Below are 54,768 nucleotides of genomic sequence, written 5' to 3'. Positions count from 1 at the left end.
GCTAGCAAACGCGCCTCGTCGTCCGCGGTCGAGGCCGTGTTGTCGAACATTAGCAGATCGGCGGCGAGCGCATCGTCGGGAAAGAAAAGACGCTGCCGGTAGTCCTCCCAGTGCGCGAGTTTGTATGCATCATGCGGATCAGCGCGCGCGGCGATGCGCTCGCGCGCCACGTCCTCTCCGACATGCACCCACACGACGCGAATCGTCACATCGTCGTCGATGCCGAGCCATGCGCGATCGAAGAGCCGCCGCTCGCGCACTTCACGCGATAGCGGCGCGACCACGACCACGCTCACGCCGAGCGCGAGATTTTCCGCGGCCGTATCGACGAGACTTCGATACTCCGGGTCGCGCAGATGCTTGATGAAAAGCGGGCTGTCGCGGTCGTGCGGATCGCCCGTCAGCGCGCCGATGGCCGCCGCGCTGTACGCGCCGTAAAGCGTGTCCTTGTCGAGCAGGCAGAACGGCTCGCCCGTTTCGCGCATGAGCGGCGCGAACAGGCGTTTCGCGAGCGTCGTCTTGCCGGTTCCCGCGTGACCGCAAAAGAAAAGCAGATGCTTCATAAGATCGTATCTTGTATGCAATCGTCATCATGCGCGGTGATAGCGAATTATCAGCGGTGTCGACGGGTACTTGGTGAGCGTCGTGTTACCAATTCCCGCGTGACCGCAAAAGAAGAGCAAATGCTTCGTGGAATCGTATCTTGAATTCAACTGTTGTCATGCTCGCGTTGATAGCGGTTCATGAGCGGTGCCAACACGTGCTTCGTGAGCGTCGTCTTGCCGTTCCAGCGTGACCGCAAAAGAAAAGCAGACGTTTGATGAGATCGTATCTTGTATCCAACTGTCGTCAGGCGCGCTGAGCAGTGCCAACAGGTGCCTCACAAGCGTAGCGTTGCCGTTTTTAGCGTGACCGCAAAAGAACAGCAGATGCTTCGTGAAATCGAATTTTGTATTCAGTCGTTGTCACGCGCCCGCTGATAGCGGTTCATCAGCGGCGTCGATGTCACGCCGTGGACGATGACCGACGCCGTTATCGCCGCGATGATGATGGGCGTGAGCGGGGCGGCGACCTGCTTCGGAGCGTGCTCGATCGCGTAAAGCAGATAGTAGAACGATCCGACTCCGCGGATGCCGAACCAGCTCATTAATAGCCGCTGCCCGCGCGACGCACACGACCCGACGAGCGACGCCTGCACCGCCAGCGGCCGTATCACGAGAAAGAGACCGCCGATGACGATGACCGCGCGCCACGTGAAGATATCGCGCCACATCGTCGCGAGAACGGAGCCGACGAGCAGCATGATCGCCACTTCGGCGATGCGCTCGAGTTCGATCGTGAAGCCGTGCACGCGCTCGGCCATGAACGCGTACGCGCGGTCGGGATCGGCTGCGGTCGCGCTGAGATCCCCGACATCCACGGTGCCGACGGCTTCCCGCGCGCCCTTGTCGCCGCTTTCGCGATGCTCGACGCGCCGCATCGCAAGTCCTGCCGCGAACACGGCGAGGAACGAATACGAATGCAGCAGCTCGGCGACGCCGTACGACAGCGCGATCAAACCGAGCGCATAGAAGCCTTCCGACCCCAACGCTTCGCCGTGGCGCGTGCGCAGGTAGCCCACCACGCGCACGGTCAGTTCGCCGAGCAACCAGCCGCTTATAAGCGCCGCGAGCGTGCCCCATACGGCCTGCAGGACGAAGCTCCACTGCAACGCATCGTGCGGCGATGCTTCGAAGCGACACACGGCAATGCCGAGCAGCGCGAACGGTAGCGCGATGCCGTCGTTCAGGCCGCCTTCGGCGGTCAGCGAGAAGCGCAGCAGATCCGTGTCGCCGGGGGCTTCGACCTGAACGTCGTGCGCGAGAACGGGATCGGTCGGCGCGAGCATCGCGGACAGCAGCAGCGACGCGCCCCACGACATGCCGAGCCCATAGGTGCATAGCAGCGTCAGCACGCCGATCGTCAGCACCATCGCGAGGAAGCCCAGACGCAACGGCAGCAGCCAGCGGCGGTCGGTGGGCGGCACGCGCAGGCGCAGTCCGATGGCGAAGAGCGACACCAGCATGCCGACCTCGGTGATGAGGCGCAGCACCGCCGTGTCGCCGTCGAGCCGGATATGCAGCAGATTCGCGACACCCGGCCCGAGCAGGAAGCCGATGGCCAGATAGCACATCGCGGTGCTGATCGGCAGGCGTTTGAACGTCGAACTGGCGAGCGCCATCAGAATGAGCACGCCGCCGACGACGAGAAACCAGATCGTCTCGGTCATGAAAGCCTTGAAGCGGTGAGTCGGTTCGAGCCGGGCGAAGGCCAATGGGGTGGGGCGAGCACGGAGCATGCCCGTGGGCGGCGTTCGGCGTAAGATGGCCGGGCATCGCCATCGGCTCGTCTTTGTCTTCGCGTTACGTACAACGGTCAGGGAGGCCAGCATGTCACAGCATTTCGATGCGGTCGTCATCGGCACAGGGCAGGGCGGCTCGCCGCTTGCCGTGCGACTCGCGCAGAGCGGCAAGCGCACCGCCGTCATCGAGCGGCATCTGTTCGGCGGGACCTGCGTGAACTTCGGCTGCACGCCGACCAAGACCTATGTCGCGAGCGCGCGCGCGGCGCACGTTGCGCGCACGGCGGCGAAATACGGCGTGAATATCGGCGGACCCATCACGGTCGACATGGCGCGCGTGAAGGCGCGCAAGGACGAGGTGATCGGCGCGTCGCGCAACGGCATCGAGCAATGGCTCCATGAAACGCCGAATGTGACGGTATTCAAAGGACACGCGCGCTTCACCGGTCCGCATGCGCTCTCTATCGAAGGCAGCGACGGCGAAACGTACGACATCGACGCCGGGATGATCTTCATCAACACCGGCACGCGCGCCGCGGTGCCGGCCATCGACGGGCTCGACAGCGTGCCCTATCTCACCAATTCGAACGTGCTCGAACTGACGGAAGTGCCCGAGCATCTCGTGATCGTCGGCGCAAGCTATATCGCGCTGGAGTTCGGCCAGATGTTCCGGCGCTTCGGCAGCCGCGTCACGCTGCTCGTGCGCGGCGAGCGCATTCTCACGCGCGAGGACGCCGATATCGCCCGCGCGATACAGGACGTGCTCGTGCGCGAGGGCATCGAATTTCGCTTCGGCGCAGAGCCGCAACGCGTCGAACGGACGAACGACGGCGTGCGCATTTCGCTGCGTGGCGAATCCATCGACGCGTCGCATCTTCTCTTCGCGACGGGACGCACGCCGAATACCGACGATCTCGGACTCGACAAGGCCGGCATCGACGTGAACAGGCACGGCATAATCGACGTGGACGGCCAGCTGCGCACGAAAGTGGATGGCGTCTGGGCAATCGGCGACGTGAACGGACGCGGCGCATTCACGCATACGTCGTGGAACGACTATGAGATCGTCGCGGCCAATCTGCTCGATGGCGAATCGCGCAGTGTGGATACGCGCATCATGACGTACGCGGTGTTCGTCGATCCGCCGTTCGCTCGCGTCGGCATGAGCGAGGAGGACGTGCGGCGAGACGGTCGCGAAGCGCTGATCGCGACGATGCCGATGTCGCGCGTCGGCCGGGCGCGGGAACGCGGCGAGACGGACGGTTTCATGAAAGCGCTCGTCGATGCGAAGACGAAGCGCATTCTCGGCGCGGCGATTTTTGGAATCGAGGGCGACGAAGTGATTCATACGTTCGTCGACATCATGAATGCGGACGCGCCGTACACCACGCTGCAACGCGCGATGCATATTCATCCGACGGTGAGCGAGCTTGTGCCGACGTTGTTGGGTGACCTGAAGCCGCTGCGGTGAGGGCGATGGCCGCGGCTGCATATAAGACGCGACGGCATTTTGAGTGCCAAGGCGCCGAGCGGGGCGCGGCGCGCAGGGTGACCGAGGTGGTCGTTGACTTCGTCGGGCCACCAGACGCCGCTGGCACAGAAGGCCCGCGGTATTTTGCGTGCTGGACGACGCATTATGAAAGCCAACGGGCGACGTATGACGCGCCACGCAGGTTTAGCCGATGGTGAGCGAGTTAGCGTTCACTTTCGTCCGGCCAGTCGCGGTCGAAGCCTTCGATGGCCTCGCCCATGAAGTTGTCCATCGTCTTGACGCCGCTGGCACCACCGAGCCCGCCGACATCTCTCGTACTGGGCGACGGCATTAAGGATGCCAACGCGGCACACACCGCGCTGCACCCGGTGCACGTTGAACCGACGGCGAGCGAGCTTAAGTAGCCGCTGTTGAGCTTCTCAGTTCGCCGGCACGACCGCGCTCGTCGCGTTTCGTGTATAGCGCGGCGGCATTGTGTATGCCGACGCGCGATGCACGACGCGCCATGCGGCTTCCGCCGATGGCGAGCGCGTTGGCGTTAGTTTTGTCGGACGGTCTGACGCCCCAGGCACAAGCGAGCCCGTCGGAATCTTGCGTACTGGGCGACGGCATTATGAATGCGAACGCGGCATACACCGTGCTTCGCGCGATGCACGTTGAACCTACAGTGAGCGAGCTGAATCAGCCGCTTTTGAGCGATATTGATCCGCCTGCACGACCGCGCTCATCGCGTTTTCTGTAGAACGCGACGGCATCACGAATGCTGTCCCGCGACGCGGGACGCGCCATGCGGCTCGAACCGATGGTGAGCGAGTCACCGTTTTTTCGGACGACCTGGCGCCGCTGGCCCAACACAGCTCGCCGGGAATTCAGCGTACTGGACAACGGCATTATGAATGCCAACGCGACATACCCCGCGCTGCACCCGATGCACATTGAACCGACGGTGAGCGAGCTGAACTAGCAGTTGTTGAGCGGCCTCGATCCGCCGACACAACCGTACCGTTCGCGTTCCCGCTAGAGCGCGACGGCATCTTGAATGCCAACGCGCGACGCAGGGCACGCCACGCAGCTTCAACCAATGCTGAGCGAGTCGGCGTTGACTTTGCCGGACGACTTGACGCTGCCAACACAACCCAGCCCAATTACGTCCCGGAAACGCGGCGCGGCGAGCATCATGAATGCCAAGACCGCATGCACCCCGCCGTAACGCACGACGAACAACGGTTGGACGGTGGGCGACGAAATCGCCCCGACATCGTCCGGCGTGCTAAAGCCGCCTTCGCTCTCGCGCACTCGGTTGCAGGCGCTGGACTAACCGCCGCCGCGCCGCCCGTCTCTGGCATTGAATACAGACGCGCCTCACAGGCGCTGCCGTACAACTCAGTCGCCAACGCTCGAAACGCGGAAGTAACGCCGACCCACGTCTCAAGCCTCCACCGGCGGCTTCTGCACATTCTTCGCCGCGACCCCAGCCCCTCGCGTTTCGGGCATCGCGAGCCAGACGAGCGCGACCGCGATCGCGCCCGCCGCCGCCAGCCCGAAGAAGCTCATCGCCGTGCCGAAGCGGTCGGCGGCAAAACCGGCCGCCGCCGTCGATAGCGTCGCGCCGACGCCCGCCGCGAGGCCAAAGAAACCGATCGTCAGGTTGTAGTGGCCGCGTCCGCCGGCGACATCGGCGGCAATGAGCGGCAGCATCACACCGAACACGGCGGCGCTGATGCCGTCCAGCATCTGCACCGGCACGAGCAGATACGGACTGCTGACGCCCGCGAACAGCAGCGCGCGCACCGGCAACGCACAGAAGCCGAGAATCAACACCGGACGGCGTCCCCACTTCTGCGCCTGTCGTCCGACCCAGGGCGAAAGGGCCGCCACGATGAACTGCGGCACAATAATGCACGCCGCGATCACGAGTTGAACGTTGTCGCCCATGTGCGCCGTGACTTCGCCGGCGGCGAGATTCAACATCGCCGCGTTCGAAAGGTGGAACAGCACGACGCACGCGGCGAAGATCAGCAGGCGCTTGTCCTTCAGTAGTTCGCGCAGCGATTCGCGCTCCTCGCCCTCCGGCGTGAGCTTCGGCTTGCCGGGCGTGCGCGGCACTGCGGGCAGCGGTTCGTAGTGAATCATCCGCAGCGCGAAAATGGCCGGCAGCGCGAGCGCCGCCGTCAGGAAGAACACCGAGCGCAGCGACAGATACTCGCCGAATGCGCCCATCAGCGCCGCCGTGAGCGCGCTGCCGATCGACGCCCAGCGCGCATTGCGCCCGAGCCGGTCGCCGAGATCGGCGCGCGAGACGAGCGCGAGCGAGATCGCGGCCATCGCCGGGACCAGCATGCAGCTCGCGAAGCCGTGCAGCACTTCCGCCGCGAACACGGGGACGAAGGTCGGACTTGCGGCGAGCAAGAGCGCGCTCGCGATGATCGCGACGATCGCCGAAAGGGCCGCGAACTTCTTGTTGCGCATGGCGTCGACGAGCGCGCCCGCGGGAAGCTGGCTCGCCATCGCGCTGATCGTGCCGACGGACAGCATCAGGCCGATCTCGCCCTGCGTCCACTTGTTGGCCGCAAGGTACGAAGCGATGAACGGGCCGAAGCCGGTCTGCACGTTGGCGACGAAGAAGTTCAGCCAGTCGAGCGCGCGCAGACTGCGTGCAATTACCATGTCGTGAATCGGTTATCCATGTGGTGTTCCGTTATCGGGCCGGGCGCGCGCCGGACGAGGGCGTTTGCGCCGCGACCGCGCCCGAGGCGGTCGTGCCGCCGGAGTTGGCCGAGCCCGCTCCGCTCGCCGCGCCGCTCGCCGCCGCCGACGAAGCCGGCGCGGCAACGACCGGCGACACGATCTTGATCGGCTGCTCGGGCGCGTAGGTGGGCGCGGCTTTCAGTTGCGCGTCGTTGAAATCCATTTGCAGCGCGAGTTGCTTGTTGCGCGACACCACCTGCAGATCGCCCCAGTTCACCGCGACGTGGCGCTTGTCCGCGGCGAGCGAGCTCGACAGATCGACGACGAGCGCCTGCGGTTGCGCCTGCGAATCGACGAGCACGTCGACCACGCGGCCGATGCGCGCGCCGTTTTTCTGCGTCACCGTCGAATCGACGAGCTGCATGAAGTTCGACGGCGCCTCGCTGACGGGCTGCGGCTTCGGCACCGGGTCCGCTGCTGGCTTGCCCTTCGCGGGCGGCGGCGGTGGCAGGAAGGTGATCGGCGCGGTCTTCGAATTCGGCGTGAAGCGAAACGCCGTCCACGGGAAATTGACCTTGCGATCGCCGATGCCCATGAAACCGGACAGGTTGACCATCAGCAACTTGGGTTTCGCCGACGGATCGACGTACAGATCGACCGCGCGGCCGACCACCTTGCCATCGGGACGCTGAACTTCGGCATCGAGCAGGCCGTGAAGCTGGTCGTGCTGCATGAGGCGCGTCGAGATGATCTGCGGCGGGGGCGGCGGCTCGGGCGGCTCCGGCGGCGGCGTCACGACCGGCTCCGGCGGCTTCGGTTTGACGACGCGGCGCTTCGGCTTCGGCGCGGGCGCCGGCTTCACGGCGGACGCGGGCTCGGGCACGGTGACGACCGGGGCCGGTTCTTCCGGCTCGTTGGTTTCGGTCTCGCTCGGCCCCGGAATGTACGAATGCTCGACGATGGGCGCGGGCGTCTGCTGCTGAAAGATCCCGCAGGCCGACAGGCTGCACGCGCCGAGCACGACGAGCACCGACGATAGCCGCAGCGCGCGAATGCATTGGACGAGGGCGCTTACCAGAGCGAACAATCGCGCCGCCGCGCCCCCGATCGAAAGAGCCGGCGCAAAGGCGGCCGCGCCGACCGACGACGCATCGCCCCGATGCGAGATACCGCCTGCCATCACAAACGCTCCATGTGTCCGGGCCGCCTTCCAGTTTTTGTTGGTGTCGATGAACGCGCTGCGCGCGCGCGTCCCTGTTCGTTCGATGCGCTCATGCGCCGCGCGCCGCCGGGTTGTCGCCAGCGTCCCCGGCGTCCGCGTTCTTGGCGAGGCGCGCCGCCGTATCGGCCGCGCCCATTCTCGCGGCGGCTTCACGCGCGGACAAGCCGCCCTGATCGCGGGCGTCCGGATTCGCGCCGCGAGCGATCAGCAAATCCAGAATCTCGACGCGGTTGAACATGGCCGCGATCATCAGCGCGGTGCGGCCATCGGGCGATGCGCCTTCGACATCCGCGCCGTGATCGAGCAGCGTCTCGGCGACATCCTTAAAACCCTTGAATGCGGCTCCGGCGATCGGCGTCTGGCCGTTGTCGTTGCGCATGTCGGGATCGGCGTTGTATTCGAGCAGCACGCGCACCGCGTCGGCGTGGCCGTGATAGCTCGCGAGCATCACGAGGCTGTCGCCTTTGTCGTTGCGCAGGTTCGGCGGCAAGCCCTTCTGAAGCCAGACTTCGAGCAGGGCGGCATCGCCCCGGCGCGCAGCGTTGAAGACTTCGTTCGCGAACGCGATGGTCTCTTCGTCGGGGCCTTCGCGCCCCGGTTGTTCCGGGTTCTGATTGCTGTCCTGCTGCATGTTTGGCTCCGTGTCGGGCGCTCTGCGGCGCGCCGTTTCGTCGTGATGCATTCGATGATGCGCGTGGACTTGCGCAAACGCTCGAAAGAGGCGAGCGCGCGCCGGCTCATCGGGAGCATACACAGGTTGATGATGCTCCGCGCCTGAGTGCGTGCCTGCGGCGATGGTCGATGGAGAGCCCGGGCAGCACGTTTTGCGCCAAGGCTTTCGCCGCTCGCGACGGCTTGACGCCGCAGCGCGCGCGCCCTTAGTCTCGATGCCACCATTCGCAACTATCGACCGCCCGCGCGATCACCGTTCGATGCAAGCTCCATCCAATACTCAAGCCAGCGTGCGCCGCCGCGCGCCCGCCGCCGAACGCAATCGCGATGCGATTCTAACGGTGCTCGCACGCGTGCTGCCGCCAGGCGGCACGGTTCTCGAAATCGCGAGCGGCACCGGCCAGCATGCGGTGCATTGCGCGGCGGCGCTGCCGCACATCGTCTGGCAACCGAGCGATCCGGACGCCGCCGCGCGCGATTCCATCGCCGCGTGGCGCGCGCATGCGGGCCTCTCCAACCTCGCCGCACCGCTTGCCATCGACGTGACCGAGAGCGACTGGGGCATCGGCGACGTGGCGGCGGTCGTTTGCATCAACATGATCCATATCGCGCCGTGGCAGGCGGCCGAGGCGCTCTTTCGCGGCTCGGCGAAGCGGCTGGCTGCGGGCGGCGTACTGTACCTCTATGGGCCGTATCGGCGCAACGGGGCGCACACCGCGCCGAGCAACGAAGCATTCGATGCCCAGCTGCGCGCCATCGATTCGCGCTGGGGCGTGCGCGACATGGAGGCGGTCGAGGCGCTCGCGCGTGACGCGGGATTCACGCTCGCCGAAGCCGTTCCGATGCCGGCGAACAACTTCAGTCTCGTGTTCGTGAAAGACGCGAAGCCGTAGGCGCGGCTGCGTGCGGCTTTCCGCTTGCGCCGAAATGCGCGTCGCCGTGTAGACTGCGGAAGTCGTTCGTCGTGTCGTTTTTTGCGCCGCTCCGACGGCGCGTACCCCGATCTCCCTCTACCGGAGGCGTTCTACATGCACGCAGCGTTGCCGCAAGGCGATGAGGATGGCGCTCTGACCGATACGCCGGGAAGCCCGCGCGACTTGCGCCGCACCGACATTCATCCCGATCACTGGTATCCGCTCGCGTGGTCGGGCGAAGTGAAGCGCGGCCGCGCGCACGCGGTGCGCTTTGCCGGCGACCCGATCGTGCTCGTGCGCACGGACTCGGGCAAGGTGTTCGCGCTCGAAGACCGCTGCGCGCATCGGCAAGTGCCGCTTTCGGCCGGCGTGGTCGACGGCGAGTCGATTCGCTGCTGCTATCACGGCTGGACCTACGACTGCACCGGCCGCTGCACCGACATTCCGTATCTCGGCCGCGAGCGTCTGCCCAACGGCGTGCGCGCATATCCGTGCCGCGAGGAAGCGGGGCTCGTCTTCGTCTTCACGGGCGACCCGCAGCGCGCAGCCGCCGCGAAGTTTCCTTCGCTCGTGAGCGCGACCGACAAGGCCTACAAGACGCGCCGCTTCGGCCGCGAAGTGAAGTGCCATTACACGTTCATGCACGAGAACCTGATGGACATGAACCATCAGTTTCTGCATCGCCGGCAGATGGGCAGCATGCGGGCGCGCTCGCTCGGGCGTCGCCGGGGCGAGGACTGGATTGAAGTGGATTACACCTTCGCGCGCGAAGCGGGCAAGCAGCCGATCGGCGAGGCGCTCGTGTTCGGGCAGAAGCGCGGCGAGAAGCCGGACGCCTCACAGAAAGACGTGATGACCATCCGCACGGACTACCCGTACCAGACGCTCAAGATCCGCACGAAGGACGACACCATGGTGATGGACCTGTGGATCGCCTACGTGCCGCTCGACGCCGAGCAGCGCACCAACCGCACCTTCGGCCTGTTGTCGATCCGCCGCCCGAAGATTTCCGGCCTGCTCGACGTCGCGTGGCCGCTGCTCGTGTGGTTCACCGAGCGCATTTTCAAGGAAGACCGGTGGATCGTCGAGCGCGAGCAGGAAGCGCACGACCGGCAGGGCGCCGACCACAATCACGAAGTCTTTCCGGTCATCAACGAACTGCGCGCGCTTCTGATGGAGCACGGCGTGCCGCATCGGGCAGCCGGCGCGCATCCGGGCGACGGCCGGCGCGTGCATCGCATCGTGCCGGTGCAGGAAGTGCCCGCGCCGTAGGCGACACGGCGGCGCGACACTGCGGCGCGGCGGGCCCGGATTGCGGCCGTCGCGCGGCGGCGTTATACAGGAAGCGTGCACAGCTACGAAGGCAGACCATCATGAACGACGACCCGACCGATCCGCGCCCGCCTTCCCCAAACGTCGACGAAGCGCATCCGGATGTCGAGCATTTCGATGCGGCCATCACGCACGTCGATGAATCCGTCGCCGCCGGACGAATGGCCGCAGGCGCGGCAAAGGGCATCTTGTACAGCCTGATCGAGACGCTCGGCACGCTCGTCGGCGATCCCGATCTGCCTTCGCACGCCCGCTCGGGCTATGAAGGGCTGCTGGAGACTGCTCGGGAACTGCGCGCGAAGATCGAGCAGTAGTGTTCTCGCTTCGCGCTTTTCGGAAGGAGCGCAGGCGAGCGGGCTGCTCGCCCGTTGTGGGCTTGCCTGCGCTTGCGACTCGCTGTCGCGCGGGTTTCAGCGTTCTCTGTCTTCTTTTTCCTTGGCAACCGCCGCGCGGCTTGCCAGCCGGCGCACGCGCGCCCGTCGTGCGTTGGTTTTCTGTCAGTTTCGTGCCTGGTTGCCAAATATTTGCGCGCTAGCAAATACTGGTTAACCACACGGTGAAAAAAAAAGACACCAGTACGCGCGATTCTTTCGAATTCCATCCGCAAGCCATACACTTGCCAGCGATAAAAGTTGCGCTCGCGGCGCGATAGCGCGCCGGTTTCAGCGTCAACGACGAAGAATCCGCTCATACCGCACAAAGCAAGAGGAGAAGAAATGAAAGGCTTCAGACTGACCAAGGCCGCCGTCATCGCCGCGACCGCGTTCGCAGCCGCCGCGCCGGCGTTCGCTCAGAGCAGCGTGACGCTGTACGGTATCGTCGACGATTCGATCGTCTATCAGAACAGCCAGACGAATCTGGCGCGCAGCCAGCCGGGCCGCTCGAACGTGAAAATGGCGTCGGGCATCTGGGCGGGCAGCCGCTTCGGCCTGAAGGGCGCGGAAGATCTGGGCGGCGGCTACAAGGCCATCTTCCAGCTGGAATCGGGCTTCGATATCAATAGCGGCACCCAGCAGTTCACCAACGCGATGTTCGGCCGTCAGGCCTGGGTCGGTCTTACGAACGCGAACTACGGCACGGTGACGTTGGGCCGTCAGTACACGTCGTACTACACGCTGCTTTCGCCGTATAGCCCGACGAACTGGCTGACCGGCTATTTCGGCGCGCACCCGGGCGATATCGACAACATGGACACGATCTACCGGGCCAACAACTCGGTCGTGTACACCTCGCCGAAGCTGTACGGCTTCACGGTGAGCGGCTCGTACTCGTTCGCAGGCGTGCCGGGCAGCGCGTATCAGGGCTCGGCGTGGTCGGCGGCGGTGCAGTACGCGCAAGGTCCGGTCGGCATGACGGTCGCATTCGAGCGCTTCAACAATGCGGCCAACGGCGGCGGCATCTATAGCGGCAGCTCGGCGGTGGTCAACAACACCGCGGCCACCGACGGCACCGGCCAGCCGGGCGTCTCGGCGCTCACCGCGGGCTATCAGCGCGCGCAGGCGCAGAACCGCTTCGCCGTCGCGGGCGGCTACGCGTTCAACAGCGCGTGGGACATCTCGGTGACGTACTCGAACGTGCAGTACATCCCGGGCGTCAACTCGCTGTTCACGGATGAAGCCATCTTCAACACGGCGGGCACGGTGCTGCACTGGAAGGCATCGTCGGCATGGGACTTCGCCGCAGGCTACAGCTACACGTGGACGAGCAAGGCGAACGGCATCACGAGCGCGGCGACGTACCACCAGTTCAACCTGTCCCAATACTACGCGCTCTCGAAGCGCACGGGCTTCTACGCGCTCGAAGCGTTCCAGCGCGCGAACGGCAACACGCTGTCCGCGCCGACGGGCAACACGCCGGGCCGTCAGGTGACGGCGAACGCGACGCTCGGCGACGGCTTCCAGAATGCGCCGTCGGCCACGCGCAACATGTTCGGCGCGGGCGTGGGCATCATCCACCGCTTCTAAGCTACACCTGCTTCACAGCGAAACCGGACGCCTCGGCGTCCGGTCTTTTTGCCTTCACATTGCGCGAACGGTTTGCGTCAGATAAACATCCCGCCCGACACCTCGACGCGCTGGGCCGTCATCCAGCGGTTGCCGTCGGAGAGCATCGCGGCGATCGCGCCGCCTATGTCGTCAGGCAGACCCACGCGCCCGAGCGCCGTGTTCTGCGCGACGAATTCGTTCACTTCCTGATCGTCGCGTACGACGCCGCCGCCGAAATCCGTTTCGATCGCGCCCGGGGCGATGGTATTGACCTTGATGCCGTGCGGTCCCAGCTCCTTCGCCAGATAGCGCGTCAGCACTTCGACGCCGCCTTTCATCGCCGCATACGCCGCGTAGCCCGGCAGCGCAAAGCGCGTCAGTCCGCTCGACACGTTCACGATGCTGCCTTCCTCGTGCAGAAACGGCAGCAGCGCCTGCGTCAGAAAGAAGGGCCCCTTCAGGTGTATGTTCACGAGCTGGTCGAACTGCTCGGGCGTCGTGTCGGCGAAAGCCGCGTGTATGCCGATTCCCGCGTTGTTCACGAGAAAATCGAAGTTCGTGCGATCGAACGATTGTTCGAGCGCCTTGCATACTTCATCCGCGAAGGCGCTGAAGGTTTCGCTGCGGGAGACGTCGAGCTGCAGCATCGCGCACTTGCAGCCGAGTTCCTCGATCTCGCCGGCCACGGCTTCGGCTGCGGCCGCGTCGCTGTGCCACGTACCGATGATGCCCACGCCCTGTTGCGCGAGCTTGAGTGCCGCGCTGCGCCCGAGCCCGCGGCCCGCTCCCGTGATGACTGCGACTTTCGCGCTCATGGTTCCGTCCACTTGCTGCTCCTTTGGGGTTCGTCCTGCGAGTTGCGTTCCGCGAGTCGTATTTCGTATTGCATCGGGTGACTACAGCACTTTAGGACGACGCGGTCCGCAATGGAAACGTTGCGCGATGTTCTGCGGAGCACCGCATCGGGCGCGTGGCTTGCTTCGAAAAGACGACCTTAAGCATCCGAGGAGAAGCAGCGATGACAGCGAAAACGAATTCGAATGCAAAAGACGAGACCGGCTCGACGTCGGGCTCGGGCGACCCGGTCGGACTCGAGCGGCCTTTTCGCCTGTTCGCCGTGGAGCAGCGGGTGCTGGCGCAGAACGTCGATGGCAAGGTGATCGACATCGGCGCGATGGAATCGAACGGCGGTGAGTATTGCGCGCGCCTCGACGTGGACGACATCGCGGTCGAGCCGAAGCGCAGCCCCGAGCTTGCGCTGAAGGCGCTGGTCGATAAGCTGACGTTCGATTATCTCGACGGCCTTTTCACGAGCGAAGGCGAAGCCGAGGTGGCCGGCCGCTTGCAGGATTTCCCGAGCGTCGAGTTCGAACTGGAAGAACCGCTGCCGCGAGATATGGTGGATCGGACGCCGCCGCATTTGTTCTAGCGAGCGCTCGTTGTTCGGACCAGTGCCGAAAACGCATACAGAATACCGGACGGTCGGAGCTGGTCCGCAAGGCCAAGGTTGAGCGGCTCCTGAGCGCGTCCCGGCGACGCGCGCTTCTTTCTAGCAGACGTGCTGTATGCGCAGATACATCGTCATGAATTCTGTATGCAGATGGATCTGCCCCTCACGTTCCGACCGGGAGCGCGCATAACTGGTCACGCAGGGAAGGGAATGCATCCAAAAACCCGGGTGTGCTGAGCCGATTCGCGAGGCTCGGATCGACCGTCTCGTTGAGCGCAGCCCCGGCGACGCGCGGCTCTTTCTTGCAGACGTCTTCGAGCAACGGATTCATTTTCGTGAATTCTGAATACGAATCGATGGGCTCGCACGTGTAGGCCTCTTTCGGGATCTGGATCGGCCGGTCGAACGTAAGGCCGTGCAGTTGTCCTTTCTGCCGTAGCCATTCCGCCGGAATCAGCGGTAGCAGATCGGCGGGATCGCGCGGCGGGCTCAAATAGCCGCCGCCCACGTTCGCGTGCGCGCCCGCGAACCATCGCTGTTCGAGCGGCAGCGGCCCGCGGTCCTCGGTTCCCTTCGTCCAGAGCGTAGGCTTGTAGAGCGAGCGGAATTCGTTCGCGGCTATCGCGTGATACGCCGCGCGCGTGCTGTTCGCGAGCGTGGTGTCATGAAAGTTGTAGTAGCTGGAGAAGCCCGGCACCGGCAGCCCGCCGATAGGAACACCCAGTTCGCCGACGGTATCCCACACGCCGATGAACGCGACGTTCACCTCGCGCGCGAACTGCTTGCGGTACGCCTGCACGGAGTCGTCGGATGGCCCGACGCCCTGGTCGCGATAAATGCCGTACGCCTGATCGATGGATGCATCGCTCCAGTCGTTCGACAAACCGCATTTGCGGATGAGGCCGGCCAGGCTGCGTGCGGAGTAGGCGCCGCGCGAGAAGCCGAAGATATAGATCGATGCATCGGGCTTGTACCGCTGGCACAGCCACGCGTAGCCACTTTTGATGTTCGCGGAGAGGCCGTCGCCGAACGCGCCGCCAAGAAACTTGTTCGCCAGCGCAAATAGGCCGTTGCCCTGCGTGCCGACGCCCGGCACGTACAGCGTCTCCTGATCGTCGGTCTCGGGCGCGAGTTTGTAGAGCAGGTAGGCGTTGGTTCGGTCGTTCGGCTCGTTCCAGGTGCCGTCGAAGAAAATGGCGAGTCTCATGGCGGGCGTCTCCGGAACGTAGCGTTTGAGCTAACAGATAGGAGATGGCTGCGCCGCCCGCAAGGCCGCCTTTGCATGCAACATGCAGACGGCGCGGCGACGCTGTATTTTGGCGGATACGGGAGAGGCTTGCGATCGAGCATCGACGCACGCATCCCGTCTTCCTGCGGAGGTGAATTATGAATACCAAACCCCTGAGGGTTGTCGCCCTGATTGCGGGCACCATGCTCGCGAGCGCGACGGCGCATGCACGCGACGATGGTCCGCGTTTCGCGCAGGATCGTCTCGATGCACTCGTCGCTCATCATGCGGAGGCGAGTCGGCACATATCCCATGGGCCTAGACAGGCAACGCCGCCCGAGGGCCGCGACGCACCCAAAGACGCGTCTTGAAAGTAGTTGCATTCGCCGTTCTTCCCCGTGGCTTCCCATGATGCGACGCACGGGAAGGCGCATGTCCGCGAATCCATCGTCGAAAATGGTATGAGAATTGCTGCCGGCCCCGAGGCTCGCGGCCACCGCGCCGACGATCCTCCTCGCTGACCTCACTCAAGGCCATATGAACCGGACGACACCGACCCAGAAATCAACCAAAGCCCTATCCATCGCTCTCATCAGCGCGACCGTCCTCGCGGCGGGCTGTTCCGGCATCGGCCCTACGCGGCTCAAGGCCGATCAAGTGGACTACGCCCGCGCGCTCGGCGACGCGCAAAAGCGCGAAATCCTTGCCGCCATCGTCGGACTCCGCTTCGCCGACGCGCCTTCGTTTCTCACGGTGAGCAGCATCATCGCCGCCTACACGTTTGATGCCACGGGCGGCGCAATTTTGAATGCAGGATCCGGCGCGCAGCCGAACTACGCGCAGGCCTCGGGCAGCGTGTCGTATTCCAATCACCCGACCTTCACCTTCACTCCGACGACCGGCGACGCGTACGCCAGTGCGTACATTCGCCCGCTCTCGCCGACGCTTGTGTTGCCGCTCGCAGAAAGCGGGATTCCGGTCGACTTGTTGCTGCGCATTACCGCGCAATCCATCGCGGGCCTGCAGAATGGCAATGCGCTCGGCGGTCCCAACGCGTCGGGCGCGCCGGAGTTCTTCCTGTTGCTTCAGGCGCTGCGCCGGCTGCAACTTGCCGGCGAATTGAATGTGGAAACGCGCGACCAAGATCATCAACCGCGTATTTTCATGACGCTCGGCGCGACGCGCAGCGGCGCGAACAAGCAGACTACCGACGACCTGGCGCTCGTGCGCCGGCTCTTGCATCTTTCGCCGAAGATGAAGACCTACGAGATCGTGTACGGGCAGTCGGCTGATCACGATCGCATTCCGATGGTCACGCGCTCGGTGCTCGGCATCCTCACCGATTTGGGCGCGCAGATTCCGGTGCCGGATGCGCAGGTCGGCAGCGGAGCGACGAAGCCGACGATCGGGCTCATCGGCGGCGAAACGCGTCCGACGATCGTCGTCAAAGTCGGCGAGAAAGCGCCGCCGGACGCCTATGTGAGCGTGCTTTACGACAAGTCGAATTACTGGATAGACCGCGCCGACTTCGACTCGAAATACGCATTCACCGTGGTACAGAACCTGATGGCGCTCGGAGAAGTGACGGATACGGCGAAGGCACCGGTCGTCACGATTCCGGCGAACTGATGCGCGGCATTTCGCATGCGACGTGTTGCATGCAGAATGCCGGCCGCAGTCTGTGCGCGGTTGCATAGCCTGTCGTTCGCATTCAGCCGCAGCGACGCGCGGGTCGAAGCGTTGCTTTTCGAAGGCGCCGCTAACCTTGAAGCGGACGCGGGCGGGAAAGCTCCGCGACGCGGGCGGCCGGCTTACCTCAGCCTCACCCGCGCGCCCCGCATTTGGGTGCGGCGGGTCGCATGCAGGATGCCGGCCGCAGCCTTTCCGTATACGCAGACGCTGACGCTCGCGTTGAGCCGCAGCGACGCGCGTCGGCTGCATGCCTCTATCTAAATCGCGCGTCCCGCCTTTTGCATGCGCCGTGTTGAATGCAGAATGCCGGCCGCAGCCCTTCCGCACACGCATACACATACGCCCGCGTCTGGCCGCAGCGACGCGCGGGTCGAAGCGTTGTTTTCCTAAAGGTGCCGCTATTCTGGAAGCGGACGCGGACGCAAAGCTCCGCGACGCGCGTTGACCGCATGCCTTAACCTCCCCGCGCGCCCGCATTTCGCATGCGGCGCGTTGCATGCAGAATGCCGGCCGCATGTCCTCGCGCGCGTGTGAAGCCGCCGCTCCTCGAGCAGCGACTCGTGCCTACACGCGTCGCTTTCTGAAAGGAGTCGTCAGCACCAACGCGCACGCGGGCAAAAATGCGCGTCGACGCGTGTTCCTCGCAAACCTGAACCTACGAAACGCGCGCGGCAGTTCGTGACATCGCAGTTCCAAAGTACTGCGCCCAGTGTGCATGACTGCCTTCCACTGACGCACACGCTTGTCGAACGCCCGGTCGGCCGCCGAACCAACGCAACCAGCAACCAACCAGCCTCAACCCCGCCCACGCGCCCGGCAAACCATAAAGTACTGCGAACTAACCCACCAAGGCGCGTGCGGCACTGGACTCGTATGCACTGCATCCAAGACGAAGCGCTCGCTCACGAGCTTGCGAAGCTCGCGGAAATCGAACCCCTTATGCGTCGTCCGCGGGTTCGCCGGCCGGCTCACGCGCATGCCAATCATCGACTTGAGCAATTCGGCAGGCGTGTATTCGGACTTGAGCGTGCGGCTGCGGATCATCCAGTTCGACACTTTCGGCGCAATCGCGAGTCCGTACATGATCGGCACTGAAATGACGAGCGCGCCGTCCGGCTTCAGGATTCGCGCGGCGTCATCGAGCAGCGCGTCCACTTCGCGGGGATAAAGATGCTCGCAGACCTCGAAGGCCGTCAACACGTCCACGCTATGCGATGCAACCGTGTCCAGCGACTCCGCATACTTCACTTCGGCAAATGCGGGCGCCATGAACTTGTCATGGCCGATCAACGTGACGTCCCGTCGCGACTCGCCGAGCGTATGCAGAAAAAGGCCCGGTCCCGCGCCGAAGTCCACCACGGTTCCGCGTGCGGGGCATAGACCGGTGACGAGCTCGGTCGCCATGGTCATGCGCGCGCGATGGGCGAAGCGCGCGAGCGGATTGATCGAATTGACGGTTTGTTCTTCGTACGAGATTTCGCGCATGACAGAGTCCCCGTTGTTATGACTTTTATCGGACCGGCCAGGTCCGTATCTTGGCGCAGCACAGCGTTTTTTATTCGTCGTTTTCGGCGATATTGCCGGGACGCGCGTCCTCGTGCAATCGGCGGCGGTAGGCGTTAGACGCCGAACTTCTGCCGCCGCCCGCCATCGCGGTGCGCAACGAAAAGCGGCATCCACGCTACACCCAGAGCCAGATGCCGCATGCGATCAACGCCACACTCCAAAGCCAGTCGACGTTGACCCAGCCCGTGCGCAGGAACGCAAGGCCGGTGCGCTCATGCAGCGACATGGCGGCCAGCGCGATGACCGCGATCACAGCGAGCATCGCCACGGTATGCACGGACAGCGCGAGCGCTCCGGCTTCGAACGCAGCCGCCGAGGACGTGCCCGCCGCGCCTGCATTTGCACCCCCGCCCCCGCACAGCGGCAGCAGGGCGGGCACGAGCATCAAGCCCGCGCCATGCGCGCTGGACATCACGAATGACCATAGCGCGAGACCCGCGAGGCCGGTCCGCATGCCCACCGTCGGCCGTCCGCGATGTCCGCGCCACGCACGCCATGCGCCCCACCCGATCAGACACACGCCAGAGCCGCGCGCGAGCGTCTCATGGTCCACTACCGAGCCGAGCGTCAGCACGCCCGCGAGCACCAGCGCCACCGACGCCGCATGCCCGAGCGCAATCGGCACGAGCGACACCAGCACCACGCGCCTGCTATGCGCATAGAGGCCGAGTGCGAGCGCGAAGAGCCATCCCATCGCGGGATTCACGCCATGAAACGCGCCGAGGCCCGCCGCCGTGAGCCAGAGCGAGGGCGTAACGGCATTCATGCGATGACGTCCGACGTGAGCATCAAGGATAACAATAGGAGTCCGAAGAACAATCCCCGCCTTGCAGCCGGATCTGATGCGGGCGATGTCCCTTCGGCCAGTCGATGAAGAACTTCTCGTCGATGGCAAGGCCGCCGTTCGGATCGGCGTCGAGCTTGACCATCCATCCGTCGATGCCTTCGGGGTAGAACTGCGCATCGACCGCGCCGTAGAGCGAGTTGGTGAAGTACACGCGTCGTCCGTCGCGGCTGACTTCGACCATCTGCGGCCCGCCGTTCAGCGAACCGTTCTTCGCGCCCGCATGCGTCGCGCGTGAGACCACGCCGCCGATGCGGACCTTGCCCGTGAGCTTCGGCGCAAAGGGGTCGGAGACATCGTATTGCAGCATGTCGCCCGTGCCCCAGCATGACACGTAGAGGAAGCGGTCATCCATCGAGAGATCGATGTCGGACACGAGCGGCGGCACCGCGCCGAAGCCCTGCAAGAGCGGGGGAAGCACCGAGGCATCGGCGGGCTCGGCCGGAATATCGATCACTTTCTTCACCGCCCATTTGTCCTTGTCGCGATACCACGTCCAGATCGACGAAGACAGATCCTTCAGGCTAATCACGCAATTGACGAAGCCATACGCCTCGGTCGGATCGTGGGCGGGCCGCAGTTCGAAGACGAGTTGATACTCGTCGCCGAAGTCGATTTCCTGAATATGCTTCCGCTTCGTGAAGTCCCAGAAATGCAGCTTGCGCCCGTACTTCGCGCCGAGCAGCAGTTCGGGCACGAGGCCCTCTTCGAAGGTGTCGGGCGTGCCCCATTCGCTCGTGACCATCGTGTCGTAGCCGAGATGCCACCAGCCGTCGTAGGCCAGTTGCTGCGGTCCGCGATCCACTTCCCAGCGGCCGAGTGGATCGAAGCTCTGTTGATCGAGCAGCAGCACGCCGCCGGGCGCCTTGCCTTCGGCGTTGCCGAGCGCGGTGACATAGATGCCGCCCGGTCCGCAATGAACCGTATGCGGGCGCGTATAGCCCGTTTTCTCGGCAAGTTCTTCGGGCTCGATCGTCTTGACGATGACCGGATTCTTCGGGTCGGGCTTCGTATCGACGATATGAATCCGCGACGAACGCAGTCCCGGCACGACGAGATAACGCCGCTCCATATGCGGATGCGGGGCGTTCGGGCACAGACACGACGAGCACGCGTTCCAGCCGAAGTGATGCAGTTCGTCGCCGGCGTCGGGCATCGCCAGTTCGCCGACGATCTGCGCATAGCTCGACGAATCCGGGTCCACATCGACGACGGCGAGTTTGTCCGGACTCTTGCGCTCGGGATCGAACGTCGCAACGTACGCGAGCGTTTCGCGGGGCGCCTTCGCAGCAAGACGCGGGGAAGGGTAGAAGCTCGGGTCGGGTTTCCATGTCGCCATGTCGTGTCTCCCTCATGCGGTCCTCTGCACTATAGGACATGGTTGCAGCGCATGCGGCGGCTCGCATATAAGGGATTGCGCAATACAAAGCTGTCGCGTCGCAATCCCGTCTGGCTTAGACTGGGCACTTCTCAAAAGAGGACGGTTCCACGGATGTTCAGCTACGTAGGCGGCTGCGTGCTCTTCGCCGCACTTTTACACGCGACCTGGAACGCGATGCTGCACGGCAACGCGGACCGCTTCCTCTCCATGACGTGGATGAGCCTTTGCATCGGCATCGTGTCCGTCGTGGCCATTCCGTTCTTGCCGCTGCCCGCGAGCGGCGCATGGCCGTGCATCGTGGCGTCGGGGCTCGTGCATATCGGCTATAACATGGCGCTCGTGCGCGCCTATCAGGGCGGCGACCTCGGCGCGACGTATCCCATCGCGCGCGGTTCTTCGCCGATGCTCGTCGCACTCGGCGCGGCATTCTTCGCGCGCGAGCATCCGGGCGCGCTTCCCGTGGTGGGTATCGTGATGGTGTCGGCGGGCATCGTATGGCTCGCGTTGCAGCGCGGCAATCTGTCGGGAAAGGGCGCGTTGGCCGCGTTCGTCACGGGCGCGACCATTGCCGTCTACACCGTGATCGACGGCATCGGCGTGCGGGCTTCGGGGCACGCGCTCTCCTATACGGCGTGGATGTTTGCGTTCTATCTGCTGATGCTGCCGCTTTTCGTCGCGCTGCGAGGGCGGCATGCGTTGCGCGCGCCCGCCGCCGCCGTCGCGCAGAACGTGGCCGGCGGGCTCGTGTCGGTGGCCGCATACGGCATCGTCATCTGGGCGATGCAGTTCGGCGCGATGGGCGCCGTCTCCGCTCTGCGCGAAACCAGCGTCGTGTTCGCGGCGCTCATCGGGCGCATCTTCCTCGGCGAGCAACTGACCGCGCGACGCCTGCTGGCCTGTTGCGTGATCGCGGCGGGCGCGGTGTGCATCGGCGCATGAGATTCGCGTGTCTTGCAGCGACGCCAGCACCTACAATAAAAGCGTTGCCCCTCGAGCCCGAAGGAGGTTGCGATGACCGAGCCGATGATCAGCTTGATGGTGGGAGTCGTCGTGGTGTTATGCGCCATCGTGATTCTCGTGATGCATCACAAACATCCGAACATTCATCCGCCGAAAGCGCGCTGGCTGGACACGCATCCGCCGCGAGACTGGACGCATCGCAGGCACTGAACGAGCGTGCGGACGCGAACGGCGCCGGTCCACGCCGGCGCTTCTCGGGTCAACCATGCATATCAACGCCGCGGGCCTTTCATCGCTTCGGCTTCCATTGCCGCGTGCCATTCCTCGCTGCTTTCGATCGGGTCCATGACATCGTCGATGAAAGCCGAAGCCCGTTCGGCCACCGCGCGGGCGTCATCGTCCGCGACTTCATCCAGCGCGCTTTCTTCGTCGGGCGGCTCCAGCATGTCGCGCAGCATCGCGCGCAATTCGGGTGTATTCCACGGCTCGCCGCGCTGCTTTTTCTTCTTGATGTAGTGTCTGACTTCGGCGTCCTGCTCAGGCGTGAGCGGTAGGCCGCGGAACGTGCGGTTCGCGTCTAGATCGATCATTCCAACCCTCCTCGCCCGATGCACGCGTGCGATCGAGCGCCCTCAGTGTAGCCCCGTTTCTGCCGATGGATGCGCCGCGTCGCTCTGCATGAAGCCGGCGGCTCGCGCCACGCCGCATGCGTCGTATAGAATGGCCCGCTTTTCCGAACAACATCGAAAGCGCCGCCATGTGGTTCAAGAATCTTCAGCTTCACCGTCTTCCCGTTCACTGGACCGTCACGCCCGATCAGATGCAGAAGTGGCTCGCGCCGCTTGCTTTCAGCGATGCATCGAGCATCGAAAACGAGCGGCGCGGCTGGGTCTCGCCACGCGGCGACGATGCGCTCGTCTACACCGTGAATCGCCAGATGCTGCTCACGTACCGCGCGGAGAAAAAGCTCTTGCCCGCGTCGGTAGTCACGCAATTCACGAAGGAACGCGCGCTGGAACTCGAAGAGCAGCAGGGCTTCAAGCCGGGCCGCAAGCAGATGCGCGAACTGAAGGAGCAGGTGACCGATGAACTGCTGCCGCGCGCGTTCAGCATTCGCCGCGATACGCGCGTGTGGATCGACCCGGTGCACGGCTGGCTCGCCATCGATGCGGCATCGGCCACGCTCGCCGACGACATCATCGGCTTGCTGGTGAAGTCGGTCACGGACTTGCCGCTCGCCAGCGTGCGCGTCGCGCGCTCGGCTGTTTCGGCGATGACGGAATGGCTGCTGACGGGCGACGCGCCCGTGGGCTTCACGCTCGATCGCGACACGGAACTGCGTTCGGCGGGCGAGGGCAATGCGACCGTGCGCTACGTCGGTCACGCGCTGGAAGCGGAGGACATGCGCCGCCATATCGAAGCCGGCAAGCAGTGCATGCGTCTTGCGATGACCTGGGACGACCGCGTGTCGTTCGTGCTCACGCCGTCGCTCACGCTCAAGCGCGTGAGCCCGCTCGACGTCATCAAGGAAGCAGCCGATCCCACCGCCGCGAACGACGACGAACGCTTCGAATCGGACTTCCTGCTGATGACGGGCGAGCTCGCGCGCCTTTTCGCGGCGCTGACCGAAGCGCTCGGCGGCGAAGAAGACTTGCGCGCGGCGGCCTGACGCGGGCGATCGCCCAGCAAAGCGGAGTTATGAGGCCGCCGACGCGAACGCGTAGCCGTTCTTGCCGTTGCGCTTGACGGCGTACATGGTTTCGTCGGCGGTCGCGACGAGCCGCCAGTAATCGGTCACGCGATCCGGAAAGCTCGCGATGCCGATGCTCGCGCGCACGAGCGACAAGCCCATGCGCGTGTCCGTTTCCGCGACGCAATGGATGATGCGTTGCGCAATGGCCGCCAGTTCCAGATCGCTCGAAAACTCTCTGACCAGCACCGCGAATTCGTCGCCGCCGATGCGCGCGACGATATCGTTGTTGCGCACGGTCTGCCGGAAACGCCGCGACACGGCGATCAGGAATTCATCGCCGATGCGGTGGCCGAGCGTGTCGTTGACGCGCTTGAAGCCGTCGAGATCGATATACAGCACGGCGATGCGCTTCGCCTGCGAACCGTCGGCGAGCGCTTCCGCCGATTCCTCCAGCGCCGCGAAGAGCTTGCGGCGATTGGGCAGATCGGTCATCGCGTCGTGCAGCGACGCATGCTCGAATTCGCTGGAGATGCCGACGAGCTGCCGATTGCGTTTTGCATACATGCCGAGCGCCGTGATGAGCACGCCGAACACGACCGCCGTTAATGCAATCAACGTGTGCGACACGCTGACGATGCGCGCGCGCACGTCGCTGCTCGCGCGATCGCGTTGCTCGCGCCAGTAGGCGTCGGCGGAATCGAGCGCGGCGCTCGCCTGATTGAAGTCCGCCGCCGCGGATAGCGCGGAGGGCGGCAACGCGGGCGCGGGCGTGGGACTCGACGCGATCAGCGCGTGCAGGCTCGCGAGCCGAGCCGCCCACTCGATGCGCGCCTCGCGGTATGCGGCACGATGCTGCGCGTCGGTGGCGGACGCGTCCTTCAGCGCGATCGACGAAGCGCGCGCCGCGTCCGCGCGCTCGACGGCCTGAAGCACGAGCCCGACGTATTCCTGCTCGAGCTGCGCGGAGAAGATGCCGCGCACCTGATACGCGAGAAACAGCAGGCCGATCAGAAGACACAGCAGCGCGGCGGCGGCCATCGGCGCCGGGCCAGGCATGCGCAGCCGCCCGGCCTGCGCGCGGGCTTCGTCGAACACACGCGCGGCGCGCGCCGCCAGCGCCTGCGTCGCGCCGTTCTCACGGACGGGAATATTCCTCTCGCTGGCCGGATGTGGCATTGCGTCGATAGCTCACTCGATGAAAGAACGCGCCCACGCGGGCAAAAAGTCCCGGCTCGGCCTTGGCGCGCGACGCTCGATGCCGGGCCTCTTTCGCCTGCGCCGTGCGCACCGCCTGGCCGCTTGCGCCGCGATTAGGGCGATTCGCCGCGACCGTCTGCGACGCAGGAGTCGCCGCCGTTCGCGATGGCGACGCCGCATCTTGCGCTGCGCCGGCGACGGTCGCGGCCGTGGCCACCGGCGCGACCGCGACGGGTCCGAGGCTCGTCGTGCCGGATGTGTCGGCGGGCGGGTTGTCGGCGAGTGCCGTGGTGTCCGCGTGCGCCGCGACGAGGCTCGTGGTGGGCGGTGGTGCCTGCACGACGCCCGACGACAGCGTTTGCGCGGGCGGTCCGGCCGCGATCACCGGCTGGTCGATGCCGAGCGTGCGGCGCGCGCTCGCCATCGCTTCCGTATAGACGCGCTGGTCGTGGTTGAACCACATGCTGTAGGCGACCGTGCCGAGCACGCCGATGCCGAGCGCGCTCGCCGACGCCATCCAGAGCGCGAGCCGCCCGAAGCGCAGGGGCGCGCGCGGTGCGTCGAGATCGTCGTCGAAGTCGGGCGCGGTCTCGGACGCGGCAAGCGGTACGGAAGGATCGTTCGCTGGCGTCGCGACGCCAGCGAACGGCTCTTCGGGTAGTTCAGCGTGGTGAGGCATGGCTGCGCTCTCCAGAACATGTACATCAGCGGCGGACACCGACCGCGCGCGCGTTCGTGCGCGGGTCGCCGCAGGAAGCCGGATGAAGCGCGTAAGCGAAGTGGACGTGAGCCCTTACGCTGCGCGCGTCATTCGAAATGAATAATCAAACTGAAAAAGCGTGCGGCCGATCTCGACGGCGTTGCCCCGAGCGTGGCTCATCGGGAAGCGGAGAACCGGCCGTTCCGCCTGCAACGATGTAAGGCTTGCCGCAGGCCGGCAAAATCTGCCAATCGCCAGTAGCCACGGTGTTGCGCGACGCGCACTGCCGGCCGCAAGCCGCACTGCGCATGACGCTGCCGCACGTGACCGCGCGAATACCGAATACTACCGTAGCATCGAGCAGGCCAGCCGACCGCAATCGCCATTCCTCAGATCAGCGAGGATTCGCTTGGTTGCCTTGCGCACAGACGGAAGCGGCGAATGCATGCAGCGCCGCTCATTCTAACGTTTTCGGCGACTGGCGCTGACGAGCGCGATACCGCCGAGAATCGCCACCGAACTGACGACGAGGCGGACACTGAGCGCCTCGCCGAGCAGCGCGACGCCGCCCGCTGCCGCAAGCACCGGCACGCTCAGTTGCACGGTCGCGGCGGTCGCGGGCTCGAGCTTCTTCAGCGCCGCATACCAAATGATGTATCCGAGTCCCGACGTCAGCGCGCCCGAGGCCAGCGCATAGCCGAAGCCGGCGGCGTCGAACGTCGCGTGCCGGTAAGCGAGCGCGAAAACCGCCGCCGCGATGGGAAACGCGCGCAGGAAATTGCCGGCGGTCGCGGCGGTCGGATCAGCGAGACCGCGGCCTCTTAGCGAATACACGCCCCAGCCGACACCCGCGACGACCATCAGCGCCGATGACAACGGCTGCGGCGCGGCCAGTCCCGGCAGCACGAGCCAGACAAGGCCGGCGAGCGCGAGCGTCAGGCCGAGCCATTGACGCGCGGTGAGGTGTTCGCCGAGAAAGAGACCGTAGCCGATCATCGTCGCCTGCACCGCGCCGAAGAGCAGCAGCGCGCCCGCGCCGGCCGACAGCGCGACATAGGCATAGGAGAAGGCGACCGCATAGAGCGTGAGCATCGCGGCCGACGCCCAGCTTCCGGCGCGCGGCGCATGGCCGCCGCGCGCCGCGAGAATCAGCCACAGCACGAGCGCCGCCGACGCGATGCGCACGAACGTGAACGTCGCGGCATCGATGCTCGTGCCCTTCAGCGCCAGGCGGCACAGCAGCGAATTGCCGGCGAACGCGAGCATCGCGAGCGCGGCGAGCGTGGCGGTGCGCGCCGGCGACGACGCATCGGGATGGGCTTCGTCCATCGGGAGTCCCGGCGATGGCAACGCGCCCAATGTATCCCAACCGTGCCGCGCGGGCATCGCGCGGTGTGTCAGTCGACGTGTCAGTCGGTGCGAAAGGCGGGCGGCTTCTCCGGCTGCGGCAAGCCGAAACGCTCGAACTCCGAGATCACCTGCGCGCCGAAGAGCAGCAGCGTCGCGAGCGCTTCGAGGCTGAAGAGCACGACGATCGAGGTCGTGAGCGAGCCGTACACCACGCTCACCTGCGAGAGCGTCGCGAAGTACCAGACGAGCACGTGGCGCGTGATCTCCCAGAGCAGGGCGGCGGTGATGCTGCCGAGCAGCGCGAGCCTGAACGAGGGCCGCCCCACCGGCATCACGAGATAGATGGACGTCAGCACGAACACCTCGCCCGCCACGCCGAGCAGATACAGCAGCAGCCGCGACGCGCCCTTGAGCGAGACTTCGAAGCCGAGCAGGGTGACGCTGTTATCGCCCATCGCCTGAAGGCCGTTCGACACCAGCGTGACGATCAGCATGCCCACGCCGAGAAAGAGGATGTAGCAGTACGGCAGCAGCGCGGACCAGAGAAAGTGGCGCCGTCGAATGGCGACGCGGTGCACGAAGATGACCGACATCGCGTTTTCGAGCACGGTGAAGGCGAGCGAGCTGAAGAAGATCATCGTGACGAGAAGCAGCCAGCCGATCACCGCGCGATGCGTCAGAAAATTGGCGAGCTCGCGCACGATGGCGCGCGCCTGTCCCGGCACCAGCCATTCCAGCAGATGCGCGAGCGTGTCCAGCAACTCCTGCTGACCGACGAACTTCGACAGCACGATCACGATGAGAATCAGGAGCGGCACGATGGAAAGCAGCGCGTAATACGCCACCGCGCCGGCGAGCAGCATGCCCTGATTCGCGCGAAACGCCTTTACCGTTCGCGTCAGAAATCCGAGCGGATGGCGCGCGACGCTTTTGATCTGTGGCCCGAGCACGGGGCCGAGAATCTTCGACATGGAACCTCCGCGGCGCGTGTGCGGCCCTCGCACGATGGCCAGCCCCATGTTCAGGGCGACGGGACGACAAGCCGCCAAGCAACTTGCACGCCCGAAGCGCGGTTTATCCCGCGCGATGCGCCTTCGTGCGGCGTGCGGCGGCTTGCTGCGCGGCTTCTTCGAACGCGATGTCGAGCAGCGCATCGACATCCTGTGCCGGCAGATCGGCCGCGTCGATGCGGCGCAACCGGCAGATGAGCGCGAGGGCTTCGGCGGCAGCGGCGAAGGCGAGATTCACATCGCGGGCGGGAAGGCGTTTTTTTCTCATGCTCCGCATATCGGCAAGCGCGCCGTTTTACTTTAATCTCTCTGTAACGGCGGGCGCGCGCCCGCCGTGGCCGGGCCCGCGCGCTTTTCCCCGGATCTGGCGATTCGCATCTCCATCGCGGTTTCATTTGTCGGTCGTTTGCGTTGCAAGCAACGCTTGCTCGATGCGGCTCGACGCTTTGAACAGAGGGGACGATCATGCCAGCTTCGCACGTCGCGAATACCTCCGCGCTCGGTCCGGGCGCCGATGTCGAAGTCGTCAACGCGGACGAGCGCCTCTACAACCACGACCTCGCGCCCGTGCCGCGCGCGCGGCGCACATGGACCGGCTACAGCATCTTCGCGATGTGGATGTCGGACGTGCACAGCGTCGGCGGCTACACGTTCGCGGCGAGCCTCTTTCTGCTCGGGCTCTCGGGCTGGCAGGTCCTGCTTGCGATGACCATCGGCATTCTTGTGGTCTATGTGCTGATGAACTGGGTCGGCAAGCCGAGCCTCGTGCACGGCATTCCATTCCCCGTGATGGCGCGCGTCTCGATGGGCGTGATGGGCGCGAACCTCGCCGCGCTGATTCGCGGCGTCGTGGGCATTGTCTGGTATGGCGTGCAGACCTATTTCGCGTCGAAGGCGGTGGCTACGCTGCTCTTGCTCTTCGTGCCGTCGGCCGCGGCGTTGCGCGATTCGAGCTTTCTGCGGCTCGACATGCTCGGCTGGGTCAGCTTTCTCTTCATGTGGCTGCTGCAACTCGTGATCTTTCAGCGTGGCATGGAGATTATCCGCAAGTTCATCGACTTTTGCGGGCCGGCGGTGTACGTCGTGATGTTCTTTCTGATGGGATGGATTCTGTATCGCGCGGGGCTCGGCAGCCTCAACCTCACGCTCTCGGGAAAGGTGCTGCCGGGCGACGAGCAACTGCACGCGATGGTGAACGCCATTCTGCTCGTCGTGAGCTATTTCGCCGCACTGCTGCTGAATTTCGGGGACTTCTCGCGCTTTGCGAAGAGCGAGCGACAGATGAAGATCGGCAATTTCCTGGGCCTGCCGTTCAACTTCATTGCGTTCGCCATCATCACCGTGATCGTCACGGCGGGCAGCGAGAAAGTATTCGGCGCGATGATCATGGACCCGGTCGAGATCGTCTCGCGCATCGACAACAAGCTCGCGGTGGCGGTCGGCAGCATTACGTTCGTGATCGCGACGATGGGCATCAATATCGTCGCGAACTTCGTATCGCCGGCCTACGACATCGCGAATCTGTTCCCGAAGCACGTGGACTTCAAGAAGGGCGGGCTGATCGCGTCGGTGCTCGCGGTGGTCGTGTGTCCGTGGATCTTCGTCGATAGCCCGAAGGCGATCACGATTTTCGTGTCGGTGTTCGGCGCGGTGCTCGCGCCGCTCTATGGCGTGATGATCGCCGACTATTACCTCGTGAAGCGTCAGCACGTGAACGCCGCCGAGCTGTACACCATGCAGCCCGGCTCGCGCTTCTACTACGACGGCGGCTGGAACAAGGTCGGGCTGGCGGCGCTGATCGTGTCCGGCGTGATCTCGGTCGGCTGGGAACTGTCGACGCAACTGCTCAAGGCGCTGCCGCCGAACAACCTCGGCTGGCTGATCGGCGCGGTGGCGGGGGCGTTGCTTTATATCGTCTTCATGCGTGTTGCGCGGCGTACTTGATGCGAACGGCGCGCTTACTCGACATCGCCAAGGCGCTGCAGGCCGATGACGTGAATGTTGCCGTGCCGCTCATGTTTGCCGACAGAGTTCGAGTGCTTGCGCGCGGGCTGGAGGCAGCGTTGCTCGGCGTACTTGATGCGAACGGCGCGCTTACTCGACATCGCCAAGGCGCAGCAGGCCGATGACGTGAATGTTGCCGTGCCGCTCATGTTTGCCGACAGAGTTCGAGTGCTTGCGCGTGGGCTGGAGGCAGCGTTGCGCGGCGTACTTGATGCGAACGGCGAGTTCACTCGACATCACCAAGGCGCAGCAGGCCGATGACGTGAATGTTGCCGTGCCGCTCATGTTTGCCGAAAGAGTTCGAGTGCTTGCGCGTGAGCTGGAGGCAGCGTTGCTCGGCGTACTTGACGCGAACGGCGCGCTTACTCGACATCGCCAAGGCGCTGCAGGCCGACGACGTGAATGTCGCCGTGCTGCACATGTTCATCGACAGAGTTCGAGTGCTTGCGCGCGAGCCGGAGGCAGCGGCCCGCTGCCATCGTGAGTCCTTGCTCCAACGAGCCCCCGTCATGCCGGACGTCCTCATATGGCCGTCGTCGCTGCGGTGACTTTCGCCCTGAATCACTTTAGCCAGCGGCGGACATCCTGTTCCCAGTCGGGTTGTCCGCAATTCGGCGGATTCTCCGGACCCAGCACGGTGATGTAACCCTGCGTCTTCATGCACGCCTCATAGGCGCGAACCTGCGCGCACCGGCCGGGGCCCGCCTTGCGCGACGAGGCCTTGCAGGTGTCCATCGCGCGGTCCATGCCGCTGAAGTCCGCTTTGACGGATTCGCTGGCAGGCGGCGGATTCCCGCCTGCCGAGAATTCGACGGGACCGGTGCAGGCGGCAAGCGCGAGCGGGACCAGGGTGACGAGCGTGCGTGCAATGCGATATGCCATCGTGCCGTTTCCTCGCGAGAATGATGGGGTGAATGTTACGCGCAGTTTGGGGCCGCGCAGCATCGCGAGTCTGAGACGATCGAGCAGCCGAACGAGACGTTGCGACATTCGCGCCGCCGGCCCTCGCCACTAAGCTTTCTCCAACGACGAAGCACGCAACCGCGCGCTTCCGTCATCGGAAAAGGAGAAAGCAATGGACAAGAATCAACCGGCTACTCGTCCCGGCTCGATGCCGGTGGCGTTCTTCGGCATCGCAGTGGGCGCGCTGGCGCTGGCCGGTGCGTGGCGCGCGGCTGCTGGCGTGTGGCATGTTCCGCACGCCGTGCCGGACCTGCTGACAGCGGGCGCGCTCGTCGTATGGATCGCGCTTCTCGTCGCTTATGGCCGCAAGTGGCTGAGTCAGCGCGACGAGGCCGTCGCGGAAATGCGGCATCCGGTGCAGTCGTCGTTTGCGGCGCTCGTTCCCGTATCGACGATGCTCGCCGCGCAAGCGGTGCAAGCCGTATCGCGCGAACTCGCGGTCGGGCTGTTCGTCGTTGGCGTCGCGAGCCAGCTCGCGCTCGGGGCGTTCCTGCACGGGCGCTTCTGGCAAGGCGGCCGCAAGCCCGAACTGACGACCCCGGCGATGTATCTGCCGACTGTCGCGCCGAGCTTCGTCGCGGGCACAGCGGCCGCGGCTTTCGGCTGGACGCAACTCGGCGCGTTGTTCTTCGGCGCGGGCGTGTTTTCGTGGCTCGCGATCGAATCGATTTTGCTTCATCGCGCCGCCGTGCACGAGCCGCTCGCCGATGCGCTGCGCCCGACGCTCGGCATCCAGCTCGCGCCGCCGGTGGTGGGAGGCGTGTCGTATCTCACGATCACGCACGGGGTGCCGGATGTCTTCGCGTACATGCTGCTCGGCTACGGCCTCTATCAGGCTTTAATTTTGACGCGCCTCGTGCCGTGGATCCGTCAGCGCGCGTTTACGCCTTCGTACTGGGCGTTCAGCTTCGGCGTGGCCGCGTTGCCGACGATGGCCATCCGCATGCTCGAGCGCGGCGCGCAGGGTCCGGTGGAATGGATCGCGCTGGCTTCGTTTATCGTGGCGAACGTGGTGATCGCGGGGCTGATTGCTGGAACGGTGCGGGCGGGTTTGCAAGGGCGGCTGGTGCCGGTGGTTCCGGTAGTGCCGGTGCAGGCGACGCAGGCGACGCAGGCGTGACGTGGGCGGGCGGCGGTCGTCGGCGGTGGGAAGTTGGTGGAGGGCTTCTTTGTGGGGAGTGAGTTGTTCGAAGTGGCGAGGGCGAACGCGAAACGGGAAAGGTCGAAGGCATGCTAAATGCCGATGCAGAATTCCAAAAGCCAATCGCGAGAAGCAGAGCCGTTAAGCGCACCGATAAACGCCGCCCGCTACGCCCAGCCTCGCGCACCCTCAATCCATAGGCTCGGTCGCGGGTTGGCGCCGGCCGTTTCCGTTGGAGTGAACTGATCTAATAGGGGCGGCAAACGCCGGAAGGCGAAGGTCAATGGCATGCAGACTGCCGCATGCCGAATGCGAAAGGAAAGGCGAGAAGTCAGAACCCGTTTGAGGGCAAAAAGCAATCGACGCCCGCTGAGTCCGGCTTTGTGCACCCCAACCCATAGGCGTCAGTGCAGGGGTAATGTCGGAACTCGGCGTTGGGAGCGAACTACCCAACAAGGGGCGATGGTCCCCAAGGGGCAAGGCAAAGGCAGGCGAAATGGCGAATGATGAACGTCGATTGGTGGATGGCAGCAAACGCCGCCCGCCACGCCCATCTTCCTGCGCGCTGAAATACTTCATTGGCGGGCTGCTGTCGGAAGTCTGCGTTGGAGGGAACTGATCGAAGAGGGGCGGCAAACGCCAAAAGGCAAGGGTCGAAAGCACGCCGAATGGAATGCGAAATCCCGAATGCCAAACGCCACACGCGAGAAGCCAGACCGCTTCAGGGCAACTGGCAAGCGCCGCTCGCCACGCCCAGCTTCGCGCCGCCTCGAATCGTCGGGCTTCAGTGGTGAGATGACGTCGGCGGCCAGTGTTGGGACCGAACTGATCGAAGAGTGCGGCGAACGCCGAAGCGCAACGGTCAACGGCAGGCGGAAAGCAGAATTCAGAATGCCGAATGCAAACGCCCAACGTCCAACGTCCAACGCAAAACGCCAAACGCGAGAGGCAGACCCGTTATGGGCAACGAGCAACCGCCGCCCGCCACGGCGAGCTTCGCGCAGCCTCAGCTCATCGAGCGTCAGTGACGGGCTGACGTCGGCGGAATCCGTTGAGAGTGAACTGACCGAAAAGGGACAGCGAACGTCAAAGGGCAAAGCCACGCAGAATGCATAATTCCGAATGCAGAATGCCAAACGCCAACCACCAGACCAGTCGCACGCACGAACAAAGCCCCCATCACCCCCGACTCCCCGCACCTCACCCCATCTGCTCCGCCAGCGTCCCCTCGACGAATTCCTTCAAGAACGCCACCCATGTCTTGATCTTTGCATCGAGATACTGCCGCGACGCATACATCGCGTAAATCGTCATGGTTTGCAGTTCCCACTCGGGAAGCACGCGCACGAGTTCTCCGCTTCTAATGGACGGCAGCGCGGACAGCGCAGGGAGCGGCGCAATGCCGAAGCCATCCGCGACCGCGAAGGCGAGCGCATCGGCCGAATTCACCCGCAGGCGCCCCGGCGGAAGATCCACCTCGGCGCGTCCGCGCGGGCCCTCGAACGCCCAGCGATCGACCGGAAAAAACGTGGTGACGAGTTGCAGGCAAGCATGCTTCGCCAGATCGTCGATATCGCGCGGCACGCCCGCCCGCTCCAGATAACGCGGCGACGCGCACAGCACGCTCGGCATCGAGCAGATGCGGGTCGAGACGAGCGCCGAGTCCGGCAGCGCCGATGTCGTCACCTGCACGAAGACGTCGTAGCCTTCGTCGAGCATGTCGGGCACGTTCTGCGACAACGTCAACTCCACGCGAACTTGCGGATGCGCCTCAAGATAGCGCGTGAGGGCGGGCACCACATAGTGATGCCCGAACGTGATCGGCGCATGCATGCGCAGCACGCCGCTCGGCAGCACGCGGGCGTCGCCGGCTTCGGCTTCGGACAGATCGACAAGCTCGATCACTTCCTTGCATCGCGCGAGATAGCGGTTGCCGGCATCCGTCAGCGCGACGCGCCGCGTCGTGCGATTCAGAAGCCGCGTGCGCAAGTGCGTCTCGAGATCGGTGATGGCCCGCGATGCCTGCGCCGTGGTGATGTCCAGCTGTTGTGCCGCCGCCGTGAAGCTCGACGCTTCCGCCACGCGCGCAAAAATCCGCATGCTTCGCAACAGGTCCATTCGCTCGCAGCCCTTTTTGACGAAGCCCGCACTATCCCACCGGGCGCCCGAGCGCGCAACCGCTTGGACGGTCGATACGGCGTAGACCGACCGTTCGTTTCACCGTTCACATCTGTTACAGGCGTTGTAACGCAAGGCCCGACGCGCCCGCCTAACATGCCGTCATGGCCGTGTTGCGGCCGTCAGAGGTAGAGGACAACATGAACGTCAAAACAACTATCGCACTGGGCATCGCCGTATGCGCCGCGCTCGCGTGCGAGGCGGCATTCGCGGGAGTGAGCATCGGGGTCAATCTGGGCGTGCCGGTCGCGCCGATCTATGCCGCGCCCGCGCCGGTGTACGCCGAGCCGCAACCCGTGTACGCGCCGCCGCCGGTCTATGTCGAGCAACCTGCGCCGCCGCCTGTCGCGTATCAGCCCGCGCCGCCGCCCGTCGTGTACCAGCCCGCGCCCGTCATGGTCGCGCCCGCGCCGGCTATCGTCGTCGGCTGGCACGGCGACCGTTATTGGGACGGCTACCGTTATTGGGACCGGCGCGACTGGTACGCGCATCACGGCGGCTATGGACATCGCCACTGGTGAGACCGGACCTCGGGGAGCGCACATCATGAATAAGCACATCAACGCCAAGGCGGGCAGGCGGGTGTCGCGTCTGGCGATCGTCTCCGCGACGCTCGCGCTCGCGGCGGCATTGAGCGGCTGCGTCTATGCGCCGCCCTATGCCTATGCGCCCGCGCCGGCTTACGGCTATGCGCCCGCATACGGCTACGGTTATGCGCCGGCGTACTACGCGCCGTCGGTATCGGTCGGGGTTGGCTTCGGTGGATACGGACACTGGCACGGGCGCTAATTCCGGCGAGCCGGCGAGGCGTGGAATCGCGATGAGTATCGGTCGCCGTCGTCTTCGGTGGATACGGACACTGGCACGGCCGCTAATCTTAGCGAGCCGGCGACGCGTGGAAACGCGATGAATATCGCTCGGCGTCGTCTTCGGCGGATATGGACACTGGACGGCCGCTAATCTCCGCGAGCCGGCGACGTGTGGAAACGCGATGAGTATCGGTCGGCGTCGTCTTCGGCGGAAACGGGCACTGGCACGGTCGCTAATTTCCGCGAGCCGGCCACACGTGGAAACGCGCTGAACCGCGCCTAGCGACAGGAACACCCGTTGCTGCGATGCTCCCGATTTCACGGAGAAACGCATATGGCCGAGCACACCGAAACCGAGCAGGCGGCCGACGCCCGCTGCGAGTCGTTCATGCTCGCGGCGAACGGCTGGGTGCCGAACAACGCGCGCCTGCCGGTACTCGTCTGGCACGGCGCGATCGATCCTCAGGACCGCGACTGCGGCAGCCGCTTCGAGGCGCTCTTCGCGCAAAACGGCTGGCCGCCGCAATGGCGCGACAGCGTCTTCGACTATCACCATTTCCATTCGACGGCGCATGAGGCGCTCGGCGTCGCCTCGGGGGAAGCCGAACTCATCATCGGCGGGCCGAACGGGCGCGTGATCCCCCTGCGCGCGGGCGATGCCCTGATTCTGCCCGCCGGCACCGGGCATTGCCTGCTGACGAGCGGAGGCCGCTTTCAGGTGATCGGCGCTTACCCGCCGGACCAGCAGTGGGACATTCGCCGCGACGCGCTATCCGACGACGAGCGGCGCGCGATGGAAGCCCTGCCGTTTCCGAGAAGCGATCCGGTCGGCGGAGAAGGCGGACCGCTCACACGCTTGTGGCGATAAGCGGCGCATGACGCGCGGCGTTCACTGTTTCGCGCACGCCGCGCGGCGCTCGCGCACGAGCGGCACGCGCTTGACAACGCCCGTCGCGAGCGCAGTGCCCGCCAGCACGACGGCGCAAGCCGCCGCCATGCCCGCCGACACGCGCTCGGCGAGAAAGAGCGCGCCCCACAGAATCCCGAAAATCGGAATCACGAAGGTGACGGTGATCGCCCGCGCGGGTCCTGCGACCGCGATCAGGTGGAAGAACACCATGTAAGCCACGCCCGTGCACGCAATGCCGAGGCCGAGCACCGCGCCCCACGCGCTGAGCGACACCGTACCTGCGGGCCACGCGACGAGCGCGAACGGAAGCAGCACGAGCGTCGCTGCGCTCATCGTGCCGGCTGCCACGGTCAGCGAATCGACACCGGTCAGATACCGCTTCGTGTAACTGGCGGCGATGCCGTAGCAGAGCGTCGCGGCCAGCGCGGCGAGGGCCGCGAGCGCCGTCGTCATCGGCGCGATCGCGGGCGTCGTGGCGTCGTGAACGAACATCTGATCCCACACGAGCGCCATCACCCCGGCAAAGCCGATGGCCAGTCCCGCCACACGCAGGCGGCTCAACCGATCGCCGAGCCACAGATAGGCGACGAGCGCGCCCCACAGCGGCGTCGTCGCGTTGATCACGGACGTGACGCCGGCGGTCAACGTCAATTCCGCATAGGCGAAGAGACAGAACGGCGCGGCGGAGTTGAAGACGCCGACCACGAAAAGCGGCCACGCGCGCTCGCGCATGGTCGCGAACGCCTCGCGCGGCGAGCCCCGCAGCATCAACACGATAAGGAGAAAGGCAGCGCCGATGCCCACGCGCAGCGCCATCAGCGGCGCGACGCCGAGATCGGTCACGCCCACGCGGATGAACAGAAAGGAGCCGCCCCACAGCGCGGCGAGCAGGAGCAACTGAGCTAGATTGACGGGATTCATGACGGGCTTCGCTGGAAAGTGGATGAAGCCATCGTAGCGGCGCGCAATCGCGCGATGCTTCGCTGCGGCCTGAAACGAAAGATGCGCGAGCCGACGGCTTCGTCCGATGGAGGAGCATCGTAGGCGCGCGGCCGGGCGTCGGCAAACGAGCATTTCTCACCGGTATGTGAAGTAAATTGCGATTCCTCGCGCGCATCGTGCGTCTCGCCTATGCCGTATGGACGAGTGGCGTGCGTCGGTCGTCGGTGCGAGTCTTGCTGACGGGACACAGAATGCATCACGCAGTGCCTTCAACCACGCGAAAGGAGAGCGCCATGGAGAACGTCAACGCCAATGCCAACGCTAAACAGAATGCTGCGTCATCGACCGGCGAACCGGCTGTGTCGCGCAAGGCCGTGGAGCGCGCGATGGACGCCGCACTCGGGCCCGGCATGGAGCAGAGCGGCGAGAGCAACGCGTCGGCGCACGCACCCGGCGCCGCGCAACAGCCCGCGCGCAATGCTCCGTATCCCGCGCCCTATCATGCGCACGGCAGCGTCCTGGAAGGCGGCGACAGTCCCGCCGTGCTCGCGCAGCCCGCGTCGGCCTCGTCCCAAGGACAAGGCAGTCCGTTGCGGCCCGAGCGCGTGTCGGCGGGCCGCCGCGCGCAGCGCGTCATCTCGGGGGCGCAGGACGTCGCCGTGGCGCGTTACCGGCTCGTCACGGAAGGCACCGACGACTTCGTGCACGATAACCCTTGGAAGTCCATCGCGATGGCGGCGATAGGCGGGCTGATCGTCGGGCTGCTAATCGCGCGGTAGTGCGGCGCTGTTGCGGTGGGCTTCGTCTCGGCTCGAAGCGATGAACGGCGCGGCACTCACCGCCGCGCCGGACGCTTATGGACGCAGCGACGCACGAAGTTTGCCCCAGCCGCGAACTGTGAACGCCACGCAAGGCGACTTCGCGAAGACAGCCGCTCCGCGTACTAATCGCGCATTCCGAAGCGAACTTAGCCGGTTGTCTCGCGCTGACGCTCGCCATGCGCGGCATTGAAACCGCGCGGAGCGGCGACGCCGAGGCTGCTGTCGGGCTCGCGTCGTCTTGGCGGTCGCAGGCGCTTTTCGTGGACACGCGCATTAGCGCGACGGACGGCGGAGGCGGCAGGCGACGAAACGTCATCCGCAGCCGCTTGAGCGCTTTGCGCGGGAACAACAGCACGAGGGACATGCGGCACAGCACGAACCGCTGCTGATCGGCGCTCGCCACGGACGAAGGCATTGGTCCGCGCGACGCATTTCAGGAAGCCTGCTACGACGGAGTCTGTCGCAAGCCTTCGCCGGTCTATGAATCGTGGACGCGTTGTCGCGTTTCTCGCGCGCTGAAGCTCTGCCGCGAGCGACGGCGGCGCCGTAGCGTCGACGCTGCCGTCCATTGAATCAATCCGTCCGGCGGCGTCGATGTATGCGTGTTTCAGGCCGTCTTCTTGAAGTCGCTGGTTTCGAGTTCCACCGACTGACCGCCATTGCGCTCCAGCGCCCGGCGCGCCGCTTCCTCGATCTGCAAACGTCCGCCTTCAAACGCGCTCAAGATTGCGTGCGACGAGGTTCCGCTGTTACCGAAGTGGTCGTTGAGCGCGTCGAGGGACACGCTGCACCAGACTTCACGGCCGTCCACCGACGCCTCGAATGCGACACGCGCTGCCGCTACCACATGACGCCGCCCGCTGAACTCTATCGTCATCCTGATCACCTCCTGTTGTTCGTTTGAGTTAAACGTTGGGAAAAAAGGAAAAGTGGAAAGGCTTGATACACGCTGACCGTCACGCTTCGGACGAAGTGGCCGGATGCCGGCGTGATGCCGGGGCCGCATTCATCATACGCCGCGCGGCGCGTTCGCAGCAGAGTGCAACGCGTATGCCTGGCCGCGGTCGGCGAGGACCGTTTCAGCAGCAGAGGCAGCCGCCGCGATGCCGCATGCCGTAACTGCCGACGTCGTCGCTTTGAGGCGCGGAAATGCCGCTGCTGCTCCCGACGGATGGCGCGCCTACGGTCACGCGAACGGCCGTCGCGCCGCACGTCGGGCAGGCGGCGGGGTCGTCGCGTTCGGAGATGCGGCGGACTGCTTCGAATGCGCCGCATTCGGAGCACGCGTAGTCGTAGACAGGCATGGCGTCTCGGTAAAGGGAACGGAAGAAGAGAAAGTGTAGCAAGACAGCATGAGAGAAATGCAGCAAGCGCTATTCCGGATGATCGAGCCGCGCCGGTCCGCGTGGCATCGCCATTGCTAACGAAGGGGAGCTATCACCGCCAAAGGAGGCATCAATGAAACGCAATGCAGTTCTGCTCACCGCGCTGGCATCGGCGCTATTCGCCGCCGCGCCGGCAGTCACGCTCGCGCAGACGCAGGCGGCCAGCACCACGATGGCCAACGACTTGCCTTCGCCTGACAAGGAATTCGTGCAGGCCGCGTCGAAGTCCAGTTCGACCGAGATCGACGCCAGCAAGCTCGCGACCAAGCAATCGCAAGACAAGGATGTGAAGAGCTTCGCCCATCACATGATGGTCGATCACACGAAGCTCACCATGCAATTGAAGATGGCCGCGCCGCACGGCATCGCCGTGCCGAAGGACAATTCGGACACGACCGTGCTCGACTCGCTGAAGGGGTTGAAGGGCAAGGAGTTCGACACCGCCTATATCCAGAAGGTCGGCGTGCAAGGGCACCAGGAAGCGGTCGAAGCCTTCAAGAAGGAAGCAGAAGGCGGGCAGAACGCGGATCTGAAGAAGGCCGCGCAAAAGGCATTGCCGACCATCGAGCAACACCTGAAGATGGCGCAGGACCTCGCATCGAAGAAGGGCGTGCAGTAAGCACCGCACCGACTGCACCGCAACGGCCGGCGCGGCGTCTCCGCCGCGCCGCCTTCCCTTGCGGCACTTCGTGCTCCTGTCAGCGCGAGCCGCTGTGCAGGAGCCGTTCGCGTGCCTGCGGAATCGACTCGAACGCGCCGGCGCTTTCATCGAACACGGACACCTCGCCCTGTCCGATGTCGTAGACCCAGCCCTGCACCTGTAGCTTGCCGAGCGCGAGCCGTCCGGCCACCGCCGGGTGCGTGCGCAGATGCGTGAGCTGGAGGCGGATGTTTTCTTCGACCATCGCCTGCACGACGCGATTTTCGTCCAGTTTCCTCGTCATCACGACACTGCGCGCAGCCTCCGCGTTGCGCAGCCACGCGTGAACCGTCGGCATTTCATCGGCAATGGTGGCGCCCGACGCGAGGCCCTTCATGGCGCCGCAATCCGAGTGGCCGCAGATGACGATCTGGCGCACATTCAACGCCAGCACCGCGAATTCCACCACGGCCGAAACGCCTCCGAGCATTTCCCCATAAGCCGGCACGATATTGCCGATGTTGCGGCACACGAAAAGTTCGCCCGGGTGCGTCTGGGTAATCATCTCGGGCGACACGCGCGAATCGGCGCACGTGATGAAAAGCGTGTGCGGCGCCTGCTGATGCGCAAGGCTCTTGAAAAGCGCCTCGCGGTCGGGAAAGACGAAGCGGCTGAAGTCTTCGGCGCCCTGCAGCAGGTAAAGCAGATCGGGGTTATCGGCGCCTTTGCGCTCTTCGTTCATCGTCAATTTGTCGGACATGGGACCTCTTTGTTTTACAGACCGGCGCGCATCACGCGCCGCAACCGAGAGCTTGCGGGGTTTTGAGATGATCCGCAAGCGGCACCGACATGCGCGCCCGTGCTGCGGCGTCTATGCGCCGCGTTTCGGTTTTTGCGCGACTTTATAGTTCTTGACGAATTCGTGCCGGACCTCTGTTAGTTTTACGCTCCAAAAATCCCCCAAACAGTGGTTCCGCGCGTTTCGCTCATGGTTTTCGACCCGAATCTCTATCACACGGCAGCGGCACATTATTCGAACGGAGACTTCGAGGCGGCGCTGCATGTGCTGCAGCCCATGCTCCAGGATGCGGCAGCCGACGCGGAAGTCCTGAATCTGGCGGCGGTCTGCTGCTATCGACTCGACCGTCCGGACGATGCGGAAGCGCACTGGCGCCGCGTCATCCATGCGCATCCCGAGCATGCCGGAAGCTACGGCAATCTCGCCAATCTATTAATGGCGCAGGGCCGGCTCGCGGCTGCCGAGTCGGTCTACCGCAAGGCCGTCGCCCTTCGCCCGGATTTCGCGCAAGCCCATTACAACCTCGGCAATCTGCTGCGCGCGTGCAATCGCGCCGGCGAAGCGGAAGCCTGTTTTCGTGAGGCGCTGCGCCTCTGCCCGGATTTGGCCGAAGCGCATTACAACCTCGCAAGCCTGCTGAAAGACGGTGGACGCCTGGCGGAAGCCGAAGCCGCTTACCGCCGCGCCGTCGCGGTGCGTCCCGACTACGCCGAAGCCTTCAATAATCTTGGCAATCTGCTGCGCGAGCAGGGCCGCCTCAGAGAGGCGCGGACCGCACTCAGGCGCGCGGTGGCGCTGCGTCCGAGCTTCGACATCGCGTATCAGAATCTGGGGCTGGTGCTTCAGCAAATGGGCCAGTTCGCGCGCGCGCAGGCGTTCCACCGGCGCGCGACACAACTGACGCCCGCATATGTCGAGGCGCACTACAGTCTCGGCGATGCGCTGTTCGCGACCCGGCGCGTAGTTGAAGCGACGGCCGCGTTCGAAGCGGCGCTCGCTATTCGGCCGGACTGCACGCAGGCGCTCATGGGTCTCGCGCGTGCGCGGCGTGAGACCGGCGGCATCGAGCAAGCCGAGCGCAGCTATCGCGAGGTGCTCGCCATGCAGCCGGACCACGGGGACGCTCGCGCGGGCCTCGCTCAAATGCTGCACGAAGCGGGCCGCGTGAAAGAAGCGGAAGCGGCGTATCGCGTGGTCATCGCGCAAAATCCCGGCAACTCGGACCTGCACTACAACCTCGGCGTGCTGCTTGCGGGCGAGCATCGCCTGCCTGAAGCTGAAGCCGCCTATCGCCGCGCGATCGCGCTGCGTCCGGACTGCTCAGATGCCTACACGAACCTGGGCCGCGTCGTGCGTGACATGAACCGGCTGCCGGAGGCGGAGGCCATTCTGAGACAATCGATCGCGATCGCGCCGCATTCCGCCGAGGCTCATAACAACCTCGCGGCCGTGCTGAAGGACATGAGCCGGATGGATGACGCCATCGAAGCCTTTCGCCGCGCCGTTGCCTGCGCGCCCGGCAACGAATGCGTGCATCGCAACCTCAACTACGCGCTGACCTATTACGCCGAAGACTCCAGAACCATCCTCGACGAATGCCTGCGCTTCTCTGCGCAGCACGAAGCCCCATTGCTTGAACGCGCCGTGACGTATGCGAATGACCGGTCGGCGTCGCGGCGGCTCAGAATCGGCTATGTCGCGCCGGACTTCCGTATGCATTGCCAGTCGATGTTCACGGCTCCCGTTTTCGCAGAGCACGACCATGCATCGTTCGAGATTTTCATCTACGCGAGCGTGGAGCATCCGGACGCGGTGACCGATCTGTTTCGCGGCATGGCCGATGTCTGGCGCGACGTCCATGCGCTCGACGACGAAGCGCTCGCGCAACTCATCCGCGATGACCGCATCGACGTGCTCGTGGATCTCACCATGCACATGGCGGGCGGGCGTCCGCTTCTGTTCGCGCGGCGGCCCGCGCCGGTGCAGGCGCAGTGGCTCGCGTATCCGGGCACGACGGGCAGCCGCGCGATCGGCTACCGACTCACCGACCCGTGGATCGATCCGCCCGGTCAGCCGGGCGTCGCCGAGCGCTACAGCGAGCGCTCGCTCTGGCTGCCGGAGACCTTCTGGTGCTTCGATCCGCGCGTCGCGATGGACGATGGGGCCGCTACGCCCGTTACGCCCGAGGTCGGCCCGTTGCCCGCCGAACGCAACGGCTATATAACATTCGGATGCCTAAATAATCCGTGCAAGGCGTCGGAGCGCACGCTTCGCATGTGGGCCGCCGTGCTGGCGGCGACGCCTGGCGCGCGTTTCGTTCTGCTCGCGGAGCGGGGCGCGCGCGAACGCTTCACCGCGCGTCTGAGCGCGTTGGGCGTGGACATGTCGCGCGTGGCGTACGTCGGCTATCAGAAGCGCAGCGCGTACCTCGACACCTACAATGCCATCGACATCGGCCTGGACACCTTCCCGTACAACGGTCACACGACCACGCTCGACGCGCTGTGGATGGGCGTGCCGGTGCCGTCCCGCGCGGGCGAGACCGCTTGCAGCCGCGCGGGACTGAGCCTGCTCATGAACCTCGGCTTGTCCGAACTGGTTGCGCATGACGACGCGGCTTACGTCGATATCGTCACGCGCCTTGCCAGCGATATCGCCCGTCTCGCCGTACTGCGCGCATCGCTGCGTTCTCGCCTCGAACATTCGCCGATGATGAACGCCCCGCGATTCACGCGCAATCTTGAAGACGCCTATCGCACGATGTGGCGGGAGTGGTGCGCCACGAGCGCCGACTGAACCGCTTAGAAGGCGTCCAGTCCGGTGGCGGTTTCCACGGGACCCACCGCGTCCGTCGGCACGGCTGTCGCATGGCGGCGCAGGCGGTTGATCGCTGACAGTCCCAGCGACAAGCCCGGATCGAGATAGTGAATGATGAGGCTGCGGCGCTCGCCCGCGAGCACATCGAGATTGCAGTGCTGCATCAGGAATCCGTTGAACACGTACACATCGCCCGCGAAGCCTCGAATGCGCGAGCACAGGCCGCGTTCGAGATGCCGCTCAGTGCGCGCCGCGCGAAGCGGGAAGGGCAGGCCGCGCTCGCCCCACTGCACGCTCTTGCGCAAGAGGTTGTCGCGGCGTCGGGGAATGCCGCGCGTTCTCGGATAGACGACGAGGTCGCCGCTCTTTTGCGGATCGCTCGCCGTCTTCAAGACGATCACGAGCGTGAGCACGTGCGAGTCGAAGTGGCGGCAATGGCTGCCCGCCGTTGTCGTGCTGCTTCCGATGCGAAGACCGAACCACGGTCCGACCTTCGCGTTGACCTGCATGTTCGAATCGAGCCAGTCGGATGCAGCGCGCACGGCTTCGTTCTCCAGCGCCTTGAAGGCGGGAAGGTCGCGCAAGGTGTGCACGACGTCCTTCGCGCTGCCGAAAAACTGCTCGTGGTCTCGCGTGGCTTCATAGGCCACATCCAGCTTGCGGTTGATGGCGGCGAGCGTCGCCTCAGGCACGACGGATTCGAACACCGCAATGCTGCCCTTCGATGCCTGCGTCAACGCGGCACGGTCTTGTGCGTTCATATGCGCTCTCGGAGATGACGTGAAAAGACGGCGATTCGTTGCGGGCGCGAGATTCATCGGGGGCCGCGTGGCGCGGGCCGTGAAGGCAAGAGCGTGGCGTTGTCGATGACGCGTGCGGCATTGCGGGCGTGCGTGTTGGTCTGACTCATGGCGAGCCTCTTTGAATTATTCAATGCGTTCGATACCGCGACCCCGCGCGTCCGGCCCCGACCGCCTTCCGGCGCGCATTTCTTTCCGGCTGTTTGGTACGCAATCCTACACGTCACCATTCGTACCGATATGACTCAAATGTACGACGTCACGCGCGTTTGCGACACAGCGCGATGACAAGGACAAACCCGTAGCGGTACGACAATAAGCCGGCTTATGTTCGGTAACGATCTCAGAGAACGTTTCGGGATCCGCTATCCGCGCCTGTGGATTGCAACTTATGAGCGCAAGCCGACATAGCAAACGTGAGCGTCGGCTAGCGCCCGGATCGAGCGTGCGTAGGCGCACGGAGGGGCGGCGGCGGCGCCGGTAAGTTTGCGACAACGGGGGCGGGCCTGGCCGGGTCCGTCGCGCTGGAAGCACAGCGCATACAACAAGAGGCGATCGGCGGCGACATGAGCAACATGCGCGACCAACGATCCCCGGCGACATGCGACGGTGAAACAATGGAAAGGGCATCGCTCGAAGACAAACTGTGGGTCGCGACGTTTCTCGCCGCCGTGGGAAGCGACGTGCTCTCGGGCGTCGTGCGCTACTACACGTCGATGGCCGGCGTGCCTCAGGCCGCGTATCTTCCCAAGGTCGTCATGCTCGCGTGGGTGCTGTTCACGCTCATCAAGCGCCCGAAGGCGAGCCACGCCCTCATTGCGCTCTATATGCTCGCGCAGTCGTGCGTATCGCTCTCGCATGGCGTCGTGCCGCAAGCTGTCGCGTTCTGGGTGTGGACGGTGACGCCGATGCTCTTCGCCCTCACGGCGCCGCGCGGCGCGCTGGCGCTGCTCAACGCGCGCGCCGCGACGACGGGCTTCGTCGTGCTCGCCGCGCTTTGCGGCATCGGCATTCTCGCCAACACGTTCATGACGCTGCCGTGGGTCGGCACGAGCGTGTCGGTGGGCGGCCATAACGTGCGGGTCGCGGTGTCCTCGTATGTCGGGATTGCGTCGCGCCTGTCGGGCTTCGGCCGCGACAGCGCGTCGACGGGGCTCATGGCCGGTCTGCTCACGACGTGGCTTCTGATGCGGACCGACAATCGCTGGTTGCAGTGCGCGTTGCTCGCGGCAGCGGGCGCGGCCATTCACGCCACCACCAACAAGACGGCGCCCGTGGCGCTCGCGCTTGTCGTCGGTGCGCACTGCCTTTTCTCCACGATGACGATGAAGCGCGCCTGTCTGTGGGCGGCTGCCTTCGCCATCGGCTTTCCGCTCGCGTCGTTCATCGCGGCCTCGGCATTCAATCTTTCCGGCACGGGCTACATGACGCTCGCATCGTTCCAGGACCGCATGTTCAATACATGGCCGATCCTGATAGAAGGACTCCTGAAGAATAACCGCATATGGCTCGGGCTCGGACCGGGAGGCTTCGGCTCGGCATCCACCTATTATGAAAGCGCGTTCGGGTTCAATGTGGCCTATGCGGACAACACGGTGCTGTATGCGCTCGCGAGCTTCGGCATGGTCGGCGCAGTGGCGCTCATCGGTTTTTTCGTGCGCGTGGTGCTGAAAGCGCAACCCGAGGACAGACCGTCGTGGGCAATGCTTCTTTATCTGCTGTTCGCCTGCGCGACGACCGACATCTGCGAATCGATCGGCTGCCTGCTATTCCTCGGCATCACGCTCGCTTATCTGCGCGAGAGCGGGCTCGTCATGGAGCCGCGCGTGTGGCGCATGCCGGTGCCGTTGTCCGCGATGCAATGGCGCGCCCGCATGCCGGCGATGCATGCGATGCCGTCGGCCAAGAGCGAGCCGATGCTCGAATCGGCGCGCGACGGACTGCGGAGCCTTTGACATGATCCGCAAGAAAAGCATCGCCCGGCACATCGCGGTAGCGGGCGTCGTGGCCGCATGCATCACGATGCTGCCCGCATCCGCCACGCCCGATGTAGCGCTCGACGGCTCGCCGGTGTCCCTCGAGCGCGCTTATGTCGCGTTGCCGTCGTTTGCCGCGGCACGGGCAAATACGGGCGTCGCCATTCATCAAATCGGCGATACGCAACTGCTCGACGCGGTGAAGGACGTCGGCTTCTCGTTCGTGCGCACGGACCTCTTCTGGGAAGCGGTGCAGGCGCCGGACGGCTGGCACTTCGGCGAATTCGACGGTCTCGTGAACAATCTTAAGTCGCGCGGTCTCGGCGCGCTCTTCATCCTCGGCTACAAGCATTACGTGTATAGCCCGGACCAGCCGCCGACGTCCGCGCCGCAGCTCGCCGCGTTTCAGACGTACACGTATCAGGCGGCATACCGCTATCGCAATGCGCCGGTACGCTTCGAAGTGTGGAACGAAGAGGACCATAAGGACTACTGGCTAGCCACGCCATCGCCGACCGCGTATCGCGCGTTGCTCCAGACAGCGGTTAAAGCGGCACGAGCCGCGAATCCCAACGTCGTCATTGCGACCGGTGGCGTGCAGCAAGTCGATCGCGACTTCATACGCGCGGTGGGCGACATCAGCGCGACGCAAACGGGGCCGGACGCCGTGAGCGTTCATCCGTACCGGCAGCAAGAACCGGAGACCGTGCTCGGCGATTATCGTGCGTTGCGCGAGGACCTCTCGACGTATGCAAGGCGTCCGCAAGTGTGGGCCACCGAATGGTCATACCCGAGCGTCGGCTATCACTATGTAGCCGATATCGGCAATGGTCATGCGAGCGAAGCGCGCGCGAGACAGGCGAACTACGCGGTGCGATTGCTGTTGATGAACTGGATCGCGCAAGTGGGACTGACGTCCTACTACGACATGCGCAACGACGGCAACGATCCGAAGGAGATGGAACATAACTTCGGCCTGCTGGATGCGCAGAACGAAAAGCTCCCGGCGTATCGAGCGGTGAAGCATCTGTTCGCGTTCACGGCGGATGCAAAGAACGCGCGGTATTTCATCGACGAGAAGGAGCAGTACATCGTGCTCAAGTTCGACGATGCGCAGGCAACGAAATACGTGGTCTGGTGCTACGGCGCCGGCAACGTCGTGAATCTGGATGTGTCGCGTCTGCCTGCGGGCGCGCGGATCACGGATCTGTATGGCGTCGCGCGAGGCGGGCACAAGGTGCTCGCAGTGACGGAAGCGCAAGGGCCGGTCTTCGTGACGGTGTCCTCATAGCGGTTCGCTGTACGTATCAGCAGGCACATGCGAGGGAATGCGCCTGCGTGGAACTGCACTGACGTCCTGGGTCTTTTACTTTTCTTAGGGATATAACATGCTTTCATATAATATGCGCCCGGCCATGACGCCAGTTCCGCAACGCGGCGACGGTCTCGTCGACCTATGGCGCAGCGTGGTGCGCCATAAGACCTTGCTGGGCGCAGTCACCGGCACATGCTGCGCGGCCGGTGTGCTGTATGTGCTGCTCGCCACGCCGCAATATCGCGCCGAAGCACTGTTGCGCGTGCAAAGCAAGGCGGGCACGTCGATCAGCGCGCTTTCCGACGTCTCCGGCTCGATGGCCGCCGACGCCTCCGCGAACGACGAGAGCGACGTGCTCACGTCGCGCTCCGTGGTGAGCGCGGCTATCGCGCAGACGGGCGCGGAAACCGTCGTCGAGACGAAGAGCCACTTTCCGTTGATCGGCAGCTATCTGGCGTCGCGCCACGCGAGCGACAACGAACTCGCGCCATCGCTCTTCGGCCTCGATGACTATGCATGGGGCGGCGAGCGCCTGAAGCCCGGCGTGTTCACGGTTCCCGAGTCCGCTTACAAGGCGAAGTTCCGCGTGGTGGCGGGACCAGCGGGACGATGGACGCTCTACGACAAGGACGACAGGCAACTCGCGCAAGGGCGCGTCGGCGAGACGGTGCCGTTTCAGGTCAGTACGCCGGAAGGGCAGGCGCCCGGCGAACTGCGCATCGACACGCTGCGCGCGCGGCCGGGCATCAGCTTCGAACTGCGCAAGTACTCGCAGCAGATGACGTTCGACAACGTGATTGCGCGGCTGCGCACATCGATTCCGCCGCGTGAATCGTCGTTGCGCGACCCGTCGCTCATTCACCTGAGCTATCAGGCGGAATCGCCGCTGCTCGCGCAGGCCATGGTCAACGCGATCATCAAGACGTATCAGCAGCGCGACGTCGAACGCCGTGCCGCGCAGGCGCAGACGAGCCTCGACTTCCTGAAGCAGCGCCTGCCCGCGCTGAAGCAGGATCTCGAAACGGCCGAGCGACGCCTCAATGCGTTCCGCACGCAAACGGGCACGGTCGACATGGCGCAGCAGAACACGGCGCTCATCACGCGCATGAGCCGGCTGGAAGAGCAGCAGACGACGCTGCAACTCGCGCTCGATGCGGCGCAGCATCGCTACAAGCCCGACAACGAGAATTATCAGAGCGCGCTCACGCAGCTCAATCAAGTCAAGCGCGAGATTGCCGATACGTCGAAGATCGCGGCGAATTTGCCGACCGTGCAGCGGCAATACGTCGAGCTTGCGCGCGATGTCGCCGTCACGACGCAGCTTTACACGAGCGTGCTCACGAATGCGCAACAACTGGAAGTGGCGGCCGCGAGCACGCCACCGGGCGTCGCGGTGGTGGATTGGGCCGTCGCGCCCGAGAAGCAGTCGTGGCCGCGCGCGTGGATCGTGCTGCTCGGCTCCGTCTTCGGCGGCCTTTTTATCAGCACCGTTTCGATCTATCTGATCGCGTTGAATCGACGGGAACTTCGTAGTCCAGAAGAAATCGACCAGTTTTCGCAGTTGCCGCGTCTTGCCGTGATCGCGCGTTCGACGGCGCAACTTCGGCAGGACGTGCGCGCGCTGACGCACAACGCCGCGCCCGCGAAGCTGCTCGCCATGACGAGTCCGACTGACCCGAGCATCGAGGCGTTGCGCTCGTTGCGCAACAGCGTCCGCGCGATGCTGAGCGGCGCGCCCGTGCCGATGGTTCATGCGGGACTCGGCGGCGGACTCAACTCGCTGAACCCGATGAACGGGATGCCTTTCGGCACGACCACGACCATGATGAATCCGCGCTACGTCGCCAGCGCCGACGATCGTCACGGCAAGGTGATTCTCTTCACCGGCCCGACGCAGGGCGTGGGCAAGAGCTTCGTTTCGTCGAACTTCGCGTATCTGCTGGCGGAAACGCGTGCGTCCGTGTTGCTGATCGACGCGGACATGCGGCAGGGCCGTCTGCGTCATCTCGTCGATGGACGCACCGGGCCCGGTCTCGCTGAAGTACTGGAAGGCTCCGCGCACGTGGATGAAGCGATCGTCTCGCTCGGCGGCGGTCTCTCGATGATGGACGCGGGCGCGTTCTATCCCGAGAATCCCGCGGAACTGCTGGGGCGTCCGGCGTTCCAGGAGACGCTGTCGATGCTTCGCGATATCTACGATTACGTCGTCATCGATTCGCCGCCGGTGCTTCCGGTCAGCGATGCGCTGTCCATCGCCATGCACGATTGCGATCTCGTGCTGCTGGTGTCGCGCGCAGACCGGACGGGCGCGCGGCAACTGGAAGAGACCTTGCGCCGCCTTGAAAACGTGGGCGCGAAAGTGGGCGGCCACGTGTTCAACGGCTTCGCGCCCGGCCGCTACGGCGCGCGCGAGGAGTACGGCTTCAGAGCAGTCGCGCGCTAAGAGCGGCTAGCGTGCGTCGGCATTGAGCAGTCGTTGCAACGTGCCGACCACGTCGCCCCATGCGCCCAGTTCGCGCGCCCGGACGAGCTGCATGTTCGGGTACCAGGCCGTGGCAGCGCCTTCGCGCTCGTAGCGCCATTCGGCGACGTGGTTCAGAAAGAGATAGGTGCGCTTGCCGAGCGCGCCGGCGAAATGCGTGAGTCCGCCGTCATTGCCGATGAACGCATCCAGCCGATCGATCAGTGCCGCCGACTGACCGAGCGTCATGTCGGGATCGAGCGTGGTGAAGCGGTCCAGATCGTTCGAGCGCGGGTCGTTCAGCCAGCGGCGGCGTTCGAAGCCGCGCTGCATGACGACCCAGTAGACGTCGCTCTGCGTATCGAACAGGGGGTCGAGGTCGGGCAGGGTAAGGCTGCGGCTCGCGAAGTTGTTCGCCGATTCGCACGATGACCAGAACACGCCGACGCAGCGCCGGCCGCGAGCGCGATGCCAGATGCGGTCGATGACGGCATCGACGCTCGCGGGGTTCGCCGGTTCGACGTACCGGTGCGACGGTGCGTGGCCGAGCACCGGGAAAAGGGCGGTGAAAAGCGTGAACGGGTCCGTCCACATCGCGCCGTCGCCCGTCGGCCTCGTGAAGCCGGCGGCTTCCATCGCCCGGACGTAGTCGGCGCGATCGGCTTCCGGCGTCGCCACGCGGAAGAGGTCGGTGTCGTAGTCGACGGCGACGCCCATCGCCTGCAATGCGCCGATATAGCGCGCCCAGTTCACCAGATCGCCGAAGCCCGACGCAATGAGGCGCACGGACATGCGCGCGGGCAGGGCGCGCTGACCGGTCCAGTAGCCTTCGCGGTTGACATGCGGAAAAAGCACGCGCCGCGCGTCGTCGGACGACCAGTACTGATGCATCGCCTCGACGCCATGCTCGATGCCGTGAAGCCGCATGCGGCTGCGCGCCTGATGATGACCGAGCACGAAGGCGGAATGCTCCTCGACGCCGTCCGGCCTCAGTTCCAGTACGCGGTTGTCTTCGCCGAGATAATGCCACCCGTACACGCGCCATAGAAAAGCGGCGATTTCCGGCGTCGACGCTTTCTGCGCGAACGATTCGATTCCCGCGAGCGCGACTTCTTTCAGGCCGAGATGTGCGGCGACGTCGCACATGCAATGGACGTGGAAAGCGAAAGAATCGGACAGACGCGTAAGCATGAAACAAATATCGAGCGCCTGAAGAAACTGTCCCGCGCGAAGATGCACGATTGCGCGCCAATGCCAATATTCGGCCGTGTTGCCGTCCACCGCGCGCCGTTCGTCGAGAAAGCGCGCGCATGACTCGACATCGCCGGCGTAGAGTTTCGGATAAAGGTCATCGTATTGTTCGAGCATGCTGTCGTGTCGTGGGTGGTGCGCGAAAGTGGGCTTGAGCCCGGACGCAAGCGCTAATTACGCGACTATGGCACGATGCCCCTGAAGGTTTCGCTGGATGAACGAATCGTCGAAGAAATTTGACGATTAAGCGCGCGTGCTTGTCAGTATAGGTCGCGGTTTCGGTGTCGGCGAGTAGGGCGCAGACTGTATTAATGCTGGGCGCCATGCCGACGCTAAAACGCGTAAAGCTCCGGCACGCGTTCGCCCAGTTTGCGCGCCTGGTACATCAGGCGGTGAGTTCTCGGCGATAATACGTTGACTTCTCCTTTCAGCAGGCGGCTCACGATCTGCACCACATCCTGTAATTCGTCGGCTTTATGGGCGACGCTCAGCCGGTCCAGATGCGACATTTTCTCCAGGATCTGCGGATCCGTTACGGTGGTATGAAAAAGAATGGAAACGTGAGAATACCGATTACTGAAATTCGCGAGTGAATCGATATTGCCGAAGTCGACATCGTGCTGAACGAATGTTGGATCGAGAATAAGAAGATCGACTTCGCTGCAATGGAGCCGGTCCATTAACTCTATCTTGCACGACGCTATTCCAACGAGTACCGAAAGAGCGCTTTCATCCAGAAGCAGTTGCAGGCCTGCCGCGATCATTGGAGTGTTGTCCGCGATAAGCACCCGGCTCAAAGCCCTTCCTCGTTTCATCCTCATGCCCCAAATCGATCAAAAGGTGTGCTGCATAAGAACGAGGATAACGCGGAAACGCCGTTTCCAGGATTGATTTTCATGCATGTTGCTGCGAATGTTTTTACTGAGGATTTTCTGATTAGATTCTGATGCCTTCGGGAAATGCTCTCGGACGTGAAGCAGGCAGTTCCCCCCAAACATTGAGGGCGGTTTCAACCGTCGCACCGCAGTCAATATCGCGCGCAACTTGAAACGCGGCCGCGCCGTTTATCGGCGCGTACCGTTCACGCGGTATAGAAAGCGGCATCAGCGGTCGTCCGGACGCGGAACACCTGCGGGACTCGGCGGGTCGCGCAAATCAGCATCGGCTTGCGGCGGTGCCGGCGGATTTTCGGGCTGCGCGGGTCCCAGATCGGTCAGGCCCTTCGAATCGACAGGGTTTTGCGGCGGGTTATCGCTTGAGTGGTTGGGCGCGGACATGTTGGGCTCCGTTTGTCGAATACGTCGACACGCGCAGCAACGCGCATTCCGCGATCAGGCACTGCCGATGCTTGATCTCGTCAGCAACCTCAACAACGGAGACGATCATGAGCATTCCGCAAAACGAACCGGGAACGGATGTCGTCGATACGGACAAAGCGGCGCAGCCGGCGCCGCAGTCTGGTAAACAGCCCGCCGATATGCCGCTGACCGAAGCCGACGACGCCAATACGCGCACGCCGGCGGCTCCTACGCAGGAGTGACAAGCAGTTGAGCATAGAGCGACGGCTCGGGTGCGTTGCCGAGCCGTTTCTAAGCAGTTACGAAACGTCGCTAATTTGTCTTATGTCAAATGTGATAGACGCCGCGACGACTTAACCGATCTCCCGACTCCGCTCCAACAAAAACTCCCGCTCCCGCGCATTCTTCGCCAGCCCCGCCGCCCGCATGAACTCGTCGCGCGCCTCATCCACGCGACCGAGCCGCGCCAGCAAATCCGCGCGCACGCCGGGCAGCCAGTGGTAATTCTTCAACGCGGCAGCATCCCGTAACCGGTCGACGATGGCGAGCGCCGCCTCCGGCCCCGACGCCATGCTCACCGCGACCGCGCGGTTGAGCTCGACCACCGGCGTCGGCGCCACCTCCATCAGCGCATCGTAAAGCGCGACGATCATCGGCCAGTCGGTCTCGGCGGCGCTCGGCGCGCGTGCGTGGCATGCCGCCAGCTCCGCCTGCAACGCATACACGCCGCGCGCGCCGCCCAACGCCGCCGCGCGCCGCAGCGCCGCCAAGCCGCGCTGAATCAGCAACGGGTCCCAGCGGCTGCGATCCTGATCCGGCAACAGCACCGGGCGGCCGTCGCGGTCCACCCGCGCCTTCGTCCGCGATGCCTGAATCTCCATCAGCGCAACGAGGCCGTGCACCTCGCTCTCATGCGGCATCAGTTCGGCGAGAATGCGGCCGAGCCGCAGCGCGTCGTCGCAGAGCCCAGGCCGCATCCAGTCGTCGCCCGCCGTGGCCGAGTAACCTTCGTTGAAAATGAGATAGATCACTTCGAGCACCGATGCGAGCCGCGCCGCGCGCTCGCCGGCCTTCGGCACCTCGAACGGCACGCGCGCCGCCGACAGCGTGCGCTTGGCCCGCACGATGCGCTGCGCGATGGTCGGCTCCGGCGCAAGAAACGCCCGCGCGATTTCGTCCGTCGTGAGGCCGCCCAGAAGCCGCAGCGTCAGCGCGACGCGCGCATCCAGCGACAGCACCGGATGGCACGCCGTGAACACGAGCCGCAGCAGATCGTCGCCGATGTCGTCGTCGCGGGCGGCGTCGAGCGAATCGACGAAATCGGGCGTGATGTGTCGCTCCTGCGCATCCAGATCGCGGCCGAGTTCCTCGTGCTTGCGCGCGTGCAGCGCGTGCTGACGCAGACGGTCGAGCGCGCGGTTCTTCGCTGTCGTCATGAGCCACGCTCCCGGTTTCTCGGGCACGCCTTCGCGGCTCCAGTGCTCGAGCGCCGCGACGAACGCGTCCTGCGCCAGCTCTTCCGCGAGCGCGACGTCGTGCACGACGCGCGCCACGCTCGCAATCACTTTCGCCGATTCGATGCGCCACACCGCCTCAATGGTTCGCCGCGTCGCTGCATCGCGCTCGTCCGAAGACGCGCTCACGCTGCTTCCGGCTCCATATGCACCAGTTCCCAGGTATGGCCGTCGAGGTCCTCGAACGCGTGACCGTACATGGACCCGTGGTCCTGCGGCGCGCGCGGCGTGCGCCCGCCCGCAACCACGGCCTTGGCGATGAGTTCGTCCACTTCCGCCCTGCTCTCGCACGACAGGCACACGAGCGCCTCGACACTTTCACGCGCATCGACGAGCGTCTTGTCGGTGAACGTCTTGAAGAACGCCTCGGTGAGCAGCATCGCGTAGATGTTCTCGCCGATGACGAGGCACGCGGCGGCGTCGTTCGTGAATGCCGGGTTGAAGTGAAAGCCGAGCGCCTTGAAAAACGTCATCGATTGCTGAAGGTCGCGAACCGCCAGGTTCACGAAGATCTGCTTGTGCATGGCGTGATGCTCCGTTTTCATGGGATGTCGTTCGAACGACGATCGAAGCACGCGGAAATCGACACCGCGTCACAGATAGCACGGCCCGAGCTTGCGGACCTCCACCGTGCACCATGCCGCCGCCGGGCACTCGGCGGCAATCGCCACCGCTTCGGCGTGCGTCTCGCAATCGAGCAGGAAGAAGCCGCCGATCATTTCCTTCGCTTCCGCGAACGGCCCGTCGATGACGCGCGCGTCGCCTTTCACCGTGGAAACGCGCGACGCGTCCGCGAGCGACGTCAGCGATTCGCACGCGCGCAAGACGCCGCGCGCCTTCAGTGTGTCGGCGAACTCGACCATTTGCCGGTACGCCTCCCGCCCTTCCTCGGCCGTGCGCTGCGCGCGCTGACCGACGGGTTCAACGATGAGCAACAGAAAAGCCACGGCGGTCTCCTTTGATGAAGTTATGTGCCGACAAAGTTAAACCGGCATCGCCTGAACAGCAACCTTCGTTCGCCACCCTC

The 54,768-nt window shown here is 64.7% G+C and carries 55 protein-coding genes (1 of these 55 running past the window's edge); 23 read left to right on the top strand and 32 right to left on the bottom strand.

Annotation, left to right across the window (positions count from 1 at the left end):
* Both JYK05_RS06830 and JYK05_RS06825 read right to left on the bottom strand, forming a co-directional pair.
* Positions 1 to 563, bottom strand: the 5' portion of a protein-coding gene (locus JYK05_RS06830; RefSeq protein ID WP_175940377.1) for an ATP-binding protein. The gene continues 22 nt to the left of window position 1, outside the view; only the first 563 of its 585 coding nucleotides appear in the window; its start codon is at positions 561 to 563; the stop codon falls past the left edge of the window.
* 392 nt (positions 564 to 955) lie between these two features.
* Positions 956 to 2,269: a sodium:proton antiporter gene (locus JYK05_RS06825; RefSeq protein WP_206466465.1), complete on the bottom strand. Its 1,314-nt coding sequence runs from the start codon at positions 2,267 to 2,269 to the stop codon at positions 956 to 958.
* Positions 2,270 to 2,429: 160 nt separating this feature from the next.
* Between JYK05_RS06825 and JYK05_RS06820 the strand changes: the two genes are divergently transcribed.
* Positions 2,430 to 3,812, top strand: coding sequence for an FAD-containing oxidoreductase (locus tag JYK05_RS06820; protein WP_206466464.1), 1,383 nt, complete (start codon positions 2,430 to 2,432; stop codon positions 3,810 to 3,812).
* Positions 3,813 to 4,035: 223 nt separating this feature from the next.
* Here the strand turns inward: JYK05_RS06820 and JYK05_RS26515 are convergent, their stop codons facing one another.
* On the bottom strand, positions 4,036 to 4,164 hold the full coding sequence (locus JYK05_RS26515) for a hypothetical protein (protein ID WP_256443303.1): 129 nt from the start codon (positions 4,162 to 4,164) through the stop codon (positions 4,036 to 4,038).
* 429 nt (positions 4,165 to 4,593) lie between these two features.
* Between JYK05_RS26515 and JYK05_RS06815 the strand changes: the two genes are divergently transcribed.
* Complete coding sequence (locus JYK05_RS06815) at positions 4,594 to 4,797, top strand: hypothetical protein (protein WP_206466463.1); 204 nt, start codon at positions 4,594 to 4,596, stop codon at positions 4,795 to 4,797.
* Between the two features lie 464 nt (positions 4,798 to 5,261).
* Here the strand turns inward: JYK05_RS06815 and JYK05_RS06810 are convergent, their stop codons facing one another.
* The 3 genes from JYK05_RS06810 to JYK05_RS06800 form a co-directional block, all read right to left on the bottom strand.
* Positions 5,262 to 6,500 carry an MFS transporter gene (locus JYK05_RS06810; protein ID WP_175940374.1) on the bottom strand — a complete coding sequence of 413 codons (1,239 nt, stop codon included), beginning with the start codon at positions 6,498 to 6,500 and terminating at the stop codon, positions 5,262 to 5,264.
* A gap of 31 nt (positions 6,501 to 6,531) precedes the next feature.
* Positions 6,532 to 7,701, bottom strand: coding sequence for a hypothetical protein (locus JYK05_RS06805; protein WP_206466462.1), 1,170 nt, complete (start codon positions 7,699 to 7,701; stop codon positions 6,532 to 6,534).
* A gap of 91 nt (positions 7,702 to 7,792) precedes the next feature.
* Positions 7,793 to 8,374: an ankyrin repeat domain-containing protein gene (locus tag JYK05_RS06800; protein ID WP_175940372.1), complete on the bottom strand. Its 582-nt coding sequence runs from the start codon at positions 8,372 to 8,374 to the stop codon at positions 7,793 to 7,795.
* Between the two features lie 301 nt (positions 8,375 to 8,675).
* Here JYK05_RS06800 and JYK05_RS06795 point away from each other — a divergent pair, with 301 nt between their 5' ends.
* From JYK05_RS06795 to JYK05_RS06780, 4 genes are all read left to right on the top strand, one after another.
* Positions 8,676 to 9,308 carry a DUF938 domain-containing protein gene (locus JYK05_RS06795; protein ID WP_206468168.1) on the top strand — a complete coding sequence of 211 codons (633 nt, stop codon included), beginning with the start codon at positions 8,676 to 8,678 and terminating at the stop codon, positions 9,306 to 9,308.
* Positions 9,309 to 9,443: 135 nt separating this feature from the next.
* The gene (locus JYK05_RS06790) at positions 9,444 to 10,601 is read left to right on the top strand and encodes an aromatic ring-hydroxylating dioxygenase subunit alpha (protein ID WP_175940370.1); all 1,158 of its coding nucleotides are present in this window, start codon (positions 9,444 to 9,446) and stop codon (positions 10,599 to 10,601) included.
* A gap of 101 nt (positions 10,602 to 10,702) precedes the next feature.
* The gene (locus JYK05_RS06785; protein ID WP_175940369.1) at positions 10,703 to 10,975 is read left to right on the top strand and encodes a hypothetical protein; all 273 of its coding nucleotides are present in this window, start codon (positions 10,703 to 10,705) and stop codon (positions 10,973 to 10,975) included.
* 402 nt (positions 10,976 to 11,377) lie between these two features.
* A complete protein-coding gene (locus JYK05_RS06780) occupies positions 11,378 to 12,625 on the top strand; it encodes a porin (protein ID WP_175940368.1) in 1,248 nt (415 codons plus the stop codon).
* Between the two features lie 77 nt (positions 12,626 to 12,702).
* On the opposite strand, the gene JYK05_RS06775 is transcribed toward JYK05_RS06780, so the two are convergent.
* Positions 12,703 to 13,461 (bottom strand): SDR family NAD(P)-dependent oxidoreductase, encoded by a 759-nt coding sequence (locus tag JYK05_RS06775; protein WP_206468167.1) that lies wholly within the window; start codon positions 13,459 to 13,461, stop codon positions 12,703 to 12,705.
* Between the two features lie 203 nt (positions 13,462 to 13,664).
* Here JYK05_RS06775 and JYK05_RS06770 point away from each other — a divergent pair, with 203 nt between their 5' ends.
* Positions 13,665 to 14,075 (top strand): hypothetical protein, encoded by a 411-nt coding sequence (locus tag JYK05_RS06770; protein ID WP_241269863.1) that lies wholly within the window; start codon positions 13,665 to 13,667, stop codon positions 14,073 to 14,075.
* A gap of 184 nt (positions 14,076 to 14,259) precedes the next feature.
* Here the strand turns inward: JYK05_RS06770 and JYK05_RS06765 are convergent, their stop codons facing one another.
* Complete coding sequence (locus JYK05_RS06765; RefSeq protein ID WP_206468166.1) at positions 14,260 to 15,303, bottom strand: DUF2235 domain-containing protein; 1,044 nt, start codon at positions 15,301 to 15,303, stop codon at positions 14,260 to 14,262.
* Positions 15,304 to 15,861: 558 nt separating this feature from the next.
* Here JYK05_RS06765 and JYK05_RS06760 point away from each other — a divergent pair.
* Complete coding sequence (locus JYK05_RS06760) at positions 15,862 to 16,953, top strand: hypothetical protein (protein WP_206468165.1); 1,092 nt, start codon at positions 15,862 to 15,864, stop codon at positions 16,951 to 16,953.
* Positions 16,954 to 17,811: 858 nt separating this feature from the next.
* Here JYK05_RS06760 and JYK05_RS06755 read toward each other — a convergent pair.
* The 3 genes from JYK05_RS06755 to JYK05_RS06745 all read right to left on the bottom strand — a co-directional run bounded on the left by JYK05_RS06755 (position 17,812) and on the right by JYK05_RS06745 (position 20,765).
* Entirely contained in the window at positions 17,812 to 18,501 is a 690-nt protein-coding gene (locus JYK05_RS06755) for a bifunctional 2-polyprenyl-6-hydroxyphenol methylase/3-demethylubiquinol 3-O-methyltransferase UbiG (RefSeq protein ID WP_241269862.1), read from the bottom strand.
* 196 nt (positions 18,502 to 18,697) lie between these two features.
* On the bottom strand, positions 18,698 to 19,348 hold the full coding sequence (locus JYK05_RS06750; protein ID WP_206468164.1) for a hypothetical protein: 651 nt from the start codon (positions 19,346 to 19,348) through the stop codon (positions 18,698 to 18,700).
* 22 nt (positions 19,349 to 19,370) lie between these two features.
* Positions 19,371 to 20,765: a selenium-binding family protein gene (locus JYK05_RS06745; RefSeq protein WP_206468163.1), complete on the bottom strand. Its 1,395-nt coding sequence runs from the start codon at positions 20,763 to 20,765 to the stop codon at positions 19,371 to 19,373.
* A gap of 153 nt (positions 20,766 to 20,918) precedes the next feature.
* Here JYK05_RS06745 and JYK05_RS06740 point away from each other — a divergent pair, with 153 nt between their 5' ends.
* Positions 20,919 to 21,746, top strand: a complete 828-nt coding sequence (locus JYK05_RS06740) for a DMT family transporter (protein WP_175940361.1) — start codon at positions 20,919 to 20,921, stop codon at positions 21,744 to 21,746.
* 72 nt (positions 21,747 to 21,818) lie between these two features.
* Positions 21,819 to 21,977 carry a hypothetical protein gene (locus tag JYK05_RS06735; protein ID WP_175940360.1) on the top strand — a complete coding sequence of 53 codons (159 nt, stop codon included), beginning with the start codon at positions 21,819 to 21,821 and terminating at the stop codon, positions 21,975 to 21,977.
* A 62-nt stretch (positions 21,978 to 22,039) separates the two neighbouring features.
* Here JYK05_RS06735 and JYK05_RS06730 read toward each other — a convergent pair whose 3' ends face one another.
* Entirely contained in the window at positions 22,040 to 22,357 is a 318-nt protein-coding gene (locus tag JYK05_RS06730) for a hypothetical protein (RefSeq protein WP_175940359.1), read from the bottom strand.
* A gap of 167 nt (positions 22,358 to 22,524) precedes the next feature.
* On the opposite strand from JYK05_RS06730, the gene JYK05_RS06725 reads away from it, so the two are divergent.
* Positions 22,525 to 23,436 carry a recombination-associated protein RdgC gene (locus JYK05_RS06725; protein ID WP_175940358.1) on the top strand — a complete coding sequence of 304 codons (912 nt, stop codon included), beginning with the start codon at positions 22,525 to 22,527 and terminating at the stop codon, positions 23,434 to 23,436.
* A 27-nt stretch (positions 23,437 to 23,463) separates the two neighbouring features.
* Here JYK05_RS06725 and JYK05_RS06720 read toward each other — a convergent pair whose 3' ends face one another.
* From JYK05_RS06720 to JYK05_RS06700, 5 genes are all read right to left on the bottom strand, one after another.
* Positions 23,464 to 24,522: a diguanylate cyclase domain-containing protein gene (locus JYK05_RS06720; protein ID WP_371826418.1), complete on the bottom strand. Its 1,059-nt coding sequence runs from the start codon at positions 24,520 to 24,522 to the stop codon at positions 23,464 to 23,466.
* 73 nt (positions 24,523 to 24,595) lie between these two features.
* Positions 24,596 to 25,336, bottom strand: a complete 741-nt coding sequence (locus JYK05_RS06715) for a hypothetical protein (RefSeq protein WP_175940357.1) — start codon at positions 25,334 to 25,336, stop codon at positions 24,596 to 24,598.
* Between the two features lie 483 nt (positions 25,337 to 25,819).
* The gene (locus tag JYK05_RS06710; protein WP_206468162.1) at positions 25,820 to 26,686 is read right to left on the bottom strand and encodes a DMT family transporter; all 867 of its coding nucleotides are present in this window, start codon (positions 26,684 to 26,686) and stop codon (positions 25,820 to 25,822) included.
* Positions 26,687 to 26,766: 80 nt separating this feature from the next.
* Complete coding sequence (locus JYK05_RS06705; protein ID WP_175940355.1) at positions 26,767 to 27,678, bottom strand: YihY/virulence factor BrkB family protein; 912 nt, start codon at positions 27,676 to 27,678, stop codon at positions 26,767 to 26,769.
* A 103-nt stretch (positions 27,679 to 27,781) separates the two neighbouring features.
* Positions 27,782 to 27,985, bottom strand: a complete 204-nt coding sequence (locus tag JYK05_RS06700) for a hypothetical protein (protein WP_175940354.1) — start codon at positions 27,983 to 27,985, stop codon at positions 27,782 to 27,784.
* Positions 27,986 to 28,182: 197 nt separating this feature from the next.
* Here JYK05_RS06700 and JYK05_RS06695 point away from each other — a divergent pair, with 197 nt between their 5' ends.
* Positions 28,183 to 29,661 (top strand): NCS1 family nucleobase:cation symporter-1, encoded by a 1,479-nt coding sequence (locus JYK05_RS06695; protein WP_206468161.1) that lies wholly within the window; start codon positions 28,183 to 28,185, stop codon positions 29,659 to 29,661.
* 14 nt (positions 29,662 to 29,675) lie between these two features.
* Here the strand turns inward: JYK05_RS06695 and JYK05_RS06690 are convergent, their stop codons facing one another.
* The 3 genes from JYK05_RS06690 to JYK05_RS06680 all read right to left on the bottom strand — a co-directional run bounded on the left by JYK05_RS06690 (position 29,676) and on the right by JYK05_RS06680 (position 30,711).
* Entirely contained in the window at positions 29,676 to 29,870 is a 195-nt protein-coding gene (locus JYK05_RS06690) for a hypothetical protein (protein ID WP_175940352.1), read from the bottom strand.
* Positions 29,871 to 29,947: 77 nt separating this feature from the next.
* Positions 29,948 to 30,148, bottom strand: coding sequence for a hypothetical protein (locus JYK05_RS06685; protein WP_175940351.1), 201 nt, complete (start codon positions 30,146 to 30,148; stop codon positions 29,948 to 29,950).
* Positions 30,149 to 30,282: 134 nt separating this feature from the next.
* Complete coding sequence (locus JYK05_RS06680; protein WP_241269861.1) at positions 30,283 to 30,711, bottom strand: hypothetical protein; 429 nt, start codon at positions 30,709 to 30,711, stop codon at positions 30,283 to 30,285.
* Positions 30,712 to 30,796: 85 nt separating this feature from the next.
* On the opposite strand from JYK05_RS06680, the gene tehA reads away from it, so the two are divergent.
* A complete protein-coding gene (tehA, locus tag JYK05_RS06675) occupies positions 30,797 to 31,804 on the top strand; it encodes a dicarboxylate transporter/tellurite-resistance protein TehA (RefSeq protein ID WP_206468160.1) in 1,008 nt (335 codons plus the stop codon).
* 1,221 nt (positions 31,805 to 33,025) lie between these two features.
* On the opposite strand, the gene JYK05_RS06670 is transcribed toward tehA, so the two are convergent.
* Positions 33,026 to 33,943, bottom strand: coding sequence for a LysR family transcriptional regulator (locus tag JYK05_RS06670; RefSeq protein WP_175940349.1), 918 nt, complete (start codon positions 33,941 to 33,943; stop codon positions 33,026 to 33,028).
* Positions 33,944 to 34,143: 200 nt separating this feature from the next.
* Here JYK05_RS06670 and JYK05_RS06665 point away from each other — a divergent pair, with 200 nt between their 5' ends.
* From JYK05_RS06665 to JYK05_RS06655, 3 genes are all read left to right on the top strand, one after another.
* Positions 34,144 to 34,524, top strand: coding sequence for a hypothetical protein (locus tag JYK05_RS06665; protein WP_206468159.1), 381 nt, complete (start codon positions 34,144 to 34,146; stop codon positions 34,522 to 34,524).
* Positions 34,525 to 34,549: 25 nt separating this feature from the next.
* Positions 34,550 to 34,792, top strand: coding sequence for a hypothetical protein (locus JYK05_RS06660; RefSeq protein ID WP_206468158.1), 243 nt, complete (start codon positions 34,550 to 34,552; stop codon positions 34,790 to 34,792).
* A 354-nt stretch (positions 34,793 to 35,146) separates the two neighbouring features.
* On the top strand, positions 35,147 to 35,680 hold the full coding sequence (locus tag JYK05_RS06655) for a cupin domain-containing protein (RefSeq protein ID WP_175940346.1): 534 nt from the start codon (positions 35,147 to 35,149) through the stop codon (positions 35,678 to 35,680).
* 21 nt (positions 35,681 to 35,701) lie between these two features.
* Here the strand turns inward: JYK05_RS06655 and JYK05_RS06650 are convergent, their stop codons facing one another.
* On the bottom strand, positions 35,702 to 36,643 hold the full coding sequence (locus JYK05_RS06650) for a DMT family transporter (protein WP_175940345.1): 942 nt from the start codon (positions 36,641 to 36,643) through the stop codon (positions 35,702 to 35,704).
* 314 nt (positions 36,644 to 36,957) lie between these two features.
* On the opposite strand from JYK05_RS06650, the gene JYK05_RS06645 reads away from it, so the two are divergent.
* Positions 36,958 to 37,443 (top strand): YqjD family protein, encoded by a 486-nt coding sequence (locus JYK05_RS06645; RefSeq protein WP_206468157.1) that lies wholly within the window; start codon positions 36,958 to 36,960, stop codon positions 37,441 to 37,443.
* A gap of 649 nt (positions 37,444 to 38,092) precedes the next feature.
* Here the strand turns inward: JYK05_RS06645 and JYK05_RS06640 are convergent.
* Both JYK05_RS06640 and JYK05_RS06635 read right to left on the bottom strand, forming a co-directional pair.
* Entirely contained in the window at positions 38,093 to 38,362 is a 270-nt protein-coding gene (locus JYK05_RS06640) for a DUF1488 domain-containing protein (RefSeq protein WP_206468156.1), read from the bottom strand.
* Between the two features lie 202 nt (positions 38,363 to 38,564).
* Entirely contained in the window at positions 38,565 to 38,789 is a 225-nt protein-coding gene (locus tag JYK05_RS06635) for a zinc ribbon domain-containing protein (RefSeq protein ID WP_206468155.1), read from the bottom strand.
* A 154-nt stretch (positions 38,790 to 38,943) separates the two neighbouring features.
* Here JYK05_RS06635 and JYK05_RS06630 point away from each other — a divergent pair, with 154 nt between their 5' ends.
* Positions 38,944 to 39,489, top strand: a complete 546-nt coding sequence (locus JYK05_RS06630; RefSeq protein WP_175940341.1) for a DUF4142 domain-containing protein — start codon at positions 38,944 to 38,946, stop codon at positions 39,487 to 39,489.
* Positions 39,490 to 39,568: 79 nt separating this feature from the next.
* Here the strand turns inward: JYK05_RS06630 and JYK05_RS06625 are convergent, their stop codons facing one another.
* A complete protein-coding gene (locus JYK05_RS06625) occupies positions 39,569 to 40,270 on the bottom strand; it encodes a carbonic anhydrase (RefSeq protein WP_175940340.1) in 702 nt (233 codons plus the stop codon).
* 228 nt (positions 40,271 to 40,498) lie between these two features.
* On the opposite strand from JYK05_RS06625, the gene JYK05_RS06620 reads away from it, so the two are divergent.
* Positions 40,499 to 43,105: a tetratricopeptide repeat protein gene (locus JYK05_RS06620; RefSeq protein ID WP_206468154.1), complete on the top strand. Its 2,607-nt coding sequence runs from the start codon at positions 40,499 to 40,501 to the stop codon at positions 43,103 to 43,105.
* Between the two features lie 5 nt (positions 43,106 to 43,110).
* Here the strand turns inward: JYK05_RS06620 and JYK05_RS06615 are convergent, their stop codons facing one another.
* Entirely contained in the window at positions 43,111 to 43,887 is a 777-nt protein-coding gene (locus JYK05_RS06615; protein WP_206468153.1) for a hypothetical protein, read from the bottom strand.
* A 656-nt stretch (positions 43,888 to 44,543) separates the two neighbouring features.
* Between JYK05_RS06615 and JYK05_RS06610 the strand changes: the two genes are divergently transcribed.
* The 3 genes from JYK05_RS06610 (at position 44,544) to JYK05_RS06600 (ending at position 49,660) form a co-directional block, all read left to right on the top strand.
* On the top strand, positions 44,544 to 45,881 hold the full coding sequence (locus JYK05_RS06610) for a hypothetical protein (RefSeq protein WP_241269860.1): 1,338 nt from the start codon (positions 44,544 to 44,546) through the stop codon (positions 45,879 to 45,881).
* 1 nt (position 45,882) lies between these two features.
* The gene (locus JYK05_RS06605) at positions 45,883 to 47,193 is read left to right on the top strand and encodes a cellulase family glycosylhydrolase (RefSeq protein ID WP_206468152.1); all 1,311 of its coding nucleotides are present in this window, start codon (positions 45,883 to 45,885) and stop codon (positions 47,191 to 47,193) included.
* A 124-nt stretch (positions 47,194 to 47,317) separates the two neighbouring features.
* The gene (locus JYK05_RS06600; protein ID WP_206468151.1) at positions 47,318 to 49,660 is read left to right on the top strand and encodes a GNVR domain-containing protein; all 2,343 of its coding nucleotides are present in this window, start codon (positions 47,318 to 47,320) and stop codon (positions 49,658 to 49,660) included.
* A 6-nt stretch (positions 49,661 to 49,666) separates the two neighbouring features.
* On the opposite strand, the gene JYK05_RS06595 is transcribed toward JYK05_RS06600, so the two are convergent.
* The 3 genes from JYK05_RS06595 to JYK05_RS06585 form a co-directional block, all read right to left on the bottom strand.
* Entirely contained in the window at positions 49,667 to 51,046 is a 1,380-nt protein-coding gene (locus JYK05_RS06595) for a glycosyltransferase family 9 protein (RefSeq protein ID WP_206468150.1), read from the bottom strand.
* 215 nt (positions 51,047 to 51,261) lie between these two features.
* Positions 51,262 to 51,750, bottom strand: a complete 489-nt coding sequence (locus tag JYK05_RS06590) for a response regulator transcription factor (RefSeq protein ID WP_206468149.1) — start codon at positions 51,748 to 51,750, stop codon at positions 51,262 to 51,264.
* A gap of 282 nt (positions 51,751 to 52,032) precedes the next feature.
* Positions 52,033 to 52,206 (bottom strand): hypothetical protein, encoded by a 174-nt coding sequence (locus JYK05_RS06585; protein WP_175940333.1) that lies wholly within the window; start codon positions 52,204 to 52,206, stop codon positions 52,033 to 52,035.
* 107 nt (positions 52,207 to 52,313) lie between these two features.
* Here JYK05_RS06585 and JYK05_RS06580 point away from each other — a divergent pair, with 107 nt between their 5' ends.
* Positions 52,314 to 52,469, top strand: a complete 156-nt coding sequence (locus JYK05_RS06580) for a hypothetical protein (RefSeq protein ID WP_206468148.1) — start codon at positions 52,314 to 52,316, stop codon at positions 52,467 to 52,469.
* A 111-nt stretch (positions 52,470 to 52,580) separates the two neighbouring features.
* Here the strand turns inward: JYK05_RS06580 and JYK05_RS06575 are convergent, their stop codons facing one another.
* The 3 genes from JYK05_RS06575 to JYK05_RS06565 form a co-directional block, all read right to left on the bottom strand.
* Positions 52,581 to 53,870 carry an RNA polymerase sigma factor gene (locus tag JYK05_RS06575; protein ID WP_206468147.1) on the bottom strand — a complete coding sequence of 430 codons (1,290 nt, stop codon included), beginning with the start codon at positions 53,868 to 53,870 and terminating at the stop codon, positions 52,581 to 52,583.
* Positions 53,867 to 54,265, bottom strand: a complete 399-nt coding sequence (locus tag JYK05_RS06570) for a VOC family protein (protein WP_206468234.1) — start codon at positions 54,263 to 54,265, stop codon at positions 53,867 to 53,869. The genes JYK05_RS06575 and JYK05_RS06570 overlap by 4 nt, the downstream gene beginning before the upstream one ends.
* A gap of 69 nt (positions 54,266 to 54,334) precedes the next feature.
* The gene (locus JYK05_RS06565) at positions 54,335 to 54,688 is read right to left on the bottom strand and encodes a YciI family protein (RefSeq protein ID WP_175940330.1); all 354 of its coding nucleotides are present in this window, start codon (positions 54,686 to 54,688) and stop codon (positions 54,335 to 54,337) included.
* Positions 54,689 to 54,768: the final 80 nt, after the last annotated feature.

The organism is Caballeronia sp. M1242 (genome assembly GCF_017220215.1).
Classification (GTDB): Bacteria; Pseudomonadota; Gammaproteobacteria; order Burkholderiales; family Burkholderiaceae; genus Caballeronia.
The sequence above is the reverse complement of the archived record's forward strand: the minus strand, read 5'-3'. Positions and strand labels throughout refer to the sequence as shown.

What these genes read in the sequence shown, in the direction of transcription:
- JYK05_RS06660 (WP_206468158.1), top strand. Translation starts at nt 34,550, where the DNA reads ATGAATAAGCACATCAACGCCAAGGCGGGCAGGCGGGTGTCGCGTCTG.
- JYK05_RS06785 (WP_175940369.1), top strand. Translation starts at nt 10,703, where the DNA reads ATGAACGACGACCCGACCGATCCGCGCCCGCCTTCCCCAAACGTCGAC.
- JYK05_RS06790 (WP_175940370.1), top strand. Translation starts at nt 9,444, where the DNA reads ATGCACGCAGCGTTGCCGCAAGGCGATGAGGATGGCGCTCTGACCGAT.
- JYK05_RS06775 (WP_206468167.1), bottom strand. Translation starts at nt 13,461, where the DNA reads ATGAGCGCGAAAGTCGCAGTCATCACGGGAGCGGGCCGCGGGCTCGGG.
- JYK05_RS06570 (WP_206468234.1), bottom strand. Translation starts at nt 54,265, where the DNA reads ATGCACAAGCAGATCTTCGTGAACCTGGCGGTTCGCGACCTTCAGCAA.
- JYK05_RS06640 (WP_206468156.1), bottom strand. Translation starts at nt 38,362, where the DNA reads ATGACGATAGAGTTCAGCGGGCGGCGTCATGTGGTAGCGGCAGCGCGT.
- JYK05_RS06680 (WP_241269861.1), bottom strand. Translation starts at nt 30,711, where the DNA reads ATGTCGCAACGTCTCGTTCGGCTGCTCGATCGTCTCAGACTCGCGATG.
- JYK05_RS06695 (WP_206468161.1), top strand. Translation starts at nt 28,183, where the DNA reads ATGCCAGCTTCGCACGTCGCGAATACCTCCGCGCTCGGTCCGGGCGCC.
- JYK05_RS06670 (WP_175940349.1), bottom strand. Translation starts at nt 33,943, where the DNA reads ATGGACCTGTTGCGAAGCATGCGGATTTTTGCGCGCGTGGCGGAAGCG.
- JYK05_RS06780 (WP_175940368.1), top strand. Translation starts at nt 11,378, where the DNA reads ATGAAAGGCTTCAGACTGACCAAGGCCGCCGTCATCGCCGCGACCGCG.
- JYK05_RS06710 (WP_206468162.1), bottom strand. Translation starts at nt 26,686, where the DNA reads ATGGACGAAGCCCATCCCGATGCGTCGTCGCCGGCGCGCACCGCCACG.
- JYK05_RS06605 (WP_206468152.1), top strand. Translation starts at nt 45,883, where the DNA reads ATGATCCGCAAGAAAAGCATCGCCCGGCACATCGCGGTAGCGGGCGTC.
- JYK05_RS06740 (WP_175940361.1), top strand. Translation starts at nt 20,919, where the DNA reads ATGTTCAGCTACGTAGGCGGCTGCGTGCTCTTCGCCGCACTTTTACAC.
- JYK05_RS06755 (WP_241269862.1), bottom strand. Translation starts at nt 18,501, where the DNA reads ATGCGCGAAATCTCGTACGAAGAACAAACCGTCAATTCGATCAATCCG.
- JYK05_RS06595 (WP_206468150.1), bottom strand. Translation starts at nt 51,046, where the DNA reads ATGCTCGAACAATACGATGACCTTTATCCGAAACTCTACGCCGGCGAT.
- JYK05_RS06590 (WP_206468149.1), bottom strand. Translation starts at nt 51,750, where the DNA reads ATGAGGATGAAACGAGGAAGGGCTTTGAGCCGGGTGCTTATCGCGGAC.
- JYK05_RS06825 (WP_206466465.1), bottom strand. Translation starts at nt 2,269, where the DNA reads ATGACCGAGACGATCTGGTTTCTCGTCGTCGGCGGCGTGCTCATTCTG.
- JYK05_RS06805 (WP_206466462.1), bottom strand. Translation starts at nt 7,701, where the DNA reads ATGGCAGGCGGTATCTCGCATCGGGGCGATGCGTCGTCGGTCGGCGCG.
- JYK05_RS06750 (WP_206468164.1), bottom strand. Translation starts at nt 19,348, where the DNA reads ATGAATGCCGTTACGCCCTCGCTCTGGCTCACGGCGGCGGGCCTCGGC.
- JYK05_RS06625 (WP_175940340.1), bottom strand. Translation starts at nt 40,270, where the DNA reads ATGTCCGACAAATTGACGATGAACGAAGAGCGCAAAGGCGCCGATAAC.
- JYK05_RS06820 (WP_206466464.1), top strand. Translation starts at nt 2,430, where the DNA reads ATGTCACAGCATTTCGATGCGGTCGTCATCGGCACAGGGCAGGGCGGC.
- JYK05_RS06770 (WP_241269863.1), top strand. Translation starts at nt 13,665, where the DNA reads ATGACAGCGAAAACGAATTCGAATGCAAAAGACGAGACCGGCTCGACG.
- JYK05_RS06745 (WP_206468163.1), bottom strand. Translation starts at nt 20,765, where the DNA reads ATGGCGACATGGAAACCCGACCCGAGCTTCTACCCTTCCCCGCGTCTT.
- JYK05_RS06580 (WP_206468148.1), top strand. Translation starts at nt 52,314, where the DNA reads ATGAGCATTCCGCAAAACGAACCGGGAACGGATGTCGTCGATACGGAC.
- tehA (WP_206468160.1), top strand. Translation starts at nt 30,797, where the DNA reads ATGGACAAGAATCAACCGGCTACTCGTCCCGGCTCGATGCCGGTGGCG.
- JYK05_RS06650 (WP_175940345.1), bottom strand. Translation starts at nt 36,643, where the DNA reads ATGAATCCCGTCAATCTAGCTCAGTTGCTCCTGCTCGCCGCGCTGTGG.
- JYK05_RS06600 (WP_206468151.1), top strand. Translation starts at nt 47,318, where the DNA reads ATGACGCCAGTTCCGCAACGCGGCGACGGTCTCGTCGACCTATGGCGC.
- JYK05_RS26515 (WP_256443303.1), bottom strand. Translation starts at nt 4,164, where the DNA reads ATGCCGTCGCCCAGTACGAGAGATGTCGGCGGGCTCGGTGGTGCCAGC.
- JYK05_RS06685 (WP_175940351.1), bottom strand. Translation starts at nt 30,148, where the DNA reads ATGAACATGTGCAGCACGGCGACATTCACGTCGTCGGCCTGCAGCGCC.
- JYK05_RS06620 (WP_206468154.1), top strand. Translation starts at nt 40,499, where the DNA reads ATGGTTTTCGACCCGAATCTCTATCACACGGCAGCGGCACATTATTCG.
- JYK05_RS06690 (WP_175940352.1), bottom strand. Translation starts at nt 29,870, where the DNA reads ATGAGCGGCACGGCAACATTCACGTCATCGGCCTGCTGCGCCTTGGCG.
- JYK05_RS06585 (WP_175940333.1), bottom strand. Translation starts at nt 52,206, where the DNA reads ATGTCCGCGCCCAACCACTCAAGCGATAACCCGCCGCAAAACCCTGTC.
- JYK05_RS06760 (WP_206468165.1), top strand. Translation starts at nt 15,862, where the DNA reads ATGAACCGGACGACACCGACCCAGAAATCAACCAAAGCCCTATCCATC.
- JYK05_RS06615 (WP_206468153.1), bottom strand. Translation starts at nt 43,887, where the DNA reads ATGAACGCACAAGACCGTGCCGCGTTGACGCAGGCATCGAAGGGCAGC.
- JYK05_RS06725 (WP_175940358.1), top strand. Translation starts at nt 22,525, where the DNA reads ATGTGGTTCAAGAATCTTCAGCTTCACCGTCTTCCCGTTCACTGGACC.
- JYK05_RS06735 (WP_175940360.1), top strand. Translation starts at nt 21,819, where the DNA reads ATGACCGAGCCGATGATCAGCTTGATGGTGGGAGTCGTCGTGGTGTTA.
- JYK05_RS06765 (WP_206468166.1), bottom strand. Translation starts at nt 15,303, where the DNA reads ATGAGACTCGCCATTTTCTTCGACGGCACCTGGAACGAGCCGAACGAC.
- JYK05_RS06715 (WP_175940357.1), bottom strand. Translation starts at nt 25,336, where the DNA reads ATGCCTCACCACGCTGAACTACCCGAAGAGCCGTTCGCTGGCGTCGCG.
- JYK05_RS06665 (WP_206468159.1), top strand. Translation starts at nt 34,144, where the DNA reads ATGAACGTCAAAACAACTATCGCACTGGGCATCGCCGTATGCGCCGCG.
- JYK05_RS06610 (WP_241269860.1), top strand. Translation starts at nt 44,544, where the DNA reads ATGGAAAGGGCATCGCTCGAAGACAAACTGTGGGTCGCGACGTTTCTC.
- JYK05_RS06700 (WP_175940354.1), bottom strand. Translation starts at nt 27,985, where the DNA reads ATGAGAAAAAAACGCCTTCCCGCCCGCGATGTGAATCTCGCCTTCGCC.
- JYK05_RS06705 (WP_175940355.1), bottom strand. Translation starts at nt 27,678, where the DNA reads ATGTCGAAGATTCTCGGCCCCGTGCTCGGGCCACAGATCAAAAGCGTC.
- JYK05_RS06630 (WP_175940341.1), top strand. Translation starts at nt 38,944, where the DNA reads ATGAAACGCAATGCAGTTCTGCTCACCGCGCTGGCATCGGCGCTATTC.
- JYK05_RS06810 (WP_175940374.1), bottom strand. Translation starts at nt 6,500, where the DNA reads ATGGTAATTGCACGCAGTCTGCGCGCGCTCGACTGGCTGAACTTCTTC.
- JYK05_RS06795 (WP_206468168.1), top strand. Translation starts at nt 8,676, where the DNA reads ATGCAAGCTCCATCCAATACTCAAGCCAGCGTGCGCCGCCGCGCGCCC.
- JYK05_RS06645 (WP_206468157.1), top strand. Translation starts at nt 36,958, where the DNA reads ATGGAGAACGTCAACGCCAATGCCAACGCTAAACAGAATGCTGCGTCA.
- JYK05_RS06730 (WP_175940359.1), bottom strand. Translation starts at nt 22,357, where the DNA reads ATGATCGATCTAGACGCGAACCGCACGTTCCGCGGCCTACCGCTCACG.
- JYK05_RS06655 (WP_175940346.1), top strand. Translation starts at nt 35,147, where the DNA reads ATGGCCGAGCACACCGAAACCGAGCAGGCGGCCGACGCCCGCTGCGAG.
- JYK05_RS06800 (WP_175940372.1), bottom strand. Translation starts at nt 8,374, where the DNA reads ATGCAGCAGGACAGCAATCAGAACCCGGAACAACCGGGGCGCGAAGGC.
- JYK05_RS06635 (WP_206468155.1), bottom strand. Translation starts at nt 38,789, where the DNA reads ATGCCTGTCTACGACTACGCGTGCTCCGAATGCGGCGCATTCGAAGCA.
- JYK05_RS06815 (WP_206466463.1), top strand. Translation starts at nt 4,594, where the DNA reads ATGCTGTCCCGCGACGCGGGACGCGCCATGCGGCTCGAACCGATGGTG.